Source organism: Streptomyces sp. GQ60 (assembly GCF_059758875.1).
The window spans coordinates 225575-283245 of record NZ_JCAXEG010000009.1 but is presented as its reverse complement, the minus strand read 5'-3'; the positions used below and the strand labels follow the sequence as shown (position 1 = coordinate 283245).

Annotated in this window: 45 protein-coding genes, 1 tRNA gene and 2 pseudogenes (2 of these 48 running past the window's edge); 20 read left to right on the top strand and 28 right to left on the bottom strand. The window is 71.8% G+C overall.

What is annotated here, in order from left to right; translation table 11 throughout:
- Positions 1-1225, bottom strand: the 5' portion of a protein-coding gene (locus tag AC6CKD_RS23715) for a peptidoglycan recognition protein family protein (RefSeq protein WP_498329682.1). 182 nt of this gene lie to the left of the window's left edge; only the first 1225 of its 1407 coding nucleotides appear in the window; it begins with the start codon at positions 1223-1225; its stop codon lies beyond the left edge, outside the window.
- Between the two features lie 149 nt (positions 1226-1374).
- On the opposite strand from AC6CKD_RS23715, the gene AC6CKD_RS23710 reads away from it, so the two are divergent.
- From AC6CKD_RS23710 to AC6CKD_RS23695, 4 genes are all read left to right on the top strand, one after another.
- Complete coding sequence (locus AC6CKD_RS23710; RefSeq protein WP_498329680.1) at positions 1375-2124, top strand: TIGR03089 family protein; 750 nt, start codon at positions 1375-1377, stop codon at positions 2122-2124.
- 180 nt (positions 2125-2304) lie between these two features.
- Complete coding sequence (locus AC6CKD_RS23705) at positions 2305-3585, top strand: LCP family protein (RefSeq protein WP_498329678.1); 1281 nt, start codon at positions 2305-2307, stop codon at positions 3583-3585.
- Between the two features lie 222 nt (positions 3586-3807).
- Positions 3808-5541, top strand: a complete 1734-nt coding sequence (locus AC6CKD_RS23700) for an LCP family protein (RefSeq protein ID WP_498329677.1) — start codon at positions 3808-3810, stop codon at positions 5539-5541.
- 101 nt (positions 5542-5642) lie between these two features.
- The gene (locus tag AC6CKD_RS23695) at positions 5643-7337 is read left to right on the top strand and encodes an LCP family glycopolymer transferase (protein ID WP_498329676.1); all 1695 of its coding nucleotides are present in this window, start codon (positions 5643-5645) and stop codon (positions 7335-7337) included.
- Positions 7338-7413: 76 nt separating this feature from the next.
- On the opposite strand, the gene AC6CKD_RS23690 is transcribed toward AC6CKD_RS23695, so the two are convergent.
- A complete protein-coding gene (locus AC6CKD_RS23690) occupies positions 7414-8454 on the bottom strand; it encodes a glycosyltransferase family 2 protein (protein ID WP_498329675.1) in 1041 nt (346 codons plus the stop codon).
- 140 nt (positions 8455-8594) lie between these two features.
- Here AC6CKD_RS23690 and AC6CKD_RS23685 point away from each other — a divergent pair, with 140 nt between their 5' ends.
- Positions 8595-10133 (top strand): LCP family protein, encoded by a 1539-nt coding sequence (locus tag AC6CKD_RS23685; RefSeq protein WP_498329673.1) that lies wholly within the window; start codon positions 8595-8597, stop codon positions 10131-10133.
- A 13-nt stretch (positions 10134-10146) separates the two neighbouring features.
- Here the strand turns inward: AC6CKD_RS23685 and AC6CKD_RS23680 are convergent, their stop codons facing one another.
- Complete coding sequence (locus AC6CKD_RS23680; protein WP_250736822.1) at positions 10147-10689, bottom strand: acyl-CoA thioesterase; 543 nt, start codon at positions 10687-10689, stop codon at positions 10147-10149.
- A gap of 106 nt (positions 10690-10795) precedes the next feature.
- On the opposite strand from AC6CKD_RS23680, the gene AC6CKD_RS23675 reads away from it, so the two are divergent.
- Positions 10796-12148 carry an LCP family protein gene (locus AC6CKD_RS23675; RefSeq protein WP_498329671.1) on the top strand — a complete coding sequence of 451 codons (1353 nt, stop codon included), beginning with the start codon at positions 10796-10798 and terminating at the stop codon, positions 12146-12148.
- A gap of 58 nt (positions 12149-12206) precedes the next feature.
- On the opposite strand, the gene manB is transcribed toward AC6CKD_RS23675, so the two are convergent.
- Both manB and AC6CKD_RS23665 read right to left on the bottom strand, forming a co-directional pair.
- Positions 12207-13289 (bottom strand): mannose-1-phosphate guanylyltransferase, encoded by a 1083-nt coding sequence (manB, locus tag AC6CKD_RS23670; RefSeq protein ID WP_498329669.1) that lies wholly within the window; start codon positions 13287-13289, stop codon positions 12207-12209.
- 252 nt (positions 13290-13541) lie between these two features.
- Positions 13542-14714: an acyl-CoA dehydrogenase family protein gene (locus AC6CKD_RS23665; RefSeq protein WP_250736830.1), complete on the bottom strand. Its 1173-nt coding sequence runs from the start codon at positions 14712-14714 to the stop codon at positions 13542-13544.
- Positions 14715-14965: 251 nt separating this feature from the next.
- Here AC6CKD_RS23665 and AC6CKD_RS23660 point away from each other — a divergent pair, with 251 nt between their 5' ends.
- Together AC6CKD_RS23660 and AC6CKD_RS23655 are read left to right on the top strand one after the other, a co-directional pair.
- Positions 14966-16309, top strand: coding sequence for a UDP-glucose dehydrogenase family protein (locus AC6CKD_RS23660; RefSeq protein WP_498329667.1), 1344 nt, complete (start codon positions 14966-14968; stop codon positions 16307-16309).
- A gap of 114 nt (positions 16310-16423) precedes the next feature.
- Positions 16424-17722 carry a glycosyltransferase 87 family protein gene (locus tag AC6CKD_RS23655; protein WP_498329665.1) on the top strand — a complete coding sequence of 433 codons (1299 nt, stop codon included), beginning with the start codon at positions 16424-16426 and terminating at the stop codon, positions 17720-17722.
- Between the two features lie 16 nt (positions 17723-17738).
- On the opposite strand, the gene AC6CKD_RS23650 is transcribed toward AC6CKD_RS23655, so the two are convergent.
- From AC6CKD_RS23650 to AC6CKD_RS23635, 4 genes are all read right to left on the bottom strand, one after another.
- A complete protein-coding gene (locus AC6CKD_RS23650; RefSeq protein ID WP_498329663.1) occupies positions 17739-18815 on the bottom strand; it encodes a membrane dipeptidase in 1077 nt (358 codons plus the stop codon).
- Positions 18816-19020: 205 nt separating this feature from the next.
- Complete coding sequence (locus AC6CKD_RS23645; protein WP_498329661.1) at positions 19021-20232, bottom strand: dipeptidase; 1212 nt, start codon at positions 20230-20232, stop codon at positions 19021-19023.
- On the bottom strand, positions 20229-20765 hold the full coding sequence (gene purE / locus AC6CKD_RS23640) for a 5-(carboxyamino)imidazole ribonucleotide mutase (RefSeq protein WP_498329659.1): 537 nt from the start codon (positions 20763-20765) through the stop codon (positions 20229-20231). Before purE ends, AC6CKD_RS23645 begins: the two co-directional genes overlap by 4 nt.
- Positions 20762-22003, bottom strand: a complete 1242-nt coding sequence (locus tag AC6CKD_RS23635; RefSeq protein ID WP_498329657.1) for a 5-(carboxyamino)imidazole ribonucleotide synthase — start codon at positions 22001-22003, stop codon at positions 20762-20764. The genes purE and AC6CKD_RS23635 overlap by 4 nt, the downstream gene beginning before the upstream one ends.
- Before the next feature lie 111 nt (positions 22004-22114).
- On the opposite strand from AC6CKD_RS23635, the gene AC6CKD_RS23630 reads away from it, so the two are divergent.
- Entirely contained in the window at positions 22115-22663 is a 549-nt protein-coding gene (locus AC6CKD_RS23630) for a GtrA family protein (RefSeq protein WP_498329656.1), read from the top strand.
- 49 nt (positions 22664-22712) lie between these two features.
- Here the strand turns inward: AC6CKD_RS23630 and AC6CKD_RS23625 are convergent, their stop codons facing one another.
- Complete coding sequence (locus AC6CKD_RS23625; protein WP_498329654.1) at positions 22713-23978, bottom strand: sensor histidine kinase; 1266 nt, start codon at positions 23976-23978, stop codon at positions 22713-22715.
- 39 nt (positions 23979-24017) lie between these two features.
- Entirely contained in the window at positions 24018-24695 is a 678-nt protein-coding gene (locus AC6CKD_RS23620; protein WP_498329653.1) for a response regulator transcription factor, read from the bottom strand.
- Positions 24696-25188: 493 nt separating this feature from the next.
- On the opposite strand from AC6CKD_RS23620, the gene AC6CKD_RS23615 reads away from it, so the two are divergent.
- Positions 25189-26685, top strand: a complete 1497-nt coding sequence (locus AC6CKD_RS23615; RefSeq protein ID WP_498329651.1) for a peptide MFS transporter — start codon at positions 25189-25191, stop codon at positions 26683-26685.
- A gap of 81 nt (positions 26686-26766) precedes the next feature.
- Here AC6CKD_RS23615 and AC6CKD_RS23610 read toward each other — a convergent pair whose 3' ends face one another.
- The 8 genes from AC6CKD_RS23610 to hutU form a co-directional block, all read right to left on the bottom strand.
- Positions 26767-28089 carry a hypothetical protein gene (locus tag AC6CKD_RS23610; RefSeq protein ID WP_498329649.1) on the bottom strand — a complete coding sequence of 441 codons (1323 nt, stop codon included), beginning with the start codon at positions 28087-28089 and terminating at the stop codon, positions 26767-26769.
- Positions 28086-29261 (bottom strand): neocarzinostatin apoprotein domain-containing protein, encoded by a 1176-nt coding sequence (locus AC6CKD_RS23605; RefSeq protein ID WP_498329732.1) that lies wholly within the window; start codon positions 29259-29261, stop codon positions 28086-28088. The genes AC6CKD_RS23610 and AC6CKD_RS23605 overlap by 4 nt, the downstream gene beginning before the upstream one ends.
- Before the next feature lie 74 nt (positions 29262-29335).
- Positions 29336-30397 carry a COG1470 family protein gene (locus AC6CKD_RS23600; protein ID WP_498329648.1) on the bottom strand — a complete coding sequence of 354 codons (1062 nt, stop codon included), beginning with the start codon at positions 30395-30397 and terminating at the stop codon, positions 29336-29338.
- A 17-nt stretch (positions 30398-30414) separates the two neighbouring features.
- The gene (locus AC6CKD_RS23595; protein WP_498329647.1) at positions 30415-31092 is read right to left on the bottom strand and encodes an LPXTG cell wall anchor domain-containing protein; all 678 of its coding nucleotides are present in this window, start codon (positions 31090-31092) and stop codon (positions 30415-30417) included.
- A gap of 210 nt (positions 31093-31302) precedes the next feature.
- Positions 31303-32484 carry an imidazolonepropionase gene (gene hutI, locus AC6CKD_RS23590; RefSeq protein ID WP_498329645.1) on the bottom strand — a complete coding sequence of 394 codons (1182 nt, stop codon included), beginning with the start codon at positions 32482-32484 and terminating at the stop codon, positions 31303-31305.
- 50 nt (positions 32485-32534) lie between these two features.
- Positions 32535-33875 (bottom strand): formimidoylglutamate deiminase, encoded by a 1341-nt coding sequence (locus tag AC6CKD_RS23585; protein WP_498329643.1) that lies wholly within the window; start codon positions 33873-33875, stop codon positions 32535-32537.
- Positions 33866-35056, bottom strand: a complete 1191-nt coding sequence (locus AC6CKD_RS23580) for an allantoate amidohydrolase (protein WP_498329730.1) — start codon at positions 35054-35056, stop codon at positions 33866-33868. Before AC6CKD_RS23580 ends, AC6CKD_RS23585 begins: the two co-directional genes overlap by 10 nt.
- A gap of 32 nt (positions 35057-35088) precedes the next feature.
- Positions 35089-36774: a urocanate hydratase gene (gene hutU, locus AC6CKD_RS23575; protein WP_498329642.1), complete on the bottom strand. Its 1686-nt coding sequence runs from the start codon at positions 36772-36774 to the stop codon at positions 35089-35091.
- 104 nt (positions 36775-36878) lie between these two features.
- Here hutU and AC6CKD_RS23570 point away from each other — a divergent pair, with 104 nt between their 5' ends.
- Positions 36879-38243, top strand: coding sequence for a type III PLP-dependent enzyme domain-containing protein (locus AC6CKD_RS23570; RefSeq protein WP_498329640.1), 1365 nt, complete (start codon positions 36879-36881; stop codon positions 38241-38243).
- Positions 38244-38765: 522 nt separating this feature from the next.
- Here AC6CKD_RS23570 and AC6CKD_RS23565 read toward each other — a convergent pair.
- Positions 38766-39338, bottom strand: a complete 573-nt coding sequence (locus tag AC6CKD_RS23565) for a TetR/AcrR family transcriptional regulator (RefSeq protein ID WP_498329639.1) — start codon at positions 39336-39338, stop codon at positions 38766-38768.
- 166 nt (positions 39339-39504) lie between these two features.
- Between AC6CKD_RS23565 and AC6CKD_RS23560 the strand changes: the two genes are divergently transcribed.
- Positions 39505-40668, top strand: coding sequence for an FAD-dependent oxidoreductase (locus AC6CKD_RS23560; protein WP_498329638.1), 1164 nt, complete (start codon positions 39505-39507; stop codon positions 40666-40668).
- Between the two features lie 44 nt (positions 40669-40712).
- On the opposite strand, the gene AC6CKD_RS23555 is transcribed toward AC6CKD_RS23560, so the two are convergent.
- Positions 40713-41555 (bottom strand): MurR/RpiR family transcriptional regulator, encoded by an 843-nt coding sequence (locus AC6CKD_RS23555; protein WP_498329636.1) that lies wholly within the window; start codon positions 41553-41555, stop codon positions 40713-40715.
- A gap of 310 nt (positions 41556-41865) precedes the next feature.
- Between AC6CKD_RS23555 and AC6CKD_RS23550 the strand changes: the two genes are divergently transcribed.
- Together AC6CKD_RS23550 and AC6CKD_RS23545 are read left to right on the top strand one after the other, a co-directional pair.
- Positions 41866-43062 (top strand): MFS transporter, encoded by a 1197-nt coding sequence (locus tag AC6CKD_RS23550; protein ID WP_498329635.1) that lies wholly within the window; start codon positions 41866-41868, stop codon positions 43060-43062.
- Positions 43063-43071: 9 nt separating this feature from the next.
- On the top strand, positions 43072-43461 hold the full coding sequence (locus AC6CKD_RS23545) for a hypothetical protein (protein ID WP_498329633.1): 390 nt from the start codon (positions 43072-43074) through the stop codon (positions 43459-43461).
- Positions 43462-43932: 471 nt separating this feature from the next.
- Here AC6CKD_RS23545 and AC6CKD_RS23540 read toward each other — a convergent pair whose 3' ends face one another.
- A complete protein-coding gene (locus AC6CKD_RS23540) occupies positions 43933-45318 on the bottom strand; it encodes a cystathionine beta-synthase (RefSeq protein ID WP_389686575.1) in 1386 nt (461 codons plus the stop codon).
- Between the two features lie 168 nt (positions 45319-45486).
- Here AC6CKD_RS23540 and AC6CKD_RS23535 point away from each other — a divergent pair, with 168 nt between their 5' ends.
- From AC6CKD_RS23535 to AC6CKD_RS23525, 3 genes are all read left to right on the top strand, one after another.
- Positions 45487-46545, top strand: coding sequence for an SGNH/GDSL hydrolase family protein (locus AC6CKD_RS23535; RefSeq protein ID WP_498329631.1), 1059 nt, complete (start codon positions 45487-45489; stop codon positions 46543-46545).
- Positions 46546-46612: 67 nt separating this feature from the next.
- Positions 46613-47833, top strand: coding sequence for an acetyl-CoA C-acetyltransferase (locus AC6CKD_RS23530; protein WP_498329629.1), 1221 nt, complete (start codon positions 46613-46615; stop codon positions 47831-47833).
- Positions 47834-48350: 517 nt separating this feature from the next.
- On the top strand, positions 48351-49160 hold the full coding sequence (locus AC6CKD_RS23525; protein ID WP_478686921.1) for a hypothetical protein: 810 nt from the start codon (positions 48351-48353) through the stop codon (positions 49158-49160).
- Between the two features lie 175 nt (positions 49161-49335).
- Here AC6CKD_RS23525 and AC6CKD_RS23520 read toward each other — a convergent pair.
- A pseudogene (locus AC6CKD_RS23520) lies at positions 49336-49632 on the bottom strand (hypothetical protein); the annotation flags it as partial.
- Positions 49633-49738: 106 nt separating this feature from the next.
- Here AC6CKD_RS23520 and AC6CKD_RS23515 point away from each other — a divergent pair.
- Positions 49739-49969: a DUF4287 domain-containing protein gene (locus AC6CKD_RS23515; RefSeq protein WP_266908167.1), complete on the top strand. Its 231-nt coding sequence runs from the start codon at positions 49739-49741 to the stop codon at positions 49967-49969.
- A gap of 137 nt (positions 49970-50106) precedes the next feature.
- Here the strand turns inward: AC6CKD_RS23515 and AC6CKD_RS23510 are convergent, their stop codons facing one another.
- Both AC6CKD_RS23510 and AC6CKD_RS23505 read right to left on the bottom strand, forming a co-directional pair.
- Positions 50107-50964, bottom strand: a complete 858-nt coding sequence (locus tag AC6CKD_RS23510; protein ID WP_498329627.1) for a Bax inhibitor-1/YccA family protein — start codon at positions 50962-50964, stop codon at positions 50107-50109.
- A 197-nt stretch (positions 50965-51161) separates the two neighbouring features.
- Positions 51162-51243, bottom strand: a tRNA-Leu gene (locus AC6CKD_RS23505).
- A 565-nt stretch (positions 51244-51808) separates the two neighbouring features.
- Here AC6CKD_RS23505 and AC6CKD_RS23500 point away from each other — a divergent pair.
- Together AC6CKD_RS23500 and AC6CKD_RS23495 are read left to right on the top strand one after the other, a co-directional pair.
- A complete protein-coding gene (locus tag AC6CKD_RS23500) occupies positions 51809-52573 on the top strand; it encodes an ABC transporter ATP-binding protein (protein WP_327257504.1) in 765 nt (254 codons plus the stop codon).
- Positions 52574-52636: 63 nt separating this feature from the next.
- Positions 52637-55189 carry an ABC transporter permease gene (locus tag AC6CKD_RS23495; protein WP_498329626.1) on the top strand — a complete coding sequence of 851 codons (2553 nt, stop codon included), beginning with the start codon at positions 52637-52639 and terminating at the stop codon, positions 55187-55189.
- 186 nt (positions 55190-55375) lie between these two features.
- Here the strand turns inward: AC6CKD_RS23495 and AC6CKD_RS23490 are convergent, their stop codons facing one another.
- From AC6CKD_RS23490 to AC6CKD_RS23480, 3 genes and pseudogenes are all read right to left on the bottom strand, one after another.
- Positions 55376-56086 (bottom strand): RNA-guided endonuclease InsQ/TnpB family protein, encoded by a 711-nt coding sequence (locus AC6CKD_RS23490; RefSeq protein ID WP_498329625.1) that lies wholly within the window; start codon positions 56084-56086, stop codon positions 55376-55378.
- A 352-nt stretch (positions 56087-56438) separates the two neighbouring features.
- Positions 56439-56552, bottom strand: a pseudogene (locus AC6CKD_RS23485) (hypothetical protein); the annotation flags it as partial.
- A gap of 202 nt (positions 56553-56754) precedes the next feature.
- A protein-coding gene (locus AC6CKD_RS23480) for a class I SAM-dependent methyltransferase (protein WP_498329623.1) crosses the window boundary here: on the bottom strand, positions 56755-57671 show its 3' portion. It continues 403 nt past the right edge of the window; 917 of the gene's 1320 nt are visible here — the last part of the coding sequence; the start codon falls outside the window, past its right edge; the stop codon is at positions 56755-56757.

Here is a 57671-nt window from a genome sequence, read left to right as displayed (position 1 = left end):
GGTCCGCTCCGAAGAGCCCCAGCTTCCAGGCCGTCAGGCGGGCCACCGCGTCGACCGCCGCCTTGGGCGGAGACGTGGAGGCGAAGGTGCCGATGACCGCCACGCCCATGCTGTCCGTGTTGAAGCCCATGGTGTGCGCGCCGAGCACCGCCTTGGCGACTCCGCCCGCCCGGCCCTCGTAGACGGTGCCGCACTTGTCGACGGCGAAGTTGTAGCCGATGTCCCGCCAGCCGCTGCTGACGACGTGGTAGCGGTACAGGCTGCGCAGGACCGCCGGGGCGTCCTTGCAGGCGTAGTTGTTGCCCGAGGCGGTGTGGTGGACGAAGGCGGCCTTGACCGTCTTCGTGTAGACGAAGCCCTTCTCGCGCAGGCTCTCGTCCGCGCCCCATCCCATCCGGGTGACGATCTTCGGGCGCGGGCCGATGTACGGGGCGGCCGCGAGCGCCTCGTCGGCGAGGACCGCGTCGGCGGTCGAGTCGGCCTTGTTGAGGGCGGGGATCTCCTGGGCGCCCAAGGGTGCCATCGGGACGTTGGCGGAGGAGGACTCCGCCATCTCCATCGTCATGCCGGGGAGGAGCGCCAGCTCCCCCTTGTCGTCATCGACGGGCGTGGAGGGGTGGTTGGCGTTCTTGGCGTCCGACTGGGGGCGGGACGAGTCGCCCGGGTCCACCAGTTCGATGCGCATGCCCGTCGGGAGCCCGCTGCTCACCACGCGGCCGCCCGGTTCCGCCTGGACGCGGACCTCGATGCCGTCGGACTGGCCCACCCACAGGGGGGCGGTGCTGCCGCGGACCCGGCCGGAGCCGCGTTCCGCGGTGTCGGGGTCCGCGGCGTGTTCGCTGTTGTGGGTGTCGACGTCCTGCCATTCGGACCAGGCGGAGGTGTCCACGGAGCGGGTGCGGACCTGGACGCGGCCGTCGAGCTGGGTGCTCGCGTCGTCCCAGACGACGCCGACCAGCGAGAAGGTCTTGACCTCGCGCGCCGACAGGCCCCGGGTCTCGGGCAGCCGGGGCGCGGTGCTCATGCCGGGGACCCCGGGGGTGCGGTCCGCCGCCGGTCCCACGGGGACGAGCGGCAGGGACTGGGTGGATCCGGCGGGGGTCGCGGGGGCTGCCGAGCCCGCGGCCGCTGCCGGGTGTGCGAGGGCCGTGGAGGTGAACGCGAGCGGCAGGGCCAGTGCGGCAGCCGTCGCGACGCCGATCGAGGAAGCAAGGAATGCACGCATGGAAAGGATGCTGGGGACTGCCGGGAGCCGGCGCCATCCGAGAACTGACGTGCCGTCCGGCCGGGCGGCGATGCCCCTCCTCCGTACGGGGGATCGTGCTGCGGCCGTACGGAGGAGCGGCGCGGGCCGCCCCGCGTAGGCTCTGGTCCGTGAACGCCACTGACCGCACCCCTGCCGACCTGCTGCGATCCGCGCTCGCCGCCGATCCCGGCCGCCCGCTCGTCACCTTCTACGACGACACCACGGGCGAGCGCGTCGAATTGTCCGTCGCCACCTTCGCCAATTGGGTGGCCAAGACCGCCAATCTGCTCCAGGGCGACCTGGGCGCCGAGCCCGGCGACCGGCTCGCGCTGCTGCTCCCCGCGCACTGGCAGAGCGCCGTGTGGCTGCTCGCCTGCGCCTCGGTCGGGGTCGTGGTGGAGGTGGGCGGGGATCCGGGCGGCGCCGATCTGGTGGTGAGCGGTCCGGACACGCTGGAGGAGGCCGCCGCGTGCTCCGGCGAGCGGGTGGCGCTCGCGCTGCGGCCGCTGGGCGGGCGCTTCCCGCAGCCGCCGGCCGGGTTCGCCGACTACGCCGTGGAGGTGCCGGGGCAGGGCGACCGCTTCGCCCCCTTCCAGCCCGTGGACGCGGACGGCCCGGGCCTGGTGGTCGGCGGCGAGGAGCTCTCGTACGCACGGATCTGCGAGCGGGCCCGCGAGGACGCGGCGAAGCTCGGCTTCGGCGAGGGGGCCCGGGTGCTGTCCCGGCAGGGCTACGACACCTGGGAGGGGCTCTCGGCCGGGCTCTACGCGGCCCTGGCCACGGGCGGCTCCGTGGTGCTGTGCCGCAACGCCGAGGGGCTGGCGGACGGGGCACTGGCCCAGCGGATCGAGAGCGAGCGGGTCACCCACACGGCCTGAATCCGCCCGACTCCGGCGTCACCCACACCGCCCAATGCCGGATATGAGCCATTTTGTCACCCACATGGCCCTATACACGGCCGCGCCCCCGGGCCGCATCGATGACCCGGGGGCACGATCGGCACAGGCCGTACTCACCCGTACGGCCCGTACCGGTTCGGGTGAGGGGACGGAACGCGAGTGACGGACAGCGCGGGCATACCGGGCGGCACCGATGCGGCCGGAGGCGAGAAGCCTCCGAACGGCCGCAGGCGGCGCCGCCTGCTGCGCTGGATCGGGCTCGGTACCGGCCTGCTGGCCGTCGTGGGGGCGGGCACGGGCTGGTGGGTCTACTCCAAGCTCGACGGGAACATCGCCGAGGACACCTCCGCCGCCGCCGAGCTGCGGCGCTACGACAAGGAGCGCCCGGCCCACCTGGCGGGCGGCGCCCAGAACATCCTGCTGATCGGATCGGACTCCCGCACCGGCGCGGGCAACGCGCCGTACGGGCAGGACGAGGGCACGCAGCGCTCGGACACCACGATCCTGCTGCACCTGCCGGCGGACCGGAAGAGTGCGACGGCGGTGTCGATACCGAGGGACCTGATGACGGAGATACCCGCGTGCCTGAAGCCGGACGGAATCCGCACCAGGGAGCAGTTCGCCCAGTTCAACTGGGCCTTCGAGTGGGGCGGGACCGCCTGCACGATCCGTACGGTCGAGTCGATGACCGGGATCCGGGTCGATCACCACATGGTGCTCGACTTCAGCGGCTTCAAGAAGATGGTGGACGCCATCGGCGGCGTGGAGGTCTGCCTGAAGCGGCCGATGGACGACACCGAGGCCAAGCTGAAGCTGCCGGCGGGCCGGCAGACCCTGCGGGGGGAGGAGGCGCTGGGCTTCGTACGGGCCCGCCACAGCCTGGGCAACGGCAGTGACACCGAGCGGATGGAGCGCCAGCAGCTCTTCCTCGGGTCGCTCGTGAAGAAGGTGCAGAGCAACGGGGTGCTGCTCAATCCGGGGCGGCTGTACCCGCTGCTGGACGCGGCGACCTCCTCGGTGACCACCGACCCGGGGCTGGCCTCGCTGCGGGGGCTGTACGAACTCGTTCGGGGCGTACGCGACATCCCGACCGACCAGATCAAGTTCCTCACGGTGCCGCGCCGGCCGTACGCCGCGGACGCCAACCGGGACGAGCTGCGCCAGCCGGACGCGACCCAGCTCTTCCAGCGGCTGCGGGCGGACCAGCCGCTCACCATCGCCCCGCCCGCGGCCACGGCCACGCCCGCTCCGGTCCCCCGGCCCGGGGACGGGGACGGGGACCGGGAGGAGGCTTCGGCCGGCCACGAGGCGGACGGCACCGGGGACGACACCGAGGCCGGGTCCACGCGCGGCACCGGGGACGCCCCGGGAACCGCGGAGCCCTCCTCTCCCGTCCCCACATTCACCGGCACCACGGCCGGTGTGGCCGACTGCCGGTAAAGCAATCCCAAAAGCCGGTGTCCGGGCCGAGCTTGTTGGGGCGATTGCCCCGTTGTAAGTGCGTGGAATTCATCACCAGCATGGTTTGCGGCGAACCTGTCCGGATAAGGTGAGCGATCCGGCGCCCGGCCAGCACAGAGGCCGTGTGCCAGCAGCCGGATCGTTGACCGTGCGCCTGGGGGAGGCGCGTCGCGAAGCACCGACGGAGGATTCGAGCAAACCGTGGATGCGCAAAGCCGTGGCCGGGCCGACGAGATCGACCCCGCAGACCAGTGGGTACTCAACCCCCGCACCGGCAACTACGAGCTGCGACTGGAAGATTCCGCTGCGCAAGCACCGTCGCAGCGGTCCGTCCCCCGCGCGGCACCCCGCAGAGCCCCCGTTCCCCCCCGCTCCCCCGCGGCCCCGTCCCCCGCGGTCCCCGGACCGCGCCGCGGTGACGGCCCTCCCCCCGGCGGCCGACGCGGCGGGCGTTCGCGCAAGGTCGGCGGCGGAGGCCGCAAGCGGGCCCTGACGATCACCGGCGGGACCCTGGCGGTGCTGCTGATCGGCGGCTCGGTGGCGGGATACCTCTATTACCAGCACCTGAACGGCAACATCGTGGTCACCGACGTCGGCGACGCGGGAACGAGCGGCGGGTTCAGGAAGGACCAGCCGATCAACATCCTGGTCATCGGCACGGACAAGCGCAGCGGCGCGGGCAACGAGGGGTACGGGGACGCCGGCAGCGTCGGCCACGCCGATACGACGATCCTCTTCCACGTGTCGAAGGACCGCTCCAACGCCACGGCCCTGTCCATCCCGCGCGACCTGATCACCAACGTGCCGGCCTGCCCCACCAAGCAGCCGGACGGCTCGACGAAGGACATCCCCGCCGAGCGCGGGGCCCGCTTCAACAACAGCCTCGGGCAGTCGGGCCGCGACCCGGGCTGCACGATGCGCACGGTGAAGGAGCTCACCGGCATCCAGATCGACCACTTCATGATGGCCGACTTCAACGCGGTGAAGAACCTGAGCACGGCGGTCGGCGGGGTGCCGGTCTGCGTGGCCAAGGACGTCGACGACAAGGACTCCAAGCTCAAGCTGACGGCGGGCGAGCACCGGCTTCAGGGCGAGCAGGCGCTGGCCTTCGTACGGACCCGGCACGCCTTCGGAAACGAGAGCGATCTCGACCGCATCAAGACCCAGCAGCAGTTCCTCAGTTCGATGATGCGCGAGATGAAGTCCAAGGAAACGCTGACGAGTCCGAAGAAGTTCCTCTCCCTCGCGGAAGCCGCCACGAAGTCGCTGACCGTGGATTCGGGGATAGGCTCGATCGGAAAACTCACCGACCTCGCCGGTGAGTTGAAGAACATCGACCTCAAGAACATCACCTTCACCACACTTCCGGTGCTCGACAATCCGGCGGAGAAGGTCAAAGCCACCGTGGTGGTCAACCAGGCCCAGGCCGAACCCCTGTTGCAGATGATCCGGGGGGACGTCTCCCTCACCGAGGTCGAGAAGAAGGAACGGGCCGCGAAGGACGCTGCGGCGGCCGACGCGAAGGCCCAGCTGGACGCCCTCCTGCAGGGCACCCGTGCGGCGGCCAAGGACGTCCGGGTGGACGTGTACAACGGCGGCGGCCCGGCCGGATCCGCGTCCGGCACACTGAACTGGCTGCAGAACACCCAGGGCGTGCCCAAGTCCAGCAACCTGGGCAACGCGCCCGCCAAGGTGGATGCCACGCAGCTGGAGTACGCGCCCAACCAAGCCGATCAGGCCCGGGCGTTGGCGGACATGATGGGACTTCCGGCCACGGCACTGAAGATGGGCACGGCCGACGCCGCGCCCAAGACGCCTATGAAGCTGACGCTCGGCGCGGACTTCAAGGGGGCCGGAGTCTCCATGACGGCGCCTCAGCAGGCACCCGAAGGCGTCCAGCGCGTCGAGGCGGACAAGGCCGTCTGCGCCAAGTGACCGACAGGGGGGCCGCCCGGCCCTCCGCGGTCACGAAATGACGTGCCGGAACACGTCGGACCGGCACAATACCGACACAGAGTGATCGTTATGGGGGACGCGTGAGGCACAGCAGCGTGCAAGGGGAGGGGGCGCCGGGCCGGGCCGGCGACGGCATATCCGGCCCCGGCACCCGTCCGGCGGCCAACGGCGTCGTACCCCCGCCGAGATCCGGCTCCGGCCACCGCCGCGGTGGCGGCAAGCGCCCGACGCGCCGGGGGCGCCGCCGGGTACTGCGCTGGACGGCCTCCATCGTGGCGCTGCTCATACTCGGGACGGCGGCGGCCGGTTACCTCTACTACCGCCACCTCAACGGCAACATCCGCAGCGGCCAGCGCCTGAGCGGCGACAGCGGGGTGGCCAGGAGCGAGGCCGACGCCGCGGGACGGCGCCCGATCAACATCCTGATGCTCGGCTCCGACGTCCGCGACGAGGAGAACGCGAAGCTCGGCGGGGGCTGGGACAACATAGGCGACCCCGCGCGGGCCGACGTGCAGATGCTGATCCACGTATCGGCCGACCGGAAGAACGCCTCGGTGACCTCCGTTCCGCGCGACACCATCGTGGACATCCCGGAGTGCACGGAGCCCGGGACGGGCAAGAAGTTCAAGGCCACCAGGGCGACGATCGACCAGAGCCTCGGGCGCGGGGGGCCCGGCTGCACCCTGGCCACCTGGGAGAAGCTGGCCAAGGTCTACGTCGACCACTGGATGATGATCGACTTCGCCGGTGTCGTGAGCATGGCCGACGCGATCGGCGGCGTCGACGTCTGCGTCAACCAGAACGTCTTCGACCAGTCGGAGCCGGGGTCGGGCACGGGCGGTTCCGGCCTCAAGCTGGAGGCGGGCACCACCAGGATCCAGGGCGAGCAGGCGCTCCAGTGGCTGCGCACCCGGCACGCCTTCGGCAGTGACATGGGCCGGGCCAAGGCGCAGCACATGTACATGAACTCGATGATGCGCGGTCTCAAGAGCCAGAACGCCTTCACCGACCTCCCCCGCCTCACGGGCCTGGCGGAGGCGGCGACGAATTCGCTGCAGGTGTCGGAGGAGATCGGGTCGGTCAAGAAGCTCCTCGACCTCGGCCTGCTGCTCAAGGACGTGCCGATCAACCGCATCACGACGGCCACGATCCCGGTGCTGCAGGCCCCGGGTGACAAGAACCGGCTGGTCGTCAACCCCACGGACGCCGAGAAGGTGTGGGAGCTGCTCCGCAAGGACGTCGCCCTGGACAAGAACGGCGACCCGGCGCCGGCCGAAAGCGGCGGGCCGGCCGAGAGCGGATCGCCCTCGGCGCCCGTCGCGTCGTCCGAGCCGGCCCCCCAGCAGTCCTCCGCGCCTCCGGCCTCCAACCCGGCGAAGGTCGCCGTACAGGTGGTCAACGGCACGGGTGTCGGGGCGCAGCCCGTGGGCAAGCGGGCCACGGCCATCGCGGGCCAGCTGGTCTCCAAGGGGTTCACGCTGGCCAAGGCGGACGGCGCGCTCACCCCGGAGAAGGCGACGGTCGTCCGCTACGCCACGGACGCCCAGGCCGCCGACGCGCAGAGCGTGGCCGCGGCCCTCGGGATTCCGGGCACCTCCGTGCAGAAGTCGGCCGCGGCATCCAAGATCACGGTCCTGGTGGGCGCGGACTGGCGCGAGGGCACCGTCTACCCGCAGCAGGCGCCGCCCGAGGCCGGCTCGGTCCCGGAGACGGCCGACGTGCTCAACGGCACGGACACCAGCTGCATGGACGTGTACGGGCCGTACCGCTGGTGAGCTGACGCCGGAACACCGAAAGGGGTGACCCGGTCCGACGAGGACCGGGTCACCCCTTTCGTGTGCCTACGCGGGCTCAGAGCTCGGCGGGGTCCCGGTTCACCGACGGGCGACGGCTCGCGATGACCTTGGCGGCGAGCGAGCGCGGGCTGGTCAGGAAGCCGTAGCCCCAGCACACGTGCATGGTCGCCAGGGCGACGGGGATCCGCAGCCGGGCCTTCAGCGACAGCCCCTTGCCGGCCGGGACGGAGCCGACGGTGATCGCCGCGAGGTAGCCCGCGGGGAGGACGAAGGCCCACGGGGTGACGGCGGCTCCGACGACCACGCCGGCGGCGATCGCGCAGACGGCGGCCGGTGCGGCGAGGTAGCGCAGGTTGATGGAGCCCGCGTGGTAGCGCGCCACCACGTGGCGCCAGCGCCCGTAGTCCTTGTACTGCTTGGCGAGCGCCCGCACCGAGGGGCGCGGACGGTACTGGACCTTCAGCTCCGGCGAGAACCAGATCAGCCCGCCGGCCTCGCGGATGCGGAAGTTCAGCTCCCAGTCCTGGGCGCGGACGAACTCCACGTTGTACCCGCCGGCGGCCTCCAGGGCCTCGCGCCGGAACACCCCGAGGTAGACGGTGTCGGCCGGGCCCGCCTTGCCGCCGGTGTGGAAGGCGGCGTTGCCGACGCCGATCCGCGAGGTCATCGCGGCGGCGACGGCGTCCTCCCAGGCGTTCTCGCCCTCGGCGTGCATGATGCCGCCGACGTTCTGCGCGCCGGTCTCCTCCAGGAGGCGGACCGCGGTGGCGATGTAATCGGGGGAGAGCATGCCGTGGCCGTCCACGCGCACCACGATCGGATGGCGCGAGGCCTGGATGGCCGCGTTGAGAGCGGCGGGGGTGCGGCCGGTGGGGTTCGGTACGGTCTGGACCCGGGCGCGTTTGTTGGACGCGGTTTCCCGTACCAGCTCGGCGGCGATCTCGTCGGTGCGGTCACTGGACGGCCCGAGCGCGATCACCACTTCCATCTCACCCCCGTACTGCTGTCCGAGGATGTGGTGGACCGAGTCGCGCAGATGGCGCTCCTCGTTGAGTACCGGCATGATCACCGAGACTGCGGGCTGCTGGGCGGGCATGTGGTCCTTCAAGGTCGGGTATCGGTGTCACGTTACCGCTTACGGGGGACCCGGGTGCGCGCCGGATGAGCAGTACGGACAACGGCTGATCGTATGGGCCTACTGTTCTGACGAATCTGCCGAACGTGCGAGGTGTCCCCGTGCCCCAGCCGCACCGTCCCACCCGACCCGCCCTGCCCGCCCGGTCCGCCCGGCCGTCGCAGCGCGCGCCGCGGCCCGGCGGTCCGGCCGTCCCCCCCGGCGGGAACCGGCCGGCGGGCGGGAACCGGCCGGCGGACAGACCCCGCTGGGGGGTCCGGCTCGCCGCGGGGCTGTCGGTGCTCGTCCTGGGCTCGGGGGCCCTCGGGCACGCGGTGATGACCGGGCTGGACACCGGGATCCAGCGCGTGGACCCCTTCAAGGACATGAAGAACCGCCCGCAGGCCGGGCACGGGGTGAACTTCCTGCTCGTCGGCACCGACGGGCGCGACAAGATCACCCCCGAGGAGAAGCGCGAGTACCGCCTGGGCGGCGCTCCCTGCCACTGCACCGACACCGTCATGCTGGTCCACCTCTCGGCGGACCGGTCGCGGGCCAGCGTGGTCAGCCTCCCCCGCGACAGCTTCGTGGAGCTGCCCGCGCACGTGGACGGCTCCAGCGGCAAACCGCACGGGCCCCATCCCGTGAAGCTCAACGCCGCCTATGCCGAGGGCGGCCCCCAGCTGACCGTGCGCACCGTCGAGCGCATGACCCGCGTGAAGATCGACCACTACCTGGAGGTCGACTTCACCAGCTTCATGAAGACGGTCGACGCCATGGGCGGCGTGGAGATCTGCACCGCCAAGACCATGCACGACCCCAGCACCGGCCTCGACCTGCTCCCCGGCACCCACCGGCTCAGCGGCGGCCAGGCCCTGCAGTACGTGCGCTCGCGCCATGTCGACGGGGCCTCGGACCTGGGCCGGATGCAGCGCCAGCAGCGGTTCGTCGCCGCCCTGATCAAGCAGGCGACCGGGGGCGGGGTGCTGCTCAACCCCGTCAAGTTCAAGCAGGTCAGCTCCACCCTCCTGGGCTCGGTCCGCGCTGACAAGGGCTTCGGCTCGGAGCAGATGCTGGCGCTCGGGCAGGCGATGCGCGATTTCACCCCGTCCTCCTCGGAGTTCGCCTCCGTGCCCGTCGGCAACCCCTCCTTCCCGGTCAAGGGCATCGGCTCCACCGTGAAATGGGACGAGGGGAAGGCCGCGAAGCTCTTCCAGGCTCTGCGCGACGACCGCCCCCTGACCCCGGCCCCCGCCCCCGGCCGGCCGGTGCGCCGGCAGCCGGCGGTGCCGGTGGACGTGCCCCCGCGGCAGGTCCGGGTCCAGGTGGAGAACGGCACCCGGATCGACGGGCTGGGCACCCGGGTGGACTCGGCCCTGCGCGCCACCGGCTTCGACACCACCCGGGCTCCGGGGAACGGCGCGAGCCGGGAGGTCAAGCGCACGGTGATCACGTACGACCCGCGCTGGGACCGGTCGGCCCGCTCGGTGTCCACCGCGCTGCCCGGCAGTGAGCTGCGGGCCGTGCGGGGGCAGGGGCGGACCGTCGTGGTGATCGCGGGCGCCGACTTCCGCAAGGTGGTGGCGGTCCGCGCGGAGGACCCCTACCAGGGCGAATTCGGTGTGGTCACCGGTGACCAGGTGGTCTGCGGCGGCTCCTGACGGCCCGGGCCGTCTAGACGTCGGCGTCCAGCCCCTGTGCGGACCGCTCCTCGCGCAGGTCGCGGATGGCCTGGCGGCGGGCGAGCCGGTGGGTGCGGCGGATCTGGGCCTCCTGGTAGCGCCGCTCGTCCCGCTCGGTCTCCCGGATCACCTGCGGGACCTCGCGGGGCTTGCCCTCGGCGTCGACCGCGGTGAAGACGAGGTAGGCGCTGCCGACCTGGGTGGCGGGGGTGGACTCGTTCCACCGCTCCGCGAGGACCCGTACGCCGATCTCCATGGAGGAGCGGCCGGTCCAGTTGCACTGGGCCTTGACGTGGACGAGGTCGCCGACGCGGACCGGGGCGAGGAAGGCCATCTCGTCCATGGAGGCGGTGACCGCCGGGCCGCCGGAGTGGCGGCCGGCCACGGCGCCGGCCGCGTCGTCCACCAGCTTCATGATCACGCCGCCGTGCACCGTGCCGAGGAGGTTGGTGTCATTGGCGGTCATGATGTGGCTCAGCGTGGTGCGGGACGCCGAGATCGGCTTTCCCCGCAGCTCGCCCGGTATCTCTGTCATGGAGACAGCTTAAGTGCGGCCCGCCGGCATCAGCTCTGCAACAGCACCGGTACGAACGGCCCCCGGGGCTGTTCCGCGACCCGCCCGGCCAGGCATTCTTGGGCACATGAGTGACTGGGACGGGTGGAGCGGCGAGCAGGACCAGCGGGGCCGCCGCGATGACGGGTACGGCCGCGGCAGCGGCCAGGCGGAGCCGGAAGGCGCACGGCGGATGAGGCACGTCCAGCGGCCCGGCCCCGGCCCCCAGGCGTCCCGCCAGCCGCAGCAGCCGCCGCGCCGCCCGGCCCAGCCGCCGGCCGGGCCCGCGTACGTGCCTCCACAGCAGGACGGCTCGTACAGCGGCAGCGGCGCCGGCGGCTTCGACAGCGGCTACAACACCGGCCAGGTCTACGGCGGCGGCCACGGCGGCCGTCCGCCCGCCGGGCCGCGCGGGCGCGGACCGGGCGGCCCCGGCGGCCCGGCCCGGCCGGCGGGACCGGCCCCGGACTGGCGCAAGCGGATCAAGATCGGCTCGATCGTGCTGGTCTCGGGCCTGCTCGTGACGGGCATCGGCACGTACTTCTGGGCCGACTCCAACGTGCGCCGCGAGGTCGACCTCTCCAAGGTCATCGAGCGCCCGAAGGAGGGCGACTGCACGACCTACCTGATCGTGGGCTCCGACAGCCGTGAGGGCATGTCCGCCGAGGACAAGAAGAAGCTCCACACCGGCTCGGCCGAGGGCAAGCGCACCGACTCGATGATGATCCTCGCCAAGTGCTCCAGCGGGAACACGATGATCTCCCTGCCGCGCGACTCCGACGTGGAGATCCCGTCCTTCGTCGGCTCCGAGTCGGGCAAGAATTTCGCGGGCACGGGCAAGCGGACCAAGCTGAACGCGGCGTACGCGGAGGACGGCCCGGAGCTGCTGGTGCGGACGGTGGAGTTCAACACCGGCCTGCGCATCGACCACTACGCGGAGATCGGCTTCGCCGGCTTCGCCAACATCGTGGACGCGCTGGGCGGGGTGGAGCTGAACATCGAGGAGGGGTTCAAGGACGAGAAGTCCGGGGCCGACTTCAAGGAGGGCACCCAGACGCTGAACGGCGAGCAGTCGCTGGCCTACGTACGGACCCGCTACGCCTTCGCCGACTCGGACCTGCAGCGGACCAAGAACCAGCAGAAGTTCCTGTCGGCGCTGGCCGGCCAGGCGGCGACCCCGACGACGATCCTGAACCCGTTCTCGCTGTACCCGGTGCTGGGCGCGGGTCTGGACACGCTGATCGTGGACAAGGACATGGGCCTGTACGACATGGGGTCGATGTTCTTCGCGATGAAGGGCATCAGCGGCGGCGACGGCGTGTCCATGAACATGCCGATCTCCGGTGAGCGCGGCGGCAACCTCGTCTGGGACAAGGCCAAGGTGCGGCAACTGGTCCAGCAGATCCAGAAGGACGAGAAGGTCACCGTCCGCGGGAACTGATCACGCCGGAGGGCGCCCGGGACCGGGCGCCCTGATCCGCAAGACGGGCCCCGGGCCGCTAGGCGTCGGAGGAGAAGCGGATCGCCGCGTCGGGCAGCCGCGCCCCGCACCAGATCCGGGCCCCGGCGCGGAGCTCGTTGTCGGCCCCCACGACGGCTCCGTCGCCGATGACGGCGGCGTCCAGTACGGTCCGTGCGCCCACCGAGGCGCCGGCGCCGATCAGGCTCGCGGACACCTGCGCGTCGGGGCCGATGACCGCGTCCGCCAGCACGATGGAGCCCTGGACGACCGCGCCCGCCTCGACGCGGGCTCCGGCGCCCACGACGGTGCCCCCCGACAGCTTGGCCCCGGCCGCGACCTGGGCTCCGGGCAGGACGAGGGACTCGCCGTGGCGTCCGGGGACGGCCGGGGAGGGGACGACGCCGCGGACCAGGTCGGCGGAGGCCTGGATGATCGCCTCCGGCTTGCCGAGGTCCATCCAGTACGTGTTCTCCGTGACCCCGTGCAGGGTGGCCCCGGAGGCGAGCAGGCCCGGGAAGGTCTCGCGTTCCACGGAAACGGACCGGCCCGCCGGGATGGTGTCGATCACGCTGCGCCGGAAGACGTAGCAGCCGGCGTTGATCTGGTCGGTGATGATCTCCTCGGGCGTCTGCGGCTTCTCGGTGAAGGCCAGCACCCGCCCGTGGGCGTCGGTGGGGACCAGGCCGAAGGCGCGCGGGTCGTCGACCCGGACCAGGTGCAGGGAGACGTCGGCGTCGGCCGCCTTGTGGGATTCGACGAGCCCGGCGATGTCCAGGCCGGTGAGGATGTCCCCGTTGAAGACGAGCACGGAGGAGTCCGGGCCGCCGGTGAGCAGCCGCGCAGCGTTGCGGATGGCGCCGCCGGTGCCGAGGGGCTCGTCCTCGACCACGTACTCCAGGTGGACGCCGAAGGCGGACCCGTCCCCGAAGTAGGGCTCGAAGACCTCGGCGAGGTAGCAGGTGGCCATCACGATGTGCGTGACGCCGGCGGCGGCGGCGCGGGCTATCTGGTGGGCGAGGAAGGGGACGCCTGCCGTGTGGACCATCGGCTTCGGCGTGTTCACCGTGACGGGGCGCAGCCGCGTCCCCTGTCCGCCGACCAGCAGGATCGCTTCCGTCATTTGCGTTCTCCCCAACCGGTTCCGGCGTACGAAGGTCCAAATTTAGCCCATCCGGGTAAGGCTTCAGGGCCCGAGCCGGATGTATGCGCCGGGCCGCGCGCCCGTACGGCCGAAGCGCCCCGGCGTGCCCCCAAATGACCGGGCCGGGCCGGCGCACCGGGCGGCGGCCGCCCTGCGCCCCGCCCCGCGCCGTACGCGAACGACCCCCGGCGCGGTGTCAGGGGTCGTTCGCGTTGGCGCAGGTCAAACCGACTACGGCAGGTTGCGGGCCATGACGATGCGCTGGACCTGGTTCGTGCCCTCGTAGATCTGCGTGATCTTCGCGTCGCGCATCATGCGCTCCACCGGGTAGTCACGGGTGTAGCCGTAGCCGCCGAGGAGCTGGACCGCGTCCGTGGTGACCTCCATGGCCACGTCGGAGGCGAAGCACTTGGCCGCGGCGCCGAAGAAAGTGAGGTCCTCGTGCGGGCCGCCGCCGGAGACGCGCTCCGAGCGGGCCGCGGCCGCGTAGGTCAGCTGGCGGGCGGCCTCGATCTTCATGGCCATGTCCGCGAGCATGAACTGCACGCCCTGGAAGTCGCCGATCGGCTTCCCGAACTGCTTGCGCTCCTGGACGTAGCCCTTGGCGTAGTCCAGGGCGCCCTGGGCGATGCCCAGCGCCTGGGCGGCGATGGTGATGCGGGTGTGGTCGAGGGTCTTCATCGCGGTGGCGAATCCGGTGCCCTCGGCGCCGATCATGCGGTCGGCGGGGATGCGGACGTTGTCGAGGTAGACCTCGCGCGTCGGGGAGCCCTTGATGCCGAGCTTCTTCTCCGGGGCGCCGAAGGAGACGCCCTCGTCGGACTTCTCGACGACGAAGGCGCTGATGCCCTTGGAGCGCTTCTCCGGGTCGGTGACGGCCATGACCGTGTAGTACTCGGAGACGCCCGCGTTGGTGATCCAGCGCTTGACGCCGTTGAGCACCCAGAAGTCCCCGTCGCGCACGGCGCGGGTCTTCATGCCCGCGGCGTCCGAGCCCGCGTCGGGCTCGGAGAGGGCGTACGAGAACATCGCGTCGCCCTTGGCCAGCGGGCCGAGGTACTTGGCCTTGAGCTCTTCGGATCCGGAGAGGATCACCGGGAGCGAGCCCAGCTTGTTGACCGCCGGGATGAGGGAGGAGGACGCGCAGACGCGGGCCACCTCCTCGATCACGATCACCGTGGCGAGGGCGTCGGCGCCCGCGCCGCCGTAGGTCTCGGGCACGTGGACGGCGTGCAGGTCGCTGGCGACGAGGGCGTCCAGGGCCTCCTGCGGAAAGCGGGACTCCTCGTCGACCGCGGCGGCGAAGGGCATGATCTTCGCCTCGGCGAGCGCGCGGACGGACTCGCGGAGCATGTCGTGCTCCTCGGCCGGGCGGTACAGGTCGAAGTCGGCAGAACCCGCCAAGATCTCTCACTCCCCAGGTGGTGCGTGGTGTTAACTACCGTTAAGTAGCTCAAGCTTAGTGTCCGGCCGCCGACCGCGACACGGCCGTCGCACGTGAGTTGCGTGACAGCGGGGCCGGTACGGGCGCAGGGCAGGCGACGGCGGGGTGGCGGCAGAGCGGCGGCCCGGTGGCGGACTCCGGAATGCATCCCCGGCCACCGGCCCGACTATGCTCGGTTGCCGCGAACGGCCCCGCACCTCCAGGAGCACTCATGGCCCCCCTCAAGATCACTGTGATCGGCACCGGATACCTCGGCGCGACCCACGCCGCGGCTATGGCGGAGCTGGGGTTCGAGGTGCTCGGGCTGGACGTGGTGCCGGAGAAGATCGCCATGCTGGCCGCCGGGCGCGTGCCCATGTACGAGCCCGGGCTGGAGGAACTGCTGGCCGCGCACGTGGCCGGACTGCCGGGCTCCACGGGCCGACTGCGCTTCACCACCTCCTGGGAGGAGGTCGGCGCCTTCGGCGACGTCCACTTCGTCTGCGTGAACACCCCGCAGAAGCACGGCGAGTACGCCTGCGACATGAGCTACGTCGACTCCGCCGTGGAATCGCTCGCCCCGCACCTGACCCGGCCCGCCCTGGTCGTCGGCAAGTCCACCGTGCCCGTCGGCTCCGCCGAGCGCCTCGCCGCGAAGCTGACCGCGCTCGCCCCGGCCGGCGAGGAGATCGAGCTCGCCTGGAACCCGGAGTTCCTGCGCGAGGGCTTCGCCGTCCAGGACACCCTGCACCCGGACCGGATCGTGATCGGCGTCGACGGCGAACGCGCCGAGAAGGTCCTGCGGGAGGTCTACGCGACCCCCATGGGCGAGGGCACCCCGCTGGTCGTCACCGACTTCCCCACCGCCGAACTCGTCAAGACCGCCGCCAACTCCTTCCTCGCCACGAAGATCTCCTTCATCAACGCCATGGCCGAGGTCTGCGAGGCCGCCGGCGGCGACGTGGTGAAGCTGGCCGAGGCCATCGGCCACGACGAGCGCATCGGGAAGAAGTTCCTGCGCGCCGGCATCGGTTTCGGCGGCGGCTGCCTGCCCAAGGACATCCGCGCGTTCATGGCGAGGGCCGGCGAGCTCGGTGCCGACCAGGCCCTGACCTTCCTGCGCGAGGTCGACTCCATCAACATGCGCCGCCGCGGCCACATGGTCGAGCTGGCCCGCGACGCCGTCGGCGGCTCCTTCCTCGGCAAGCGCGTCGCCGTACTCGGCGCCACCTTCAAGCCGGACTCCGACGACGTCCGCGACTCCCCCGCGCTGAACGTGGCCGGCCAGATCCACCTCCAGGGCGGCCAGGTCACCGTCTACGACCCCAAGGGCATCGACAACGCCCGCCGCGTCTTCCCCACCCTCGGGTACGCCGACACCGCCCTGGACGCCGCCCGCGGCGCCGAGGTGGTCCTGCACCTCACCGAGTGGCGGGAGTTCCGCGACCTGGACCCCGCCGCCCTCGGCGAGGTCGTCAGCGACCGGCTCCTCCTCGACGGCCGCAACGCCCTCGACCCCGACCGGTGGCGCGCGGCCGGCTGGACCTACCGCGCGATGGGCCGGCCCCGCGCCTGACGTCCGCAGCCCTTGATCCGCTTCGTTCCGGAATGAGCGGTTTCGCATCTCGTCACCGGATCGTTGGCGAGACCACCCGGGGCCGCGCACGAGGGATCGCTAGACTCACGGCCGATGACCAGTACGAGCACGACCATCGACTCCGCACTCCGGGGGCGCGCCGGCCGCCTGGCCATGGCGGGATTCTGGCTGGCCACCCGGACCCTGATGGTGGTCCTCCTGGTGGTGAACCTGCACGGCACCTCATCGGTCCGCGTGGAGATCACCCAGACCTACAACAACTGGTACGACGTCCTCGTCACGGGGACCATGCCGCACGACGACGTCATGTGGCAGTACCCTCCGGCCGCGGCGGCGATCTTCCTCTCGCCCGACCTGCTGCCCTTCCTCAGCTACTTCCAGGCCTTCGTCGCGCTGACCGTGATCTGCGACGCGCTGATCGCCGTCGGCCTGGTCCGCGCCGCCCGCCGCGCCGACGGCAGCCTGGCCGGTGCCGTGCTGTGGCTGACCACGCTGCCGCTGCTGCTGTCGCTGCCCTTCGGGCGCTACGACCTCCAGGTCACCCTGCTCGCCGTCGGCTCGCTGCTGTGCCTGCGCTTCCGCCGCAAGCTCGGCGGGGTCCTCGCCGGAGTCGGCGCCCTGGTCAAGGTCTGGCCGCTGCTCACGCTGATCGGCACCCCGCGCGGCCGCACCACCCGCGACGCCGTCCTGTCGGCCGTGGCGGCGGGGGCCGTACTGCTCGCCGTGCTCGCGCTGTTCTTCCGCGACACCCTCGGCTTCCTGGGCAACCAGGGCAACCGCGGCATCCAGGTCGAGTCCCTCGGCGGCTCCGCCCTGATGCTCGGCAAGCTCGTCGGCGCGTGGTCCGGGAAGGTCGAGGTCCGCTACGGCGCCTACGAGTACCTCGGCCCGTACGTCTCCAGCGTCGCGCTGCTCTCCGTCGGCCTCACGGTCGTCGGGTTCGCCTGGCTGCTGCTGTGGCGGGTGAAGGCCCGGCGCTGGACGACCGCGACCCCGCTGGACGCCGCGCTGTGCGCCATCCTCGTCTTCACCATCACCAGCCGCGTGCTCAGCCCGCAGTACCTCATCTGGCTGGTCGGCCTCGCCGCCGTCTGCCTGACCTGCAAGCACACCACGCAGCGGCCGGTGGCCTGGCTGATCGTGGCCTCCACCGCGCTCAGCACGGCGATCTACCCGCTGACCTACGGCTCGGAGATCCTCCCGGGCACCGGTTTCGGCACGTTCCTGCTGGTGCTCCGCAACGGCCTGCTGGGCTGGGCCGCCGTCTGGTCCTGCCTGCTCCTGTGGCGGGCGAGCGTGAGCCCGGTCCCCGAATCCGGCAACGGGAACGGCGCCGGGAGCGTGCCGTCCCCGGCGCCCAAGGCCGGCTCCGAAGTGCCGGCACGGGTCTAGGCCGCCTAGCTCGCGCTCAGGACGCCCTGCGGTGCTGCGCCGCGCGGGCCGTGAACTCCGCGTCGCGCACCACCCGCTGGGCGTTCCCCCAGGTCAGCAGTGCCAGGTCGGTCTCCGGCCAGCCCCGTTCCAGGAGTTCCGCGATCAGCCGCGGATAGCCCGAGGGGTCCGTCAGGCCGGCCGGCCGGGGGATGCCCGGCTCGGCGCCGAAGCCGGCGCCCAAGCCCACGCAGTGGGGGCCCGCGACGGCTCGTACGTGGTCCACGTGGTCCGCCACGGCGTGCAGGGAGTCCCCGGTGAGCGCGGTGTCGAAGCTGACCATCGCCAGGCCGTTCGCCGCGCGCAGCGCGAGCAGCACCTCGTCGGTCACGTTGCCCGGGTGCGGATTGAGGGCGGCCGCCCCGGTGTGCGAGATGATCACCGGCGCCTTGGAGGCCGCGGCGAGCTGGCAGGCGGGTGCGGGCGGGCAGCCGGTGAGGTCCAGCAGCATCGCCAGCCGGTTCATCTCCTTGACCACCTCGTGGCCGAAGGCGGTCAGCCCCTCCGTCGCCCAGGAGGCCCCGGCCGGCGCGAGGATCCGTACGCCCAGCGCGTGGAAGGCGCGCAGCGCGCCCAGCGAGTCGGTGAGGGTGCGGCCGGACACGGGGCCGAGGAAGGAGGCGATGCGGCCCCGGTTGCGGGCGTCCCCCAGGTCGTCGGCGGTCAGCGCGAGACAGAGGTCGTCGGGGTACCGGCGCATCAGGGCCAGGGCCCCGTCGATCTGTTCGAGGGTGTCGGACACCACCTGGTCGGTGGCCGCGGCCTCGCGCGGCGTGAGCAGCGACCAGAACTGGGCACCCACTCCCCCGGCGCGCAGCCTCGGGATGTCGGTGTCGACGCCCGTGTCCGAGGTGTCGATGTCGTGGTACGGACTCTCGCGCAGGGTCCAGACGAGGGTGTTGCAGCCATCCGCGACGGGATGGACGCTGAGCAGTGCGGCGGCCCGGTCCAGGGCGCCCGGGAGCAACGTGCCGGTGGGATCCTCGGCTCCTAGGGAGCCGGGGCCCACGGGGGTCACCGGGTCCGTGTGCGGTTCGTCCTGCAGGTCGGCCATGGCGTGCGCTCCGGTCTCGGCGGCTGTGTCGTTGCGAAAAGCAGCGGGAGAGAAGCAGGGAAGATGTTGCCACGGTGACATGTGGGACGCCGGAGGCGCCCGGCGGATGTGGCGTTCGGGTGTAACCAGCAGGTGTCCGCTGGTCACAGCCGCGCGCCGGATCCGCCGGGCGGGGCGGGTCAGGACGTGGCGGGGCTCCTCGGCCTCACGCGTGGAGCACCGCGTTGGACGGGCCGCGGGAGGCCGACTGCTCGCGCGCCACCGCTTCGGCGTCGCGCAGCGCCCGTACCGCGTTCGACCAGGTCAGCTTGGCCAGGTCGGCCTTGGACCAGCGGCGTTCCAGCAGCTCGGCGACCAGGTTGGGGTACCCGGCCACGTCGTCCAGCCCGGCCGGGGTGAAGGCGGTGCCGTCGTAGTCCCCGCCGATGCCGATGTGGTCGACGCCGGCCACCTCGCGCATGTGGTCGAGGTGGTCGGCGACCGTGGCGGCCGTGGCCACCGGGCGCGGCCGCGCCTCCTCGAAGGTCCGGTGCAGGGCCATGGCCTGCGGGGTGGTGTCGAGGTGGTGGTAGCCGTGCGCGCGCAGGTTCTCGTCGGCCGCCAGGGTCCACTCGACGGCCGCCGGGAGGATGAACTTGGGCACGAAGGTGGCCATCGCGACCCCGCCGTTGGCCGGCAGCAGCGCCAGCACGTCGTCGGGGATGTTGCGCACGTGGTCGCAGACCGCCCGGGCGGAGGAGTGCGAGAAGACCACCGGCGCGGCCGTGACCTCGAGCGCGTCGCGCATCGTGGTCGCGGCGACGTGCGAGAGGTCGACGAGCATGCCGATCCGGTTCATCTCGCGGACGACCTCGCGGCCGAACTCGCTCAGGCCGCCGTGCCGGGGCTCGTCGGTCGCCGAGTCCGCCCAGTCGATGGTGTCGTTGTGCGTGAGCGTCATGTACCGCACGCCGAGCCGGTGCAGGGCGCGCAGCGTGGCGAGCGAGTTGTTGATGGAGTGCCCGCCCTCGGCACCCATCAGCGAGGCGATCCGGCCCTCGGCGCGCGCCGCCTCCATGTCGTCGGCCGTCAGGGCCCGCACCAGGTCGCGCGGGTAACGGTCGATCAGCTGGGCGACGACGTCGATCTGCTCCAGGGTGGCGCTGACCGCCTCGTCGCCCGCGTAGTCGGAGCGCACGTAGACCGACCAGAACTGCGCGCCGACCCCGCCGGCACGCAGCCGGGGGATGTCCGTGTGCAGGTGGCCCTTCTGGTCGCGGCCGATGTCGCGCCGGTCCAGGTCGTAGCGCACGGTCTGGCGCAGGGCCCAGGGCAGGTCGTTGTGTCCGTCGACGACCGGGTGTTCCGCGAGCAGTTCGCGCGCCGCCTCCAGGTGCCGGGCGGCGCCCGTCCCGCCCGCCGTGCCCGCCGCGCTCACTTTCCGAATCCGAAGGAGTCCTGGCCGGCGACCTTGGTGCGCAGCCGCTTGCCCTTCTCCGTGGCCTGGTCGTTGAGGTCCTGCAGGAAGTCGTTGACCCGGCCCAGCAGCTCCGGGTCGTGCGCGGCCAGGATCCGTACGGCCAGCAGCCCGGCGTTGCGGGCGCCGCCGATCGAGACGGTGGCCACGGGAACCCCGGCCGGCATCTGAACGATCGACATCAGCGAGTCCATGCCGTCCAGGTACTTCAGCGGGACGGGTACGCCGATGACCGGGAGCGGGGTGACGGAGGCGAGCATGCCGGGCAGGGCCGCGGCCCCGCCGGCACCCGCGATGATCACCTTCAGGCCGCGGTCGGCGGCCTGCTCCCCGTACGCGATCATTTCGCGCGGCATCCGGTGCGCGGAGACCACGTCGACCTCGTAGGGGATCTCGAACTCGTCGAGGGCCTGGGCGGCCGCCTCCATGACGGACCAGTCGGAGTCCGAGCCCATGACGATGCCGATGACGGGAGCTGCTGCGGGGGTGCTCATGCGGTGATGGTTCCTCTGAGGTAGCCGGCTGCGTGACGTGCTCGCTCCAGCACATCGTCCAGGTCGTCGCCGTAGGTGTTGACGTGGCCGACCTTGCGGCCGTGTTTCACGTCCTTGCCGTACATGTGGATCTTGAGCTGGGGGTCGTGGGCCATGCAGTGCAGGTACGCCGCGTACATGTCGGGGTAGTCCCCGCCGAGCACGTTGGCCATGACCGTCCACTTGGCACGGGGGCGCGGGTCGCCGAGGGGGAGGTCCAGGACGGCCCGTACGTGGTTGGCGAACTGGGAGGTGACGGCACCGTCCTGGGTCCAGTGGCCGCTGTTGTGCGGGCGCATCGCCAGTTCGTTGACCAGGATCCGGCCGTCGGTGGTCTCGAAGAGCTCCACGGCCAGGTGGCCGGTCACGCCGAGTTCCTTGGCGATGCGCAGGGCCAGGGTCTGGGCCTCGCCGGCCAGGGCCTCCGAGAGGTTCGGGGCGGGGGCGATGACCGTGTCGCAGACCCCGTCCACCTGGACGGACTCCACGACGGGGTAGGACACGGCCTGGCCGTGCGGGGAGCGGACGATGTTGGCCGCGAGCTCGCGGACGTAGTCCACCTTCTCCTCGGCCAGGACCGGGACGCCCGCCTTGAACGGGGCCTCGGCGTCCGCCTGCGTACGGACGAACCACACGCCCTTTCCGTCGTACCCGCCGCGCACCGTCTTGAGGATGACGGGGAACCCGCCGACCTCTTCGGCGAAGGCCGCCGCGTCCGCCGGATCGCTCACGATCCGGTGGCGGGGGCTGGGCGCGCCGATCTCGTCGAGCTTGGCGCGCATCACCCCCTTGTCCGCGGCGTGCACCAGCGCGTCGGGCCCCGGGCGGACGGGGATGCCGTCGGCTTCCAGGGCCCGCAGGTGCGCGATGGGCACGTGCTCGTGGTCGAAGGTGATCACGTCACAGCCGCGCGCGAAGGCGCGCAGGGTCTCCAGATCGCGATAGTCGCCGATGACGACGTCGCTCACGACCTGGGCCGCCGAGTCCTGTGGGGTGTCACTGAGGATCTTGAATCTGATGCCGAGGGGGATACCCGCCTCGTGGGTCATGCGGGCGAGCTGTCCGCCGCCGACCATGCCGACTACCGGGAACGTCACTCCTCCAGGATATCCGGCGGTATTCCGCCATCTGGACGCGCATCGGGGTGGCCGTGGCCGGTACGCGGCTGTCGCGGGCGGCGGGTGTGCCGTGTGTCGCACGGTGTCCGAAGGCGCAGACGTACCCGCGGGGCGACACTTAGCATGGGCGCGCACAGACAAAAAACGTGTGACGCCTCATACGGGGGCCCCGAAGACAGGACTGAGCCTCATATGAGCAAGCCGGAGAACGGATCCGTCCTCGACCGCGTGCGCGGGCTCGCGCGCGAGATCGCCAGGTTCGGGGCCGTCGGCGGGCTGGGGGTCCTGGTCAACCTGGGCGTCTTCAACCTGATCCGGCAGGTCACCGATCTCCAGGTGGTGCGCGCGAGCGTGATAGCCACCCTGGTGGCCATCGTCACGAACTACCTGGGCTTCCGCTACTTCGCCTACCGGGACCGGACCGATCGGACCGGGGCGGGCCGCACCCGTGAGTTCGGGCTGTTCGTCGCGTTCAGCGCGATCGGGCTCGTGATCGAGAACGGCATCCTGTTCACGGCCACGTACGGCTTCCACTGGGACGGGCCGCTCGCCTCGAACTTCTTCAAGTTCACCGGCATCGGCATCGCCACCGTGTTCCGCTTCTGGTCCTACCGGACCTGGGTCTTCAAGGCCCTGCCCGCGCCGCCCGCGGCCTCGCTGGTCGTCGAGCAGCGTGACGGTCAGGCCCCGGCGGACATACAGGCCCCGGCGGTCCGGACCCCGGAGACCGCCGCGAACTGAGGCAGGCCCCTGCCTCCCGCCCCGCCTCGCATCCTGCCTCCGGCCGCCCTCAGCGGACCGTCTGCTCCGGTTCGGAGCGGTCCGGTGCGGTGCGGCTGAGGAACAGCGCGAACACCGGCGGCCGGGTCTGGAGCAGCTCCAGGCGGCCGCCGTCGGCCTCCGCGAGGTCCCGGGCCACGGCGAGGCCGATGCCGGTGGAGTTCCGGCCGCTGATGGCCCGCTCGAAGATCCGGTTGCCCAGATCGGGCGGGACCCCCGGCCCCTCGTCCGTGACCTCCAGTACGGCCTGATTGCCGATCACGCGGGTGCGCAGGGCCACGGTGCCGCCGCCGTGCATGAGGGAGTTCTCCACCAGGGTCGCCAGGACCTGCGAGACCGCGCCCGGGGTGCCCACGGCGCGGATGCCGGTCTTCCCGGAGCGGACGACGGCCCGGCCGGCGCTGCGGTAGGCGGGGCGCCACTCCTCCAGCTGCTGTTTGACGACCTCGTCCAGGTCGAAGGGGACGGCGGAGCCCGTGCGCGGGTCCCTGGAGTTCGTCAGGAGCCGCTGGACCACGTCCGTGAGCCGCTCCACCTGGGTGAGGGCGATCGTCGCCTCCTCCCGCACGGTCTCCAGGTCGTCGGTGACGGTGATCTCCTCCAGCCGCATCGACAGGGCGGTGAGCGGGGTGCGCAGCTGGTGCGAGGCGTCCGCGGCCAGGCGCCGCTCGGCGGTGAGCATGCGGCCGATCCGCTCGGCGCTGGAGTCCAGTACGTCCGCGACCCGGTCCAGCTCGGGGACCCCGTACCGCTTGTGCCGGGGGCGCGGGTCGCCGGAACCGAGGCGCTCGGCGGTCTCGGCGAGGTCGGTCAGCGGGGAGGCCAGCCGGTTGGCCTGGCGTACGGCGAGCAGGACGGCCGCCACGACGGCGAGCAGGGCGACGGCGCCGACCACGGCCAGGGTCCGGCCGACCTCGCGGGTGACGGTGGAGCGGGGCTCCTCGACGACCACGACCTCGCCCTGCTCCCCGAGGGCGGTGCCCCGGATGACGCTTTCGGTGATGGGCTTCCCGATCTCGACCGCTTCCCGGCCGGGGATCGTGATCCGGGCGTACCGGCCGGAGTCGAGCTGTTCGGCGAGCGCACCGGCGTCGACCGGCTTCTTCTCCAGGGCGTCGCTCTCGACGATGCCCACCAGCCGCAGCGCCTCGGACTCGATGCGGTCCTGGGCGCTGCTGGTGATGGTGCGGGTCTCGACGATGACGAGGGAGACCCCGAAGACGGCGATGACGACGAGCACCACGGCGAGCGTGGAATTGATCAGGCGGCGGCGCATGGATCAGAGAATGCCCTAGTTATGCGGTCCCGGGTGGTTTCAGCTCTTCTCGAAGCGGAAGCCGACTCCGCGGACGGTGGCGATGTAGCGGGGGTTCGCCGCGTCGTCGCCGAGCTTCTTGCGCAGCCAGGAGATGTGCATGTCGAGGGTCTTGGTGGAGGACCACCAGGTGGTGTCCCAGACCTCGCGCATGAGCTGGTCGCGGGTGACGACCCGGCCGGCGTCGCGGACGAGGACCCGCAGCAGGTCGAACTCCTTCGCCGTGAGCTGGAGCTCCTCCTCCCCCATCCAGGCGCGGTGCGATTCGACGTCGATGCGCACCCCGTGGGTGGCGGGGGGCTGGGCGGCCTCGGTGGCGCCGCGCCTCAGCAGGGCCCGGACGCGGGCGAGCAGCTCGGCGAGGCGGAAGGGCTTGGTCACGTAGTCGTCGGCGCCGGCGTCCAGGCCCACGACCGTGTCGACCTCGTCGGCGCGGGCGGTGAGGACCAGGATCGGGAAGCCGTGGCCCTCGGCGCGCAGCCGGCGGGCGACCTCCAGACCGTCCATGCCCGGCAGGCCCAGGTCCAGGACGACGAGATCGATGCCGCCCTGCAGTCCCGCGTCCAGGGCGGTGGGGCCGTCCTCCCGGACCTCGACCTCGTACCCTTCCCGGCGCAGGGCGCGGGCCAGGGGTTCCGAGATGGATGCGTCGTCCTCGGCGAGCAGTACACGCGTCATGTGGGTGATGGTAGTCCGCGGTGGGGGAAAGAAGAGGCCTGCGGGCAGACCCCTCGCTATCTGGCCTTTTGAAGCACCAACGACCTTCGAATATGGTCTCTTGGTTCCACCGCAGCCTGTGATCCATCTCTCAAGTGCTTTCATATGCGCCACTGTCGTGTCGTATGGTGTCGAGACGCCTGATGCACTACCTGAGAGACTTTCGAGCCAAAACCAGCCGAAAGTCTCTATTTCTGTCCTGATCGGGCAGGCATTGTTGTCGCACCGCCCGTTCCGGGCCAGATGACAGTGAATGACCTATGGGCCGGGCCCTTCGCGCGATGGAGCGCGACAGGGCGTGGATCCCGGTTACGGATGTTCCTTCGTCTTCGCCCCCGCGGAGCGAGACCCCCCGGGCGTGGGGGCCGGAACACCCGCTGCCGGTACCGGCCACCCCTCACCGGGCGCCGTTGAGCTCACGAAGCCGCGCGTCCCGAGCAAGCAAGGATCGACCATGGCTTCCAGCCTGACGAAGGGCTCGGCGGACCCCTCCACCGAGAAGACCTTCCTCGGACACCCCAGCGGCCTCGCCTTCCTCTTCATGACGGAGATGTGGGAGCGCTACAGCTTCTACGGCATGCGCGCCCTCCTCGTGCTCTTCCTGGCCACCAACGTGGCCGACGGCGGACTCGGGATGAACGACGCGACCGCGGTCGCGATCTACTCCGTCTACAACGCGATGGTCTACCTGCTCGCCCTCCCGGGCGGCTGGCTCGGCGACCGCGTGTGGGGCGCCCGCAAGGCCGTGGCCGTCGCCGGCGTCGTGATCATGACGGGCCACTTCCTGCTGGCCGTGCCGTCGTCCGTCTCGTTCTTCATCGGCCTGGCGCTCATCGCCGCCGGTTCCGGTGTGCTCAAGGCCAACATCTCCACGATGGTCGGCCAGCTGTACACGGACAAGAACGACCCCCGCCGCGACGGTGGCTTCACGATCTTCTACATGGGCATCAACCTCGGTGCCTTCGTGGCCCCGCTGACCATCGGCTACGTCGGCCAGGAGATCAACTGGCACCTCGGCTTCGCCATGGCCGGCGTCGGCATGGCCCTGGGCCTCGCCTTCTACTTCTTCGGCTTCCGCCACCTGAACCCGGTCTCGAACCAGGTTCCGAGCCCGCTGAGCGCCGCCGAGAAGTCCTCCGTCCTCAAGAAGGGCCTGATCTGGCTCGGCGTCGCCGCCGCCGCCTACGCGATCATCGGCCTGGCCGGCATCTTCACGATCAACTACGCGCTGTGGCCGCTGACCATCGCCGGCCTGGTCCTCCCCGCCTGGGCGATCCTGCGCATCAAGCGCGACAAGGACCTCTCGGACGTCGAGCGCTCGCGCATGTCGGCGTACGTCTGGTTCTTCGCCGCCGCCGCGATCTTCTGGGCGATCTACGACCAGACCGGCTCCACGCTGGCCCTGTTCGCGAAGGACAGCACGGACAGCACGCTGTTCGGCTTCAACTTCCCGGAGAGCTGGTTCCAGTCCCTGAACCCGCTGTTCGTGATGGCGCTCGCGCCCCTCTTCGCGATGCTGTGGGTGGCGCTGGCCCGTCGCTCCAAGGAGCCCACCACCCTCGCGAAGTTCTCCTTCGCGCTGGTCATGATCGGCGTCTCCTTCGGCGTCATGATGATGGCCCAGGGCCTGGCCACCGGTGACACGAAGGTCAGCCCGATGTGGCTGGTCGGCGTCTACTTCATCCAGACCGTGGGCGAGCTCACCCTCTCCCCCGTCGGCCTGTCGCTGACCACCAAGCTGGCACCGCAGAAGTACGCCTCCCAGATGATGGGTGTCTTCTTCCTCGCGGTCACCGCCGGTGACTCGACCATCGCGCTGCTCCAGCTGCTCGGTGCCCCGACGGACACCCAGGGCTGGTTCGCCAGCCAGGGCGCGCTGGCGATCCTGGCCGGCATCGCGATCTACATGTACCGCAAGAAGGTCCAGCCCCTCATGGGCGGCGTGCACTGACGCACCCCCCGAGAGGGCGAACGGCCCGGCACACCGCGAGGTGTGCCGGGCCGTTCTGTTTCTGCGAGCGTGCCTCTGCCTCTACCGCTGGCCGCGCAGGCGGCGCCACGGGGTGAAGGTGAAGACGGCCGCACCGAGCAGCATGACCGTGCCGGCGACCAGGGCCAGGGCCTTGATCCCGCCGTCGTCCGAGGCTCCGGTCTCGGCGAGGCCGCCGGAGGTGCCGGAGGCGCTGCCCGAAGTGCCTGAGGTGCCGGAGCCGCCGGGCTGGGCGGCGGTGTCCAGCGTGAGCGATACCGCGCTGGCGGTCGCGGCGCAGGGCACCACGATCGGGGCGGCACCCGGGGCCATGACCACGTTGATCGTCAGCTTGTCCGGGGTCAGCGTGGTCTTGCCGGTCTTGCCGGGCTTGTAGCTGCCCTTCATGTCACTGAGACTGACCGGCGCACCGCCCTTGATCGCCTCGGGGTTGCCCGGGCCGCTGACCTTGACGATGCCGCTGTCGGCGCCGCCGAGCTTGATGTCCATCGAGGGCTGGAGCGCTCCCGCCGGGAGGTCCATGGGGCTGTTCATCACGCCCTTGGCGGTCGTGGCGGTCAGGTCGTAGCTGCCGCCGTTCTTCTTCGCGTTGATCGTCACCTTGCCCTTGAGCGGGCCTCCCTGGATGAAGCTCCCGCAGTCGAAGGTGACGTCGACGGTCTGGCCCGGGAAGTCGGTCTGGCCCCCGCCGGACGGGGAGGGCGCGGCGCTGGTGGGCGGCCGGCTCGTCGGCGGAGCCGACGTGGGCGGCGGGGTGGTGGGCGGTGCCGTCGTCGGCGGCGGGGTGGTGGGGGGCTTGGTGGTGGGCGTCGGGTTCGGGTCGCCCGAGCCGGTCACCTTGATCGTGGCCGCTACCGGGACGGTCGTCCCCTGCTTGGGGGTGCACACGGTGTCCGTGCTCATCACGTTGATCTTGTACGAGGCCGGGGTCAGGGTGACCGTGCCGGCCTTCGTCAGCTTGAACTTCGCCTTCATGGGAGTGACGACCATCGGCGAGTTCTTGGGGATCGCCGGGTTCTCCGCCTTGCCCTGCACCGGCAGCTCGCCGGTGGCGTCCCCGCCCAGCTTGAGCACTCCGGACGGAGTCACGGAGTTCGGCGCCAGATCCGTGTAGCCCGGGTTGTCCGAAGCCGCCTTGGCGGTCGTCCAGACGACCTCCACCTCATCGCCCACCTTGGCCTCGGCGGGCGTCACGGTGACCTCGGCCTTGGTCGTCCCCTCGATGTTGCTCCCGATGGGCGGATCACACACGGTCTGGAAAGAGATCTCGGCCGCGCCGGCCGGGGCCGCGGCCGCCATCACCACGCCCGCGCCGCCGAGAAGCAGCGCGACCGCTGCCGCGCTCGCCCTCCGTTGGGTCTTCACAAGTGTCCTTTCGTCGTCGGACTGTTCTCAGACGGTGCGGACGTCTGTGGTGCGGTTGCCTGTGGTGCGGTTGTCTCTGGTGCGGTCGTCTCTGGTGCGGTCGTCTCTGGTGCGGTCGTCTCTGGTGCGGTTGTCCCCGGCGCGCTGTCCGGGGTGAACCACGGCAGTACCGCCGTGGTGGTCTGTGGGGGTTCGCCCGACGGGGCGGGGCGGGCCAGCGGCCCCCGTACGGGGCCCCTCGCGGGTCCCCGTACCGCCGGGATGCGCGGCAGCCGGGCGGTCACCGACGCCGCCGGGTCGGCCTGCGGCCGGTGGCCGCGGTGGCGGCCGCTGCTCGCCGAGAGACCCGCGCGCGGGCGGACCTTGTCGACGACGGCCATGCCGATGCGGAAGATCCCGGCCGGGACCACCAGCAGGAGCAGGCCCCAGAACAGCAGCACCCCGTACGGGCGGGCCACGCCCCAGGGCTGGGTGGCCAGGACCGTCTCCCCGTACTTGAGGGACAGCGTGTAGTCCCCGTGGGCGCCGGCGGTCAGGGTGGCGTCGAGGGAGACCTCGGCCTTGCCGCCGGGCGGGATGGTGCCCTTCCAGCGGACCTCTTCCCAGGTCGGCGCGAAGACCCCTCGGGCGGTGCCGATCTGGAAGACCGGGTCCTTGACCGCGGCGGAGCCGAGATTGCCCACGGTGACCGTGAACTTCCGGCCCGGCGGGGCCCCGAACCAGGTCAGCACCCCGTCCTCGCCCTTGAGCTGCACTCCGGTGAGCAGGGCGAGCCGGGCCGTGCCGCCCTCGGCGGGCAGGTCGGCCACCGGGTGGTCGGTGATCTTCAGCGGGGCCGCGACGGTGGACTGGTCCCCGTTGACCGAGGTCACGTTGACCACGCAGGGGCAGGGCTTGGGCGGGGCGACCACCGGGAGCTGGGCGGAGAAGCGCCCGTCGTCGGCGACGGAGACGGCCACGCCGTCGGCGTTGGCGCAGCTGTTGGTGCCGCCGATCATGTTCTGCCCGCAGACCAGCAGCATCACCATGGTCTTGGCCCGCCAGCCCGTTCCGGTGACGGCTATCTCCGTGCCCTTGGCGGCCTCCTTCAGCGAGAGGGCCACCGCGGGTTTGGCCCCGTCGTCCGCGGCGGCCGGGGCCGCCGGGAACAGCGTCAGCGCGCACACCAACAGCCCCGCCAGCCCCGCGCATCCCGCCGCGACCAGGGCCCTGACCTTGCCGCCGTGTCTCCCACCGGCCTTGGCGCTCACCTGGGTGCTCCCGTCAACTCGTGTTCCGGCGCTGGGGCTTCTTCGGGTACGGCGCTCCCGTGCGGCGACGGTCCGGGCCCGTCGCCGCCGGACCGGATGCGCCGCTTGCGTTCGAGGAGCAGCGCGGCCGCCGCGACGGCGCCGAGGCCCAGCAGCCCGAGGCCGGTCGACCCCGCGATCCCCCACGGCACGAACCAGGCCGAGGCGCTCCCCGTGGCGCGGGCGCCGCCGGGGGCCGTGACGGCGAGGGTCAGGGCGACCCGGTCGAACACGGGCGCGCCGGGCCAGGGTTCGGTCAGCTCCACGCGCTGGCCGGGCAGCACCTCGACCGGCAGGGTGCGGGTGCTGCGGCCCGCGACCTTGCCGAGGGTTCCCTCGGCGGTGATGGAGAGTTCGGGGGTGAGCGCCACGTTGCCCCGGTTGACCAGGGTGTACGCGACGCGCGCGGCCGCGCCCTTGCCCCGTACGGCAACGTCCTCGACCGTGAGCGCCGCCAGCGCCGGGCCGCCGACGCGCAGGTGGACCCGTACGCCCACCTCGCGGCCGGACTCGGTGGCGACGACGGCGGCCGGGTGGTCGCCGGGCGGGGAGCCGGGCGGCACGGTGACGGTGAAGGGGACCACCGCGCGGGTGCGCGCCGGGACCTTGACCGTGGTGCCCGTGCCGAAGCTGATCCAGCGCCCCGCGCCGGTGACGTGGCCTTCCGGGCCGCCTCCGGCGGCGGGCTCGGCGGAGCGCACGGCGAAGGACCCGTCCGCCGTGTTGTAGACGTCGGCGCCGCGCAGGGTGATGGTGCGTTCCCGGTCGCTGGTGTTGGCCAGGGCGAGGCGGTCCTCCAGCACCGTGCCGGAGGTCCCCGCGAGGTAGAAGTACGGGCGCGCGGGGTACGGGCGGGCTCCGGCCTTCGCCGCCGCCGGCGCGCTCCCGGCGACGGGCTCGGCGGTCCAGCCGGGGTCGTCGGCGGCGGCCGGGGCCGCCACGGCGCAGGAGAGCACGGCGGCGGCTACGGCGGCGAGGAGGATCCCGCCGGCACTTCGGGGCGAGTGGAGCACGGGCATGACCGGGTGCGCTCCGTTCAGGACCGGGCCCGCTGGCCGCGCCGGGTCAGCCAGAGCACGCCGGCGGCGCCGGAGAGGATCACGGTGGCGCCGAGGGTTCCGAGGGCGATGGCGGAGTCCTCGGGTCCCGTCTGCGGGAGGCTGCCCCCGGTGGAGCCGGTCGATCCGGTGGCGCTGCCGCCGCCGGGGGCCGTCACGTCGAGTTCGAGTGACGGCTTGGGGCTGTTGCCCGGGGTGCAGGTGGTGGTCGTGCCCATCGCCTTGATCGTGAGCACGCCCGCGGTGAGCGTGACCTTGCCGGACTTCTTGGGCGTGTACGTGCCCGAGAGGTCGCTGATCTTGATGGGGGTGTTGGCCGGAACGGCCTCGGGGTTGGGCGGACCGGAGACCGGTACCGACACCTTCTCCGCACCGTCGACCATGATCACGGCGCTGGGCGTCATCGCCCCCTTGCCGAGCTCGATGGGGCTGGAGGAGACGCCCTTCTGGAAGGACATCGTCAGCTTGTACCCGCTGCCCTCCTTGACGCCTTTGATCTCGATCGGCGAGACCGCCGATTTGTCCCCGATGGGGGTCTTGCAGTCGTACTGGACGTCGACAACGGCCGCATGGGCTGCGGGGGCGGCCAGCAGTACCGCCGCCCCCGCCAGCGCGGAGGCCAGCGCGAGCGCGGTGGAGCGTTTCCGGTCGGACACCTTCGTCTTCCCCTCGAACCTTGGGCCACAAGTTACTGACGGCACATCAGATGGGTGGCTCAAGGTAGCCCCGGGGCCTTACGGAGGGAAGACAAAGGACGGCGCCGTATCAACAGCCCGTCCATAGGCCGCCCCTAGGCCGTCCAGGGGCCGTCCGGAGGCCGCGGTCCGCACCCGGGGGCGGCCTGCGGCGTCCGGACTCCGGCTGTTTCAGGCCGTCTTGCGGCCCTTCTGCCAGACGGCCGAGACCAGCGGAACACCCGGCCGGTAGGCGAGGTGGACGTGGCTGGGGGCGTCGAGCAGGGCCAGGTCCGCGCGGGCGCCGGGGGTGAGGGTGCCGATGTCGGTGCGGCGCAGGGCGCGGGCGCCTCCGGCGGTGGCGGACCACAGCGCCTCGTCCGGTGTCATGCCCATGTCGCGGACGGCGAGGGCGATGCAGAACGGCATCGAACTCGTATAGGAGGAGCCCGGGTTGCAGTCGGTCGACAGGGCCACGGTGACCCCCGCGTCCAGGAGCCGGCGGGCGTCGGGCCACTGCGCGCGGGTGGAGAACTCCGCACCGGGCAGCAGGGTGGCGACGGTGGTGCCGGCCGCCTGGGCGAGGGCGTCCACGTCGGCATCGGTGAGGTGGGTGCAGTGGTCGGCGGAGGCGGCTTCCAGCTCCACGGCGAGCTGCACGCCGGGACCGTGGGAGAGCTGGTTGGCGTGGACGCGCGGGATCAGCCCGGCGGCGGCGCCGGCGGTGAGGATCGCGCGGGCCTGGTCGCCGTCGAAGGCGCCCTTCTCGCAGAACACGTCCACCCAGCGGGCGTACGGGGCGCAGGCGGTCAGCATCTCGCCGGTGACGAGGTCCACGTAGCCGGCCGGGTCGTCGGCGTAGTCGGGGGAGACGATGTGCGCGCCGAGGTAGGTGACCTCCTCGGTGTGCGCGGCGGCGATGCGGAGGGCTCGTGCCTCGTCCTGGACCGTGAGGCCGTAGCCGGACTTGGTCTCGAAGGTGGTGGTGCCCTGGCGGCGGGCCTCGTGGAGGTGGCGCAGCAGGTTGGCTTCGAGCTCGGTGTCGGAGGCGGCGCGGGTGGCGGCGACGGTGGTGCGGATGCCTCCGGCGGAGTAGCTGCGGCCGGACATGCGGGCGTTGAACTCCGCGGTGCGGTCGCCCGCGAAGACGAGGTGGGAGTGGGAGTCGACGAAGCCGGGGATGAGCGCCCGGCCCTGCGCGTCGAACACCTCGTCGGCGGACGGGGCCTTGCCGGCGGGGCCGACCCAGGCGATGCGGTCGCCGTCGATGACCACGGCCGCGTCCTGGATCAGGCCGAGGGGGGTGCCGTCGCCCAGGGCGGGGTCGTTGGTGACGAGGCTGCCGATGTTGGTGATGGCTGTGGTGGTGGTCATGGTCCCTCGGGGTCGTCGAATTGTTTGTTCCCCCACCGCAGGCGGAGCGGTCAGCCGCGGAGGGCCGCGATGGTGGCGGCGAGGGCGGACGGGACGTCCTCGACCAGGGTGTGGGCTCCGTCGCGGACGACGTGGCGGCCGCCCACCACCGTGTGGCGCACATCGGCGGCGGAAGCCGCGAAGACGGCCGTCTCCGCGCCGAGGCGGGGCAGCGCCCCGGCCGTACGGACGGAGTCCAGCGCGATCGTGGTGAAGTCCGCGAGCGCGCCCGCCTCCAGGCGGCCCGCCTCCGACCATCCGAGGGCGGCGTGCCCGTCCTCGGTGGCGGCGGTGAGCAGGGCGTTGGCCGTCCAGTGGCCCCGGGTCCGGCTGCTCAGGCGCTCGTTGAGCTCCATCGCCCGCGCCTCTTCGAGCAGATCGACCACCGCATGGCTGTCGCTGCCCAGCGAGAGCGGACTGCCCGCGCGCTGGAGGCGTACGGCCGGGCCGATGCCGTCGGCGAGGTCGCGTTCGGTGGTGGGGCACATGCAGGTGCCGGTGGCGGTGGAGCCCAGGAGGGCGATGTCCGCGTCGGTGAGGTGCGTGTTGTGCACCCCGGTGGTGCGCGGGCCGAGCACCCCGTGGTCGGCGAGCAGCCGGGTCGGCGTGCGGCCGTGGGCCGCCAGGCAGGCGTCGTTCTCGGCGGTCTGCTCCGAGAGGTGGACGTGGAGCGGGGCTTCCCGCTCCTCCGCCCAGCGGGCGACTGCGCCCAGCTGCCCCGCCGGTACCGCGCGGACCGAGTGGATCGCGGCGCCGATCAGGGCGTGTTCGCGGGGTTTGAGGGCCGAGACCCGCTCGGCCCAGGCGTCCGCGGTGGAGTCGGAGAAGCGCAGCTGGTGGGGCTCGGGGGCCTTCCCGAAGCCTGAGGACAGGTACGCCGTGTCGAGCAGCGTGATGCGGATGCCGGCCTCGGCGGCGGCCGCGATGAGGGCCTCGCCCATCGCGTTGGGATCGGCGTACGGGGTCCCGCCCGGGGCGTGGTGGACGTAGTGGAACTCGCCCACCGCGGTGATGCCGGCCAGCGCCATCTCGGCGTAGACGGCGCGGGCCAGCGCGAAGTAGCTGTCGGGGGTGAGGTTCTGGGCGACCTTGTACATGAAGTCGCGCCAGGTCCAGAAGGTCCCGCTGCCGACCTGGACGGTGGAGCGCAGGGCCCGGTGGAAGGCGTGGCTGTGCGCGTTGGCGAGGCCGGGAAGCGTCAGGCCGCGCAGGACCTCCGCTCCCGGGGGCGGGGTCCCGGCCCCGGTCCGCAGGGCGGCGATCCGCCCGTCGTCGGCTACGTCCAGGGCTACGCCCGGCTCGACATGGGTGCCGAGCCAGGCGTGCTCCAGCCAGTACGTCTTCAGCGGCACGCGAGGCCTTCCAGTACGTCGGCGAGGGCGAGGACGCCTGCCACGCAGTCGTCCTCGGCGGCGAACTCCCGCGGGGAGTGCGAGACCCCGGTGGGGTTGCGTACGAACAGCATGGCGGTCGGGACGGCCGCCGAGAGGATTCCGGCGTCGTGTCCCGCGCCCGTGCCGAGCACGGGGACGGAGCCGCCGAGGATCCGGTTCATCTCCTCGCGCAGGGCGTGCTCGAACTCGACGACCGGGGTGAAGGACTCCCGGACCACGTCCAGGTCGATCCCCTCCTGGTCCGCGCGCTCGCGGGCGGCCTTCTCGATCGCGGTCACGACCGTGTCGAGGGTGGCCTGGTCGGCGGCGCGGGAGTCGAGCCAGCCGCGTACGAGGGAGGGGATGGCGTTGACCCCGTTGGGCTCGACGGCGATCTTCCCGAAGGTGGCCACGGCCCCGGCGAGGGCCGCCTCGGCGCGGGCCGCGAGCACGGTCTGCGCGTAGGTGAGCATCGGGTCGCGGCGGTCGGCCAGCCGGGTGGTGCCGGCGTGGTTGGCCTCGCCGCGGAAGTCGAAGCGCCAGCGGCCGTGCGGCCAGATCGCGGAGGCGATGCCGACCCGGTCCCCGGACAGGTCGAGGGCCCGGCCCTGTTCCACGTGCAGTTCGACGAAGGCGCCGATGCGGGCGAGGCGTTCGGGGTCGGCCCCGATGGCGGCCGGGTCGTATCCGGCCGCCTCCATGGCCCGCGGCAGGCTGACGCCGTCCGCGTCGCGGAGCTCGTACGCCTTCTCCTTGGTCAGCTGCCCGGCGCTGAGGCGGGAGCCGACGCAGGCGAGGCCGAAGCGGGCCCCTTCCTCGTCACCGAAGTTGGTGATGGCAAGTGGCCTGGCGAACTCCGCGCCCCTCCTGCGGAGTTCGTCCAGGGCCGCGAAGGAGGACACCACCCCGAGGGGGCCGTCGAAGGCCCCGCCGTCGGGGACGGAGTCCAGGTGCGAGCCGGTGACCACGGCGTTCCCCGCGAGGGGGTCGCCGAGCCAGGCCCACTGGTTGCCGTTGCGGTCGGTCTCGTACGCGAGCCCGCGCGCCTCGGCCTGCGCCCGGAACCAGCTCCGGCAGTCGGCGTCCGCGCCGGTCCAGGCGTAGCGCCGGTACCCGCCGGAGTCCGCGTGGCGGCCGATGGGCCGGAGCTCGGCCCACATGGAGTGGAACGAGGCTCCGGCGGCGTCCTCGCTCACGCGTCGTCGCCCTCGCGCATCGGGATGCGGACGTCGCGCTCGTCGGCGACCGTCTCGGCGATGTCGTAGCCGGCGTCGACGTGGCGGATGACGCCCATGCCCGGGTCGTTGGTCAGGACGCGGCGGATCTTCTCGCCCGCGAGCTTGGTGCCGTCGGCGACCGTGACCTGGCCCGCGTGGATGGAGCGGCCCATGCCGACGCCGCCGCCGTGGTGGATGGAGACCCAGGAGGCTCCGGAGGCCACGTTGACCATGGCGTTGAGCAGCGGCCAGTCGGCGATCGCGTCGGAGCCGTCGAGCATGGCCTCCGTCTCGCGGTACGGGGAGGCCACCGAGCCGCAGTCCAGGTGGTCGCGGCCGATGACGAGCGGGGCCGCCAGGGTGCCGTCGGCGACCATCTCGTTGAAGCGCTCGCCGGCCTTGTCGCGCTCGCCGTAGCCGAGCCAGCAGATGCGGGCGGGCAGGCCCTGGAAGTGGACGCGCTCACCGGCCATCTTGATCCAGCGGTGCAGGGACTCGTTCTCCGGGAAGAGCTCCAGCATCGCCTTGTCGGTCTTGTGGATGTCCGAGGCCTCGCCGGACAGCGCCGCCCAGCGGAAGGGGCCCTTGCCCTCGCAGAACAGCGGCCGGATGTACGCGGGAACGAAGCCGGGGAAGGCGAAGGCGCGGTCGTAGCCGGCCAGCTGGGCCTCGCCGCGGATGGAGTTGCCGTAGTCGAAGACCTCGGCGCCCGCGTCCATGAAGCCCACCATGGCCTCGACGTGCGTGGCCATGGACTCGCGGGCGCGGATGGTGAAGCCCGCCGGGTCCTTGGCCGCGTAGTCGGCCATGTCGTCGAAGTCGACGCCGACCGGCAGGTAGGCGAGCGGGTCGTGGGCGGAGGTCTGGTCCGTCACGATGTCGACCGGCGCACCTTCCGCGAGCATCTGCGGAAGCAGCTCGGCGGCGTTGCCGAGCAGGCCGATGGAGAGCGGCTTGCGTGCGTCGCGCGCCTCGACGGCGAGCTGCAGCGCGTGCCGCAGGTCGTTCGCCTTGACGTCCAGGTAGCGGTGCTCGATGCGGCGGTCGATGGCGCGCGGGTCCACGTCGATGCAGATCGCGACGCCGTCGTTCATCGTCACGGCCAGCGGCTGGGCGCCGCCCATGCCGCCGAGGCCGGCGGTGAGGGTGATGGTGCCGGCCAGGGTGCCGTTGACCCCTCCCTTGCCAATTGAATGCAGCTTGGCCGCGACGGCGGCGAAGGTCTCATACGTCCCCTGCAGGATGCCCTGGGTGCCGATGTAGATCCACGAACCGGCGGTCATCTGCCCGTACATGGTCAGGCCCAGCTGCTCCAGGCGGCGGAACTCCTCCCAGTTGGCCCAGTCGCCGACGAGGTTGGAGTTGGCGAGGAGCACGCGCGGCGCCCACTCGTGCGTCTGCATCACGCCGACCGGACGGCCGGACTGGACGAGCATCGTCTCGTCCTGCTTGAGGGTCTGGAGGGTGCGGACCATCGCGTCGTACGAGCGCCAGTCGCGGGCGGCCTTGCCGGTGCCGCCGTAGACGACGAGCTTGTCGGGGTGCTCGGCGACCTCGGGGTCGAGGTTGTTCTGGAGCATCCGCAGCGCGGCCTCCTGCTGCCATCCCAGGGTGCTCAGCTCGGTACCTCGCGCGGCACGTACGGGGCGGGGTCCTGACATGGCGGTGCCTCCTCCGGTGTTGGTCAATCTATTCACATCTTCACTGCCTGAATAGATTCAGTCAACAGCTGCGGGCGGACGCGCCGGATGATGGGATGGCGGACATGGCAGTCGACGCACGCGCGCACGCCGGCGAGAGCCCAGCCGAGGCCGTCGCCCGGAGACGGGACCTGGCCGTACGGGCCGCCGTGCACCAAGGCCTGATCCACGAGGACGCACCCCTCCTCTGCCTGCTCGACACGGCCGGCATCCGCGCCGCCGCCACCGCCCTGACCAGTGCCTTCCATCAGGCCCTCGCCCCCGGCACCCCCGTCCTGCACGCCTTCGCCGTCAAGGCGGCCCCGCTCGTCCCGGTCCTGCGGCTCCTCGCCGACGCCGGACTCGGCTGCGAGGTGGCCAGCCCCGGCGAGCTGGCCCTGGCCCGTGCGGCCGGGGTCGCGCCGGAGCGCATCGTCCTCGACTCCCCCGCGAAAACGGCCGCCGAACTGCGGGAGGCCCTAGCCCTGGGCGTCGCACTGAACGCCGACAACCGCCAGGAGCTGGAACGCCTCGACGCGCTCGTCGCGACGGCGACCACCACCTCCCCGATCGGCGTACGGATCAACCCGCAGACCGGCGCGGGCAGCATCGACGCACTCTCCACCGCCACGGCCACCTCGAAGTTCGGCATCGCGCTGCGCGATCCGGGCGCGCGCGAGTGGCTCGTACGGGCCTACCTGGACCGGCCGTGGCTCACCCGGCTGCACACCCACTCCGGCTCCCAGGGGGTGCCGGCGGCACTCATCGCCGAGGGATTGCGGGAGCTGTACGCGCTGGCCGAGGAGATCAACGCGGCGGCCGGGCGGCGGCAGGTCGACACCCTGGACATCGGCGGCGGGCTGCCGGTGAACTTCGCCTCGGACGCGAGCACCCCCACCTACGCGGAGTACGTGAGCACGCTGCGCGCGGCCGTCCCCGGGCTCTTCTCGGGGGCGTACGGGCTGGTCACGGAGTTCGGGCGGTCCCTGACGGCCAAGCACGGGCTGGTGCTGTCACGCGTCGAGTACACGAAGACCACCGGCGGCCGGGCGATCGCGCTCACGCACGCGGGGGTCCAGGTGGCCACCCGTACGGTGTACGCCCCGGCGGCCTGGCCGCTGCGGATCCTGCCGTACTCCGCGAAGGGTGCTCCGCTGACGGGGCCGGTCGTCGCGCAGGACATCGCGGGGCCGGCGTGCTTCGCGGGCGACCTGCTGGCGGCCGCGCGGGAGCTGCCGCGGCTGGCCCCGGGGGACCTGGTCTGCGTGCCCGACACGGGGGCGTACGCCTTCACCGCGCACTACGGCTACAACAGCCTGCCCCGGCCGGCGGTGCACGGCTTCACCGTGAGCCCCTCGGACGAGGTCCGCTTCGCCCTGGCCCGCGCGGCCCAGCCCCCGTCCGCGATCCCCGCGGAAGCGGGCGCAGCCACCCCGGACGCCCTCCTCTGACCCCCCACGGGCCGCGCCCCCAACCCCCCGCTGCGCGGGCCGAGTCCCCTACCCGCCCTTCCACCGTTCCCAGGGCCGGCCCTGACCCGGCCCTCAAACGCCGGACGGGCTGAAAGCAGGCCCCCGGGCTGCGCCCGGCCCCCTGGGGCTCCGCCCCAGACCCCGGTCCTCAAACGCCGGACGGCTGAAAGATCAAACCCCGGCGGCACGAAGGCCAGCCGCCCACGGTGCGAAGGCCAGAGCCCCCGGCGGCTGAAACGACCCCACCAGGCCGGGGCTGGAGGCGGCGGGCCGGGGACGGGGGCGGGGTGGGGTGTCGGCCGGGACGTAAAGCGCGATTTGTGGCGCAAAAGAAGCCCGAGCTGCCGAACGTAAGGCACAGGGCGCCTAAATCATGCAGTCCAGGCCGACACCCCACCCCGCCCCCGGCACCGGCCCCCACCCGCAGCCAGGCCCACCAGGCCAACCCCGGCCCCGCCGGCGTTCGAGGCGCAGGGGCCCGGCAACGGCGCCACGGCGCCGTCAGGGGGCAGACAGCAGGCTCGCCTCCAGGGCCGGGACCAGCGCCTCGATCACCGCCTCCGGCGCGAGCGCCGCCATCGGAGGCAGACGCAGCAGGTAGCGGGTCAGGGCGAGGCCCAGCAGGTGGGTGGAGACCAGACCGGCCACCCGCACCCCCCGCTCCCCCCCGAGCACCGCAGCCAGCCCCGGCGCGACCTGGGTCGCGAAAACCTCCCGCATGCGCGCCGCCGCCGCCTCATTGGTCACCGCGGAGCGCAACAGCACGAGCAGCGCATCGTCCGCCGGATCACCCTCCCACCGCTCCACGAAGTGCCGTACGAGCACCCGCGCCAACTCCCCCGCCGGAACCCCCGCCAGATCCGGGAGCCGCAGGTCCACCGCCAGCGCCGCGTCGAAGAGCCGCTCCTTGCTGCCGAAGTACCGCATCACCATCGACGGGTCGATCCCCGCGTCCGCCGCGACGCCGCGGATGGTCGTCCGCTCGTACCCCTGCGCGGCGAACCGCTCCCGCGCCGCCCGCAGGATCGCCGCCTTGGTCTGCCCGCCCCGGGTCTCCCCCACCACTCCAGCCACCCCGGCCACTCCAGTCACCCCGGCCCCTCCAGTCACCCCGGCCCCTACGTCTCGCGTCATGCCAACAAGCGTAGGCCAACAACCGTTGACAGACCCCCGCGCCCGCCGCATCCTTAGGTCAACAACCGTTGGCCAACAAGCGTTGGCATCCCGGAGGAGAACAACGATGCCGCTCCCCGCCACCACCCGCATCGCCATCGTCGGCGCAGGCCCCACCGGCCTCACCCTCGCCCTGACCCTCGCCGAGGCCGGCATCGACTTCGTGCTCCTGGACCGGCAGGCCGCCGGCGCCAACACCTCCCGCGCCGCCGTGGTCCACGCCCGGACCCTGGAGATCCTCGACGAGCTCGACCCGGCCACCTCCGCCGAGCTGGTCCGGCGCGGCACGGCCGTCACCCGGTTCCGGATCCGCGACGGCGCCCGCCCGCTCGCCGCCATCACCTTCGACGGCCTGCCCACGGCCCACCCGTACGCCCTGATGGTTCCGCAGGACCAGACCGAGGACGTGCTCCTCGGCCGGCTGCGCGCCCTCGGCCACGAGGTCCACCGCCCGTACGAGGTCACCGCCGTCACCCAGGACGCCGCCGGGGCCACCCTCACCACCGCCACCGGCGACACCCTGCGCGCCGCCTACGCCGTCGGCGCCGACGGGATGCACAGCACGGTCCGCGAAGCCGCCGGGATCGGCTTCACCGGCAGCGCCTACGAGGAGTCCTTCGTCCTCGCCGACGTGCGGATGGACTGGACCCCGGGGCCCGAGGAGGTCTCCCTGACCTTCGACGCGGCCGGTCTCACCGTCGTGGCCCCGCTCCCCGGAGGCCGCTACCGCGTGGTCGCCACCGTCGACGAAGCCCCCGCCGAGCCCGGCCTGCCCTTCGTCCAGGCCCTGCTGGACGCCCGCGCCCCCGGCCAGGCCACCGTCACCGACGTCGTCTGGTCCTCGCGGTTCCGGGTCCACCACCGGGTCGCCGACCGCTACCGCGCCGGCCGCCTGCTCCTCGCGGGCGACGCCGCGCACGTGCACAGCCCGGCCGGCGGCCAGGGCATGAACACCGGCATCCAGGACGGTCACGCCCTCGGCCGGGCCCTCGCCACAGCCGCGGCAGCCACCACCCCCACCGACGCCGACGCCGCCCTCGACGCCTACGGCGCCACCCGCCGACCCGTCGCCCTGCGCGTGGTGGCGTTCACCGACCGGATGACCCGGGCCGCCACCACCCGCAACCCCGCCCTGCGCGCCGTACGCAACACCCTGCTCCCGCTCCTCGCCCGCGTCCCGGCGCTGAACAGGCGCCTCGCCACCGAGCTGGCGGAGCTGAACTACCGCTGAGCCGGCTCCGCCCCAGGAGCAGCCGAGCCCGGTCCGCCCCAGGGCTATTCGACGAACAGCCCGCGCGCCGCGGCCCGCGCGTCGAAGGCCTCCAGCCGCGCCTGCGCGTCCGGCAGCGCGTCCGCCATCGCCTCCAGCAGCACCCGCCCCAGCAGCATCGGCGCACACGCCGTGTCGAAGGCCAGGCCGGTGCCCACGGGCGCCGGGATCAACAGGTCGGAGTGGCGGGCCACCGGCGCGAAGGCCGAGTCGGCGACCGTCACCACGGTCAGCCCGGCACCCCGCGCGTGCTCCAGGGCCTCCGCGACCTCCTTCGGATGCCGGGGCAGCGCGAAGCACAGCAGCGCCGAGGCCCCGGCGCCCACGGCCGCGTCGATCCGGTCGGCGAGCATCGAGCCGCCCTCGTCGAGGAGCCGTACGTCGGGGTGGACCTTCGCGGCGAAGTACGCGAACCCGCGCGCCTGCGAGGACGCCGCCCGCAGCCCCAGTACGGGCAGCGGGCTCGATCCGGCCAGCAGCCGCCCCGCCTCCCGCACCGGCGCCGGGTCGGCGAGCATCGCGGAGAGCTGCCGCAGGTTCTCGATCTCGCCCTGCACGGCCTGCTGGTACTCGTTGTACGCGTCCTCGTCCCCGCCTCCGGCCCGCTCGGCGGGGGCCACCTCCCGCAGGTGGCGGCGGAGCGCGGGGTAGCCGTCGAAGCCCAGCGCCACGGCGAACCGGGTCACCGACGGCTGACTCACCCCGGCCAGCTCGGCGAGCTCCACGCTCGACAGGAACGGCACCTCCGCCGCCCCGCGCACCATGCAGTGCGCGATGCGCCGCTGGGTCGGCGTCAGCCGGTGCCCCTCGAACAGCTTCTGCAGCCGGGCCGCAGGGCTCTCGCTCATCCCGTTCCCCTCCGCCCCGTCCACCGGGCGGCCGGTCGGCCACGGACGGGATATTCAGTCACGGAGCACTCTGCATGCGGTTATGCAGGACGGCAACCCGCGCCCGCGATCCGAGACCTCGGCGCCTGCGCCGCACCTCGGATCAATTCGTTTGACCGGCCGGCTGCCGGGCCTTGATCCTCAAGGGTCGGCGGCCGGAATCCGCCGGTCAACACCCCTTCTCGTCCAAGCGAATTGGCCCCCCATGGCGTCTTCGTCCGTCTCCGCCCCAGCCCTGCCCGGACCCCACCTCTGGACCAGGAACTTCAGCTTGTTCTTCACCGCCCGCATCGTCTCGATGCTGGGCGACACGATGATGCCGGTCGCCTTGGCCGTCGCCATGCTCTCCCTCGGCTACGGGGTGAGCGGCATCGGATACGCGCTGGGCGCGTGGATGGGTTCCTTCGCCCTCTCCATCGTCTTCGGCGGGGTGATCGCGGACCGCTTCCACCCCCTGCCGCAGATGATCGGCGCCGACGCGGTCCGGTGCGTGGCCCAGGGTTCCTTCGCCGTCTACCTCTGGCTCGGCCACCCCACCCTGTGGTTCGTGATCGGCGGATCCGTCCTCGGCGGCATCGCGACGGCGATGTTCCAGCCGGGCACCGCCAGCCTCGTCCCCCAGGTCTCCACCGACCCCACGCGGGCCAACGGGGTGCTGCGGGTGAGTCAGGGGATGGCCACGATGGGCGGGCCCGCGTTCGCCGGCGTCCTCGTCGCCACCACCTCGACGGCCTGGGTGTTCGTGGTCGATGCCGCCACCTTCGCGATCAGCGGGATCTGCCTGCTGGCGCTGCGGCTCCCCCGCTTCGAAGCCGACCGCACCCAGTCCACGCTCACGAACCTGCGGGAGGGCTGGGACGAGTTCCGCTCCAGGTCCTGGCTGTGGGCGGTGATCCTGATCTGGTGGGTGCTCGGAGTCTTCGTCTGGGGCCCGCTCACCCCGCTCGGTGCGGCCTCCATCATCGAGGAGCACGGCAAGGCCGCCTTCGGATACGCCGAGGGCGCCTTCGGAGCGGGCTGCGTCCTCGGCGGCCTGGTCGCGATCCGGCTGCGTCCGCTCAGGCCGCTCCTCGGCGGCGGCTTCGCGATGTTCCTGTTCCCGATGATGCCGCTCGCCGCGGCCCTGGTCCCGGCGCTGCCCCTGCTCATGCTCGGCTATGCGGTCAGCGGCGTGGGCTGGGCGTTCTGGGGCGTTCAGTGGTCCACCACGATGCAGACCCAGATACCGCAGGACCGGCTCAACCGGGTGACCGCGTACGAGGTCGGCGGCTCGATCCTCGCCATTCCCCTCGGCCAGGTCCTCTCGGGCCCCGCCAGCGGCCACTTCGGCGTCCGCCCCCTCCTCCTGGCCGGCGCCGCGGTCAGCCTCGGCTGCGCCCTCGCCCTCATCGCCGTCCGCCCCGTCCGCCGGCTCGTGCGCCGCGATGCGGGGGCTAGCCCCAGTGCCGTCGCGGTCGGGGCTTCCTAGGCTGGCGGGATGGAGTCCCAAGAGCTCAAGAAGGAACTCTCCGCCACGCTCGACGCCCGGCGGGAGCTGGGAGCGGAGTACGAGGCCGCGCTGGTGGACTCGTTCGTGGAGAAGGTCGACACGCAGGTCCGCCGGCGCCTCGCGGAGGAGCGGCTGTCCGCGGCCCGCGGCACGCCCCGGAGCGCGGCGCAGTCCCCGGAGGGCAGCTTCGGCGAGCGCTTCGGCTTCGCGATCGTCACCCTGGTGCTGGCGATCCCGCTCTCCGCGATCGGCGCGGCCCACGCCGATCTCAGCGGCCTGGTCGTCGCCTGGCTCGGCATCCTGGGCGTCAACTTCGTCCACGCGGCGAAGTTCCGCCGCGACCCCCGGGGCGAGCAGGGCCCCGATCCGCTGGACTGACGGGCGGGCGCGAGGGCCGGCGGGCCGCCCTCGACGCGGCGGCGGCAGGCGGCAGGCGGCAGGCGGCAGGCGGCAGCGGACATGAACATGCGCGGGGACCGCCGCACCCCGGTTTCCCGGGGGCGGGACGACGGCGGTCCCCGCGCAGGACACGGGCCGGGTCAGGGCCGTCCGCGCGTCCGTGGCGTCCGACGCGGTCCGGGAGCCGCTCCGGAGGTGCGCCGACGCCGTTCGTGTCGCCGGCCGGGTTCCCGGTTTCCCGGGCTTCCCTGCCGACAACCACCACTGTGCCGGAGCCGTGTTAAGCGGGTGCTGCCGTCACGTGTCGGGCCCGTACCGTTTGCGCGTCGCCCGCGCACGCACCCGTACGGCCCGCACGCCCCGTGCCGACCGCACGGGCCGTAGGGGCCGTAGGGGCCGTAGGGGCCGTAGGGGCCGTACGGGCCGTACGGGCCGTACGGGCCGCGGGGACTACTTGGCGCCCTTGGCCAGGAACGCCAGCAGGTCCTGACGGCTCACCACACCGGTCGGCTTGCCCTCGACCAGCACGATCGCCGCGTCGGCCTCGCCGAGCACCGCCATCAGCTCGGAGACCGGCTCGCCCGAGCCGACCTGCGGCAGCGGCGCGCTCATGTGCTTCTCGAGCGGGTCACCGAGCGAGGCGCGCTGCGCGAACAGCGCCGCCAGCAGCTCCTTCTCGACCACCGAGCCGATGACCTCGGCCGCCATCACGTCGGGGTGACCGGCGCCCGGCTTGACGATCGGCATCTGGGAGACGCCGTACTCGCGCAGCACCTCGATGGCCTCGCCGACGGTCTCCTCGGGGTGCATGTGCACCAGGGAGGGGATGCCGCCCGCCTTGTCCGCGAGCACGTCCCGGATGCGGGCCGACGGGCCGGCGTCCTCCAGGAAGCCGTGTCCGGCCATCCACTCGTCGTTGAAGATCTTGCTGATGTAGCCGCGCCCGCTGTCCGGAAGCAGGACGACGACCACGTCGTCCGGACCGAGGCCCTCGGCCGCCCGCAGCGCGGCGACGACCGCCATGCCGCAGGAGCCGCCGACGAGCAGGCCCTCCTCCTTCGCGAGGCGGCGGGTCATCTGGAAGGAGTCCTTGTCGGACACCGCGATGATCTCGTCGGTCACGTTCGGGTCGTAGGCGGTGGGCCAGAAGTCCTCGCCGACGCCCTCGACGAGATACGGGCGGCCCGAGCCGCCGGAGTAGACCGAACCCTCGGGGTCCGCTCCGATGATCTTCACGCGGCCGTCGGAGGCCTCCTTGAGGTACCGGCCGGTGCCCGAGATCGTGCCGCCCGTGCCGACGCCGGCGACGAAGTGGGTGATCTTGCCGGCCGTCTGCTCCCAGAGCTCGGGACCGGTGGTCTCGTAGTGCGAGCGGGAGTTGTTCGGGTTGCTGTACTGGTCCGGCTTCCAGGCGCCCGGGGTCTCGCGCACGAGGCGGTCGGACACGTTGTAGTACGAGTCCGGGTGCTCGGGGTCGACGGCGGTCGGGCAGACCACGACCTCGGCGCCGTACGCGCGCATGACGTTGATCTTGTCCGCCGACACCTTGTCAGGGCAGACGAAGATGCACTTGTAACCCTTCTGCTGGGCCACGATGGCGAGTCCTACACCCGTGTTGCCGCTCGTGGGCTCCACGATGGTGCCGCCGGGCTTGAGTGCTCCGCTCTGTTCGGCGGCCTCGATCATCCGTACGGCGATCCGGTCCTTCACGGAGCCGCCGGGATTGAAGTACTCGACCTTGGCCAGGACGGTGGCCTGGAGGCCTTCGGTCACACGGTTGAGCTTCACCAGCGGGGTGTTGCCGACGAGGCTGATCATCGAGTCGTGGAATTGCACCATGTTCTCCAAGGAGGGGACTCCACGGGTTCTCCGGGAGGCACCGCCAGACTATGCGGAAAGGGATTGGCCGACCGGCAGTACGGGGCAGGTAGGTCATCAGGACGGGCACGGACGGCAGGTACCGCGCAGAGATCCAGCCGCGGGACCAAGGAGGTGGCTTGAAGGGTGTCCAGGGCGAGGACGGCCCGCCGCATCGCGGCGGGAGCGGCGTACGGCGGTGGCGGGCTCGGGCTCGTCGGGGCCGCCGCGGTGGGTCTGGTGGTGGCGGAGATGCAGTTCGCGAAGCGGACGGTCGGCACCGGACTGCCGGATCCGCCGCGCGCGGACGGGCTGTACGGGAGTGAGTTCGGCGGCCCGGAGCTGAGTCCGGGCCCGCTGCGGTTCGGCGTGCTGGGCGATTCCACGGCCGCCGGGCTGGGGGTGCAGCGGGCCAGACAGACCCCGGGCGCCCTGCTGGCCTCGGGGCTGGCCTCGGTGGCCGAGCGGCCGGTGGAGCTGCGCAACGTGGCGCTCTCCGGTGCCATGTCGGACGACCTGGACCGCCAGACGGGGCTGCTGCTGGACGGGGACGGCCCGGCCCCCGACGTGTGCGTGATCATGATCGGTGCCAATGACGTGACCCGCCGGATGCCGCCCACCCAGTCGGTGCGGCTGCTGACCGCGGCCGTTCGCCGGCTGCGGCTCGCGGGCTCCGAGGTGGTGGTCGGCACCTGCCCGGACCTCGGCACCATCGAGCCGGTGTACCAGCCGCTGCGGTGGCTGGCCCGCCGGGTCTCGCGCCAGCTCGCCGCCGCCCAGACGATCGGGGTGCTCGCGCTGGGCGCCCGTACCGTCTCGATCGGCGACCTGATGGGGACGGAGTTCGCGGCGAACCCCCGCGAGATGTTCGGCCCGGACTCCTACCACCCGTCGGCGGAGGGGTACGCGACCGCCGCCATGGCCGTCCTGCCGACCCTGTGCGCGGCCGTGGGCGTCTGGCCCGAGTCGGACCGGCTGGACGTGTCGCGCAACGAGGACATGCTCCCCGTGGCCAAGGCCGCCTCGGCGGCGGCGGGCCAGGCCGGCACCGAGGTGACCGGGGCCCGCGGCCCGTGGGCCCTGCTCAAATACCGGCGCAGGCGCCGGGTGCCGGGCGAGGACCTGACGGAGCAGACCGGCGGAGCCCCGGCGGGCGGCGCGGCGGATGCGGCCAGAGCGACCGGAGTCACATCGCAAGGACAGTGACCTCGACGGTACGGGGCGGTAACTTCGCATGCGGTCCCGGTACGACACCACCTCCCTTGGAGCCCCGATGCCCGAAGCCGTCATCGTTTCCACCGCCCGCTCGCCGATCGGGCGCGCTTTCAAGGGATCCCTGAAGGACGTCCGCCCGGACGACCTGACCGCCACGGTCATCCAGGCCGCCCTCGCCAAGGTCCCCGGGCTGGACCCGCGCGACATCGACGACCTGATGCTGGGCTGCGGCCTCCCGGGCGGCGAGCAGGGCCACAACCTCGGCCGGATCGTCGCGGTGCAGATGGGCATGGACCACCTGCCCGCCACCACGATCACCCGCTACTGCGCCTCCTCCCTCCAGACCTCCCGGATGGCGCTGCACGCCATCAAGGCGGGCGAGGGCGACGTCTTCATCTCCGCGGGCGTCGAGATGGTCTCCCGGTCCGTGAACGGCTCCTCCGACGGCATCCCGGGCACCCACAACCCGCTCTTCGCCGAGTCCGAGGCGCGCACCAAGGAGGTGGCCGAGTCCACCGGCTCCTCCTGGCACGACCCGCGCGAGGACGGCCGGACCCCCGACGCGTACATCGGGATGGGGCAGACCGCGGAGAACCTGGCCCGGCTCAAGGGCGTGACCCGCGCCGACATGGACGAGTTCGGCGTGCGCTCGCAGAACCTGGCCGAGGAAGCCATCAAGAACGGCTTCTGGGCCCGCGAGATCACCCCGGTCACCACCCCGGACGGCACGGTCGTCTCGCAGGACGACGGCCCGCGCGCCGGGGTCACCCTGGAGGCCGTCCAGGGCCTCAAGCCGGTCTTCCGCCCCGACGGCCTGGTCACGGCCGGCAACTGCTGCCCGCTGAACGACGGCGCCGCGGCGCTGGTCGTCATGAGCGACACCAAGGCGCGCGAGCTGGGCCTGACCCCGCTGGCCCGGATCGTCTCCACCGGGGTCACCGGCCTCTCCCCCGAGATCATGGGCCTGGGCCCGGTCGAGGCCTCCAAGCAGGCGCTGAAGCGGGCGGGCCTGACCGTCGGCGACATCGACCTGTTCGAGATCAACGAGGCCTTCGCGGCCCAGGTGATCCCCTCCTACCGGGACCTGGACATTCCGCTGGAGAAGCTGAACGTCAACGGCGGGGCCATCGCCATCGGTCACCCGTTCGGGATGACCGGCGCGCGCATCACGGGCACGCTGATCAACAGCCTCCAGTTCCACGACAAGCAGTTCGGCCTCGAAACCATGTGCGTCGGCGGCGGCCAGGGCATGGCCATGCTCATCGAGCGGCTGAGCTGAGCCGGAGCGGCGGGTAGGGGTCGTCCTGAGGCACGAAGGGCGGCACCTGCCCGGCGCGGAGGCGAAGCTCAGCGCGACCACGAGATCGAGCGGCTGAGCTGAGCCGGAGCGGCGGGTAGGGGTCGTCCTGAGGCACGAAGGGCGGCACCTGCCCGCCGCGGAGGCGAAGCTCAGCGCGACCACGAGATCGAGCGGCTGAGCTGAGCCGGAGCGGTCGAAGCCGTCGGGATCAAGAGCCGAGGCCAGGCGGCGTAAGGGATCTGCTTGATCCCTTACGCCGTACTGACATCGAATCTAATCCTGTCGCGGCCATTCTGTGACCAAATGTCCCCCAGGATGTGACCTAAGTCCTGGGGGATCATTGTTTTCGCAGGTCAGGTGCCTTTCGGGCGGGGACATCGGGACGAAAGGCCTGTCCAATTCATGACGTAATGCACTGCAAGCCATTCCCAGGGCGGGACAAGCTGATGTAGGAAGTCGGGGGATCGAATCAATCAGGAGTTAGTCAGTGAGCGCCATGTCTCTTGCCCTACTGCTGACCACGGCCGCTGCCACGGCCGTCGGCGCTGCTGCGCTGCACGCCGTCCACGGCCTGCGCAAGCAGGTCACCGCACTGCGCGGTGAGCTGACGGTGACGCACCCCCGTGGTGCCACCGTCCCGCACGCCCGCAGCGCCGTGGAGTCCCCCGCCGCCGAGATACGAGCCGCCGTCGCCGAGGCCCTCGCCGAGGAGCGCGAGCGCGAGCTCGCCGAGGCGCGTGCCTTCTGGGCAGCCCAGGAGGCACGGGACGCCGCCGACGCCCCCTCGCTACTGGGCGGCCTGTCCGGCCTCGGCGAGGAGGGACCCGTCTTCCTGCCCCGGCAGGCGGACATGGTCGGCCTGGAGCCTCTCCTGGGCGACGACGCCGAGGACTACCAGACCTACCCGGAGGACTCGGCCGAGCTGGCCGCCGCCCGCCGGCGCCACCCCTCGCACCCCGATTTCGTCCCCGTGCAGGCCTCTCACCCCGGCGCCGACCACGAGCGCACGGTCAACCGGCTGGAGGAGCTCGCGGAGGCCCGTACGGCCCTCGCGGACGTCCGCCCGGGCCCGCTGGGCACCCTGGACGTGTACGTCTTCACCGACGGCACCACGCTCTGCATGACCCCGGGCCACCGGGAGACCGCCGAGCGGCTCGCCGACGCCCTGCGCTCGGGCAGCGCACCGGTCCTGCTGGGCGGCTCGGGCATCTCCGGCGCCTACGCCCTGACCTTCTCCTGCGGCGATTCCGAGGACCCGGACGGCAACGTCTACATCCTCGCCGACCGCGTCATCGCATCGCTCTGAGTCAGCGCAGCGCCCTGGCTTCCGCCTGATCCACCAGCCGAACGGCCTCGTCCAGCATCTCGGACGGGGCCTTCGCCGTGTCCGCACCAGGGGCGCCAAGAGCGCCAGGAGCGCCAGGAGCGCCAAGAGCGTCCGAGCCGCCCGCGGTGCTCACCGCACCCGCCGGGCCGGCCGCCGCGGCGTGCAGGGCCTCGGCGAGGTCCAGCCCGGCCACGGCCACCTGGTCGCCGACCACGAAGATCCCGGCGTCGGGCATCGTCCGCGCCGGAGCCGCCCCCGCACCCTCCCCGGCGGCCGTGCCGTCCGCGGCGCCCGCGGAGGCCGCCTCCAGCCGCTGCGCCCGCAGCGAGAGCTCCCGGGCCAGGTCCAGCGCCACCTCGGCGGCGCCCTGCTGGAGCCGGCTCTGCGGAGCCGCCCGCAGCCGGTCGGCGAAACGTTCCACGGCGGCGGTCAAGGGTGAGGTATCGAGCACCCGGCCGACCCTACGCGCCGCCGCGGCGCCATTGCCAACGGGCGAACTCTCCGGCACGGTGGCGTGAAGAGAACAGCACAGCACGGCGATACCCCCGGAGGCGCCCATGTCCGTTGAGTTCTCCGAACAGACCCACCGCAACATGATCGACAGAATCCCCCAGACCACCGGTCGTGAACTCTCCGACTGGCTCAGGGCCGTGGACGACGGCCCCTCCCTCGTCCGGTTCGAAGAGAAGGTCAGTTGGCTGCTCGGCGCGCACGAGCTGTCGTACGGCCAGGCCAAGGCGATCATCCACGAGCACGACCTGCGCAGGGCCGCCCGCAAGTTCGGCTGAGCCGGACCCTGCCCCCGTCCGAAGCCCCCGAATCCACTCCGCCATCACCCGATCTACTGACCCCCGACATGCGGGAAGGCCCCGCGAGCGTGTGCTCGCGGGGCCTTCCTCTGCTCAACGCATGACTGCCAGGGGTACTAGTCGCCCTTGAGGATGGAGATCAGGCGCAGCATCTCCATGTAGATCCACACCAGGGTCATGGTGAGGCCGAAGGCCGCCAGCCAGGACTCCTCGCGGGGGGCGCCGTAGGTCACGCCGTCCTCGACCATCTTGAAGTCCATGGCGAGGAAGGCGGCACCGAGCAGGATGCCGATGACACCGAAGAGGATGCCGAGGCCGCCACTGCGGAAGCCGAGGCCGTCGCCGCCCGCGAAGACGGAGAACAGCAGGTTGACGACCATCAGGAGCATGAAGCCCATGGCGGCGGCCATCACGAAACCGACGAAGCGCCGGTCCACCCTGATCCAGCGCGCCTTGTAGGCGATCAGCACGCCGGCGAAGACGCACATCGTGCCCATGACGGCCTGGACGACCGTGCCGGGGCCGACGTAGGTGCTGACGGCCGAGCTGATGACTCCGAGGAAGACGCCCTCGAAGGCCGCGTACGCCAGGATCAGCGCCGGGACCGGCTTGGCCTTGAACGACTGGATCATCGCGAAGACGAACGCGATGAGCGCGGCGCCGATGGCGATGCCGTACGACTTGTTGATGTTGGCCGGGTCGACCGGAAGCGCGATCCAGGAGAGGGCCGCCGTCAGGACGACCGTGCCGAGCGTCAGAGCCGTGCGGCTCACGACGTCGTCGATGGTCATCGCGTTGCCGCGGACCGGCGCCTGCGGCATACCCGTGGCCGGGTCGGTCGCGTAGGGGTTGGTCGCGTACGGGTTGGTGGCGGTCCCGGCCTGGGCCTGGGGCTGCTGCGTGCCGAAGCCCGCATAAGCACCGTTGTCGCGGCTGAACCCCCGTCGCGAGAAGACCGGGTTGCTGCTCCTCATCTCACTCCTCCATGGCCACCGTGCGCGGCCTTGGAATCAAGAGTAATGCGAACGCAAAGGAATCGCCCTACTGCTGGAGGAGGATCTTTCCCCACGGGTACGGGTGCGGGCCCGCTGCGCGGGACGGGCGGGGGTACGCGTAGTGCCCCCGCCCTCCGCGTGTTCCGGCCTGAAACGGAACATCCTCAACATCATCGTGCCCGAAGCCGGACTTGAACCGGCACGACCCGAGGGCCAGCGAGGTTTAAGCTCGCCGTGTCTGCATTCCACCATCCGGGCAGGGCGTAGCGGCCCCGTAGGAAAAGCCTTGAACGCTGCGCCGAGCCTATCCGGAACGCCCACGCCCCCACCTGGGCATCTCGCCGATGTTGTCTGATTTTATTGGTGATTGATGGGTCGTCAGGGGACAGAAGGCGCGGTCGGCACGTTCCGGGCGTCGATCATGGCGGCCACGGGATTGACGGGATTTCGATGGCCCGCGCCACCCCGTACGCCACCCCGTGCGCCACCCCCTCGTACCGGCCCCGCCCCCGCTCCGTTTCCGCTCCGGTTCCGCCTCCGGTCCGGCCCGCGCCCCGGCCCCTCACCCACCCGCGCCCCGGCCTCCGCCGGCCGTCCCAGGGACACCCGCCGGGCGGCCTCCCCGCCCTTCGCCGGGGCGGCCGTCATACCAAAGGAGGAGGCGCGCCCCTCCGCGGTCAGACTCCAGGGGACCGGAGAAGGGGCATCACGGCTGATCCGGAGCGGGGGTGGGCGCCGCGACCATGGAAGGGTCCCGCCAACCGGTGGACCGTGAGCCCGGTCCGCAGGCCCCGCCCCTGACAGGAGTCGCTCCGTGACCACCATGAACTACGCCCCGCACACCACCCAGGCCGTCGCCGCGCGCGCCACCGGCCTCTCCAAGGTGTACGGCCAGGGCGAGACCCAGGTGGTCGCTCTGGACAACGTCTCCGTGGACTTCGCACAGGGCCAGTTCACCGCGATCATGGGCCCCTCCGGCTCCGGCAAGTCCACGCTGATGCACTGCGTGGCCGGCCTGGACACCTTCTCCGCCGGATCCGTCCGCATCGGCGAGACCGAGCTGTCCACCCTGAAGGACAAGCAGCTCACGCAGTTGCGCCGGGACAAGATCGGCTTCATCTTCCAGGCCTTCAACCTGCTGCCGACCCTGACGGCCCTGGAGAACATCACGCTCCCCATGGACATCGCCGGCCGCAAGCCCGACAAGCAGTGGCTGGACTCGGTGATCACCATGGTCGGCCTCTCCGACCGCCTCTCCCACCGCCCCACCCAGCTCTCCGGCGGCCAGCAGCAGCGCGTGGCCGTGGCCCGCGCCCTGGCCTCCCGCCCCGAGATCATCTTCGGCGACGAGCCCACCGGAAACCTCGACTCGCGCTCCGGCGCCGAGGTCCTCGGCTTCCTGCGCAACTCCGTGCGCGAGCTGGGCCAGACCGTGGTCATGGTCACCCACGACCCGGTCGCCGCCTCCTACGCGGACCGCGTCATCTTCCTCGCCGACGGCCGCATCGTGGACGAGATGATCCAGCCCACCGCGGACGGCGTGCTCGACCGCATGAAGGCCTTCGACGCCAAGGGCCGCACCAGCTGAGGGACGCGCACCCCCTCGCAGCCGTCCGCCCCCGCTGACCCCTTACACCTGGACTCCTCCACCATGTTCCGTACCGCCCTGCGCAACGTGCTCGCGCACAAGGCCCGGCTGCTGATGACGGTGCTCGCCGTCGTCCTCGGCGTCGCCTTCGTCTCCGGCACGCTCGTCTTCACCGACACCGTCGGCAAGGCGATGTCGAACCAGTCCGCCAAGAGTTTCGACGGCGTGGCCGTATCCGTCACCTCCCACGGCCCCTCCCGCAACGACGAGGGCGTCAAGGAGGGCGAGCCGGGCATCAGCCGGCAGACCCTCGACAAGGTCAAGGCGCTGGCAGGAGTGGACGCCGTCGCCGGCCGCGTCCACGGCTTCGCCGCCGTGGGCGACCAGGACGGCAAGCTGATCGGCAACGGCTGGTCCAACACCGGCGCCAACTTCGTCCCCCTCAAGGACGGCAAGGACCCCCGTTACACCTTCACCGAGGGCAACGGCCCGGCCAAGGCCGGCGAGATCGCCCTCGACAAGGAGACGGCCAAGCGCGGCACGTACAAGGTGGGCGACAAGGTCCGGGTGGCCGACAACGGCCCGGCCCAGGAGTACACGCTCGCCGGCGTCTTCACCACCGAGGACGGCGCGGTCAACGCGGGCGGCTCGCTCGTCCTGTTCGACACCCCGACCGCCCAGCAGCTCTACCTGGAGCCCGGCTACTTCGACGAGCTCGCGGTCAGCGCCAAGGCCGGCGCCTCCGCCGACCAGCTGCTCACCGAGATCAAGCCGATCGTCGGCAAGGACGCCAAGGCCCAGACCGGCGCGCAGCTCGCCGCCGAGCAGGCCAAGGACATCGAAGCCGGCATGGGCAGCATGAACCAGATGCTGCTGACGTTCGCGCTGATCTCGCTCTTCGTGGGCATCTTCCTGATCTACAACACCTTCACCATGCTGGTCGCCCAGCGCACGAAGGAGCTGGCCCTGCTGCGCGCCGTCGGCGCCAACCGCGGCCAGGTCAAGCGCTCGGTCCTGGCCGAGGCCCTGGTCGTCGGCGTGATCTCCTCCGCCATCGGCCTCGTCGCCGGCGTCGGACTCGCCATCGGCATGCGCTCCGCGATGAACGCCTTCGACGTCAAGATCCCGGCCGGTCCGCTGGTCGTCGCCCCCGTCACCATCGCCGCGGCGATCGGCATCGGCATCGTCGTCACGATGCTCGCCGCCTGGCTGCCCGCGCGCCGCACCGCCAAGATCTCCCCGGTCGCCGCCATGGGCAGCGCCCACCTGCCGGCCTCCTCGAAGTCCCTGGTGCTGCGCAACAGCATCGGCGGCGCCGTCACCCTGCTCGGTCTGCTCGCCATCCTCGGCGGCGCGATGACCGGCAAGGAGGGCAAGATGCTCATCGGCGCCGGCGCCTTCCTGACCATGATCGGCATCATCATCCTGCTGCCGGCCCTCTCCCGCCCGGTCATCGCGGCGGTCCGCCCGCTGCTGGAGAAGGTCTTCGGCGTCGCCGGCAAGCTGGCCGCGCAGAACGCGGTCCGCAACCCGCGCCGCACCGCCGTCACCGCCGCCTCGCTGGCCATCGGCCTGACCCTGGTCACCGCCCTGTCCGTGCTCGGCATCACGATGGGCAAGGCCGTCGACCGGATGACGACGGACAACCTCAAGGCCGACTACAAGGTCTCCATGGGCGAAGCCTTCGGCAGCATGAACCCCTCCGTGCTCCCGGCCCTCGAGAAGGCCCCGGGCGTCAAGGCCGTCTCCCCGCAGCAGGGCGGCGGCATCCGGATCGGCGACGGCCAGGACTTCCAGTCCGTCTCCGGGGTCAACCCGGCCACCATCGGAGAGCTCCTCAACTTCGACGTGGTCAGCGGGCAGCTGACCAGCCTCGCCAAGGGCGAGGTGGCGGTCGCCGAGAAGACCGCGAAGAAGAACGGCCTCTCGGTCGGCTCCACCGTCAAGGCCACCTTCGACGACGACCAGAAGGCGGAGCTGAAGGTCGGCGCGGTCTACAAGGACATGGAGGGCATGCTCTCCCCCTACGTGCTCGACTACAACGTCCTCAGCAAGCACAGCGAGGAGCCGTACATCCGCGAGGTCTTCGTCAAGATGGACGGCGGCGCCTCCGCGAAGGCCGAGCAGTCCCTCGTCGACGCCCTCGGCAAGAACCCGGCGATCACCTTCGCCACCCAGCAGGACATCCGCAACGAGATGGGCGGCATGATCAACACCGCCCTGAACATCATGTACGGCCTGCTCGCCATGGCGCTGATCATCTCGGTCCTCGGCGTCGTCAACACCCTGGCGATGTCCGTGTACGAGCGGACGCAGGAGATCGGCATGCTGCGGGCCATCGGCCTGGACCGCGGCCGGGTCAAGAACATGATCCGGCTGGAAGCCATCGTGATCTCGCTCTTCGGCGCGGTCATCGGCGTGGCCCTCGGCACCTTCATCGCCTGGGCCGTGGGCGAGACCGTCAAGGGCTCGATCCCGAACTACGCCCTGGTCATCCCCTTCGACCGGATCGCGATCTTCATGCTGCTGGCCGGCATCGTCGGCGCCCTGGCGGCCATGTGGCCCGCCCGCAGCGCGGCCCGGCTGAACATGCTGACCGCCATCAAGACGGAGTGACGATCCTCGCCCCCCGTGTGCACGGGGGGCGATTCCCTTCAGCTCGCGTGGGCGGGCTTCGGGGCTTCACGCATCCGCCTCCGGCCGGTGGCCGGGACTCGCACCCTGGGGGCGCTGCGCGTGCTGTTGATGTCCGAGCCACCCGTCCGGCGGGCTCGGCCCTCGATCTCCATCGAGGCGTTGTGGTCAGCGTCGTCCTCGTGCCCACAGTATGTGCAGGCGAACAGCCGGGTTGACCCCGCATCCCTTGCGGGATTCGGGGTCAACCCGGCTGCACACGGCGCAGGTCTGAGAGGTGTGGAACGGCGGGACGGCGACGAGTACAGCTCCGTACATGCGGGCCTTGTACTCCAGTTGTCGCCGCCGTTCACCGGGCGTGTTATCGAGGATCGACCGGTTCAGCCCCGCCTTCTGCCGGACATTCCTCCCCGGCACCTGGACGGTGCCCTTCGCAGACTTACTCATGTTTTTCACGCGCAGGTCCTCGATGCCGATCAGGCCGTGGTTGTTGGCGAGGCCGGTGGTGAGTTTGTGCGTGAAGTCCTGGCGGCGGTTGGCCCGTCGGGTGGTGAGCTTCGCGATCTGGGTGATCGTCGTACGCAGCCGGCGGCCGTACTTCCCGCCCTGATGCTTCTTCGCGTAGGCGAGTTGCCGTGTCTTGCGCTGCTCCAGCGTTTGAAGCCGCTTTCGTTCGTTGGCGGTGAGTGTGGGCGGCATGAGGCGGGGCGTGGTCTCGGTCGACACGAACGCGGACGCGGCGACGCCGAAATCCACCCCGCAGCTGGGCTTCCCGTTCGGCGCGTCCGGCTCGCGGCCTGTGTGGACGCCGAAGGAGACGTGCCAGCCGTTGCCGTCCCGGGAGACGGTGGCGTTGCGGATCGTCCCCCCCGATGGCACGGGAGAGCCTGAACCGAAGCCAGCCGAGCTTCGGCAGACGCACCTCGGCCCACTTGCGGTTCAACTTCCGGAACTCCACCGCCTGCCCGGGAAACGGGATCGACAGGCTATGCCCGCGCTTCTTCCTGGCCGGGAACCGGGCCGGATGCCCGGGGTCCCAGAAGTTGTCGTACGCCCGGTCAAGGCTGCGCAGGATCTGCTGCCCGGCCTGCGCCGGCAAGTCACCGATCCAGTCGACATCTGCACGGGCAGTGGTCAGGTACTTGCACTGCTCGACCGACCGCAGGGTGTACCGGCGCTGATCCCACACGTACGTGCGCTGCTCCAAAGCAACGTTCCACAACGCACGTGCCGTATGACCCCACCCGGTCAGGACCTGGTCCTGATCCCGGGTGGGGTACGCACGATACTTGCGCCCCGCGTCCGCCTTCACACCGCCACTGTGCCGTTGATCCACCGCCGACATGACCCAGATCCGGGAAAGGCAGGTATTGCCCGGTCGCGGTACGCATCCAGTTCGATTGCGCGATGAACCACCACACAAAGTGTTCACCGATGCGCACGTCAGCAGGGAGAGGAACCCTCCCTAACAGCGACACGTTTGGCAAGGAACACGGTTGGACCTTGGGACAGCAAGCTCCAAGGTCCAACCCGCCGCAGTACGGTCCCTACGCGCCCCAGGTTCCCCGCCGCAGCGGCAACCCGGAGGCCGACCGGGTCCCGGTGCGCACCGCGAGCACCTGGTTGACCCCGAGCCGGTTGTGCTCGAAGGCGAGCGCCGAGGCGGCCATGTACAGCTGCCAGACCTTGGCCCGCCCGGGCGAGGTCAGCCGTACCGCCTCCTCCCAGTGCTCCTCCAGCCGGGCCACCCAGGCACGCAGGGTGAGCGCGTAGTGCTCGCGCAGCGCCTCCACGTCGCGGACCTCGAAGCCGGCCCGCTCCAGCTCGCCGACGGTGGTGCCCAGGGGGGACAGCTCCCCGTCGGGGAAGACGTAGGCGTCTATGAACGCGTCGATCCGGTAGGCCTCCTCGTCCGGTTCGGGGCGCCGCGCGATCTGGTGGTTCAGCAGCCTCCCGCCCGGCCGCAGCAGTCCGTACAGGTTGCGGGCGTACGTGCGGTAGCGCTCGGCGCCGACGTGTTCGGCCATCCCGATCGAGGAAACGGCGTCGTACGGGCCGTCCTTGACGTCCCGGTAGTCCTGGACCCTGATCTCGACGAGGCCGGCCAGGCCCTGCTCCGCGACCCGCTTGCGGGCGTAGGCGGCCTGTTCGCGCGAGAGCGTGATCCCGGTGACCTTGGCCCCGTACTCCCGGGCCGCGTGCAGGGCCATCGAGCCCCAGCCGCAGCCGACGTCCAGGAGCCGGTCCCCGGGACCCAGGGCGAGTTTGCGGCAGACCAGGTCCAGCTTGTCCCGCTGGGCGTCCTCCAGGCTCCCGCCGGGGGTCCAGTAGGCGCAGGAGTACACCATCGACGGGCCGAGCACCCGCTCGTAGAACGCGTTGCCCACGTCGTAGTGGTGGCTGATGGCCCGCCGGTCGCTGACCCTGCTGTGCCGGATTTGCCGGGGGCCGCCGCGGGGGCGGG

Bases quoted from the DNA above. Each gene is read 5' to 3' on its own strand.
- AC6CKD_RS23690 (WP_498329675.1), bottom strand. From the start codon at position 8,454: ATGCCCGCCCAGCAGCCCGCAGTCTCGGTGATCATGCCGGTACTCAAC.
- AC6CKD_RS23680 (WP_250736822.1), bottom strand. From the start codon at position 10,689: ATGACAGAGATACCGGGCGAGCTGCGGGGAAAGCCGATCTCGGCGTCC.
- AC6CKD_RS23675 (WP_498329671.1), top strand. From the start codon at position 10,796: ATGAGTGACTGGGACGGGTGGAGCGGCGAGCAGGACCAGCGGGGCCGC.
- manB (WP_498329669.1), bottom strand. From the start codon at position 13,289: ATGACGGAAGCGATCCTGCTGGTCGGCGGACAGGGGACGCGGCTGCGC.
- AC6CKD_RS23660 (WP_498329667.1), top strand. From the start codon at position 14,966: ATGGCCCCCCTCAAGATCACTGTGATCGGCACCGGATACCTCGGCGCG.
- AC6CKD_RS23655 (WP_498329665.1), top strand. From the start codon at position 16,424: ATGACCAGTACGAGCACGACCATCGACTCCGCACTCCGGGGGCGCGCC.
- AC6CKD_RS23650 (WP_498329663.1), bottom strand. From the start codon at position 18,815: ATGGCCGACCTGCAGGACGAACCGCACACGGACCCGGTGACCCCCGTG.
- purE (WP_498329659.1), bottom strand. From the start codon at position 20,765: ATGAGCACCCCCGCAGCAGCTCCCGTCATCGGCATCGTCATGGGCTCG.
- AC6CKD_RS23630 (WP_498329656.1), top strand. From the start codon at position 22,115: ATGAGCAAGCCGGAGAACGGATCCGTCCTCGACCGCGTGCGCGGGCTC.
- AC6CKD_RS23625 (WP_498329654.1), bottom strand. From the start codon at position 23,978: ATGCGCCGCCGCCTGATCAATTCCACGCTCGCCGTGGTGCTCGTCGTC.
- AC6CKD_RS23620 (WP_498329653.1), bottom strand. From the start codon at position 24,695: ATGACGCGTGTACTGCTCGCCGAGGACGACGCATCCATCTCGGAACCC.
- AC6CKD_RS23615 (WP_498329651.1), top strand. From the start codon at position 25,189: ATGGCTTCCAGCCTGACGAAGGGCTCGGCGGACCCCTCCACCGAGAAG.
- AC6CKD_RS23600 (WP_498329648.1), bottom strand. From the start codon at position 30,397: ATGCCCGTGCTCCACTCGCCCCGAAGTGCCGGCGGGATCCTCCTCGCC.
- hutI (WP_498329645.1), bottom strand. From the start codon at position 32,484: ATGACCACCACCACAGCCATCACCAACATCGGCAGCCTCGTCACCAAC.
- AC6CKD_RS23580 (WP_498329730.1), bottom strand. From the start codon at position 35,056: ATGTGGGCCGAGCTCCGGCCCATCGGCCGCCACGCGGACTCCGGCGGG.
- hutU (WP_498329642.1), bottom strand. From the start codon at position 36,774: ATGTCAGGACCCCGCCCCGTACGTGCCGCGCGAGGTACCGAGCTGAGC.
- AC6CKD_RS23570 (WP_498329640.1), top strand. From the start codon at position 36,879: ATGGCAGTCGACGCACGCGCGCACGCCGGCGAGAGCCCAGCCGAGGCC.
- AC6CKD_RS23560 (WP_498329638.1), top strand. From the start codon at position 39,505: ATGCCGCTCCCCGCCACCACCCGCATCGCCATCGTCGGCGCAGGCCCC.
- AC6CKD_RS23555 (WP_498329636.1), bottom strand. From the start codon at position 41,555: ATGAGCGAGAGCCCTGCGGCCCGGCTGCAGAAGCTGTTCGAGGGGCAC.
- AC6CKD_RS23545 (WP_498329633.1), top strand. From the start codon at position 43,072: ATGGAGTCCCAAGAGCTCAAGAAGGAACTCTCCGCCACGCTCGACGCC.
- AC6CKD_RS23530 (WP_498329629.1), top strand. From the start codon at position 46,613: ATGCCCGAAGCCGTCATCGTTTCCACCGCCCGCTCGCCGATCGGGCGC.
- AC6CKD_RS23525 (WP_478686921.1), top strand. From the start codon at position 48,351: ATGTCTCTTGCCCTACTGCTGACCACGGCCGCTGCCACGGCCGTCGGC.
- AC6CKD_RS23515 (WP_266908167.1), top strand. From the start codon at position 49,739: ATGTCCGTTGAGTTCTCCGAACAGACCCACCGCAACATGATCGACAGA.
- AC6CKD_RS23510 (WP_498329627.1), bottom strand. From the start codon at position 50,964: ATGAGGAGCAGCAACCCGGTCTTCTCGCGACGGGGGTTCAGCCGCGAC.
- AC6CKD_RS23500 (WP_327257504.1), top strand. From the start codon at position 51,809: ATGAACTACGCCCCGCACACCACCCAGGCCGTCGCCGCGCGCGCCACC.
- AC6CKD_RS23495 (WP_498329626.1), top strand. From the start codon at position 52,637: ATGTTCCGTACCGCCCTGCGCAACGTGCTCGCGCACAAGGCCCGGCTG.